The organism is Parundibacterium terreum, assembly GCF_014636315.1.
Classification (GTDB): domain Bacteria; phylum Pseudomonadota; class Gammaproteobacteria; order Burkholderiales; family Burkholderiaceae_D; genus Undibacterium; species Undibacterium terreum.
Map to the genome: position 1 here is coordinate 288,358 of NZ_BMED01000006.1, position 57,384 is coordinate 345,741.

52 protein-coding genes (2 of these 52 cut by a window edge) are annotated in these 57,384 nt (G+C 56.8%); 24 read left to right on the forward strand and 28 right to left on the reverse strand.

The features are described 5' to 3' along the window. Window positions 1-687 carry the 5' portion of an L-asparaginase gene (locus tag IEW12_RS24245; RefSeq protein ID WP_229751323.1) on the reverse strand. It extends 99 nt beyond the left edge of the window, so only the first 687 of its 786 coding nucleotides appear in the window; the start codon lies at window positions 685-687; its stop codon lies off the left edge, out of view. A gap of 279 nt (window positions 688-966) precedes the next feature. Next, window positions 967-3,258, reverse strand: a complete 2,292-nt coding sequence (locus IEW12_RS24250; RefSeq protein ID WP_188568706.1) for an NHL repeat-containing protein — start codon at window positions 3,256-3,258, stop codon at window positions 967-969. Window positions 3,259-3,411: 153 nt separating this feature from the next. Between IEW12_RS24250 and IEW12_RS24255 the strand changes: the two genes are divergently transcribed. The 4 genes from IEW12_RS24255 to IEW12_RS24270 all read left to right on the forward strand — a co-directional run bounded on the left by IEW12_RS24255 (window position 3,412) and on the right by IEW12_RS24270 (window position 5,936). After that, window positions 3,412-3,897, forward strand: a complete 486-nt coding sequence (locus IEW12_RS24255; protein WP_188568707.1) for an asparaginase domain-containing protein — start codon at window positions 3,412-3,414, stop codon at window positions 3,895-3,897. An 80-nt stretch (window positions 3,898-3,977) separates the two neighbouring features. Continuing rightward, window positions 3,978-4,472 carry a hypothetical protein gene (locus IEW12_RS24260; RefSeq protein WP_188568708.1) on the forward strand — a complete coding sequence of 165 codons (495 nt, stop codon included), beginning with the start codon at window positions 3,978-3,980 and terminating at the stop codon, window positions 4,470-4,472. Further along, window positions 4,460-4,963 carry a GNAT family N-acetyltransferase gene (locus IEW12_RS24265; protein ID WP_188568709.1) on the forward strand — a complete coding sequence of 168 codons (504 nt, stop codon included), beginning with the start codon at window positions 4,460-4,462 and terminating at the stop codon, window positions 4,961-4,963. Before IEW12_RS24260 ends, IEW12_RS24265 begins: the two co-directional genes overlap by 13 nt. Window positions 4,964-5,024: 61 nt before the next feature. After that, window positions 5,025-5,936 (forward strand): Dyp-type peroxidase, encoded by a 912-nt coding sequence (locus IEW12_RS24270; protein ID WP_188568710.1) that lies wholly within the window; start codon window positions 5,025-5,027, stop codon window positions 5,934-5,936. Between the two features lie 85 nt (window positions 5,937-6,021). Here IEW12_RS24270 and IEW12_RS24275 read toward each other — a convergent pair whose 3' ends face one another. From IEW12_RS24275 to IEW12_RS24300, 6 genes are all read right to left on the reverse strand, one after another. Beyond that, entirely contained in the window at window positions 6,022-7,839 is a 1,818-nt protein-coding gene (locus IEW12_RS24275) for a DUF4214 domain-containing protein (RefSeq protein ID WP_188568711.1), read from the reverse strand. A 194-nt stretch (window positions 7,840-8,033) separates the two neighbouring features. Further along, window positions 8,034-11,021, reverse strand: coding sequence for a bifunctional diguanylate cyclase/phosphodiesterase (locus IEW12_RS24280; protein ID WP_188568712.1), 2,988 nt, complete (start codon window positions 11,019-11,021; stop codon window positions 8,034-8,036). Window positions 11,022-11,385: 364 nt separating this feature from the next. Next, entirely contained in the window at window positions 11,386-12,465 is a 1,080-nt protein-coding gene (locus IEW12_RS24285; RefSeq protein ID WP_188568713.1) for an ABC transporter ATP-binding protein, read from the reverse strand. A gap of 104 nt (window positions 12,466-12,569) precedes the next feature. After that, complete coding sequence (locus tag IEW12_RS24290) at window positions 12,570-14,348, reverse strand: ABC transporter permease (RefSeq protein WP_188568714.1); 1,779 nt, start codon at window positions 14,346-14,348, stop codon at window positions 12,570-12,572. A 118-nt stretch (window positions 14,349-14,466) separates the two neighbouring features. Further along, complete coding sequence (locus tag IEW12_RS24295; RefSeq protein ID WP_188568715.1) at window positions 14,467-15,579, reverse strand: ABC transporter substrate-binding protein; 1,113 nt, start codon at window positions 15,577-15,579, stop codon at window positions 14,467-14,469. 85 nt (window positions 15,580-15,664) lie between these two features. Further along, window positions 15,665-16,603 (reverse strand): Bug family tripartite tricarboxylate transporter substrate binding protein, encoded by a 939-nt coding sequence (locus IEW12_RS24300; RefSeq protein ID WP_188568885.1) that lies wholly within the window; start codon window positions 16,601-16,603, stop codon window positions 15,665-15,667. 297 nt (window positions 16,604-16,900) lie between these two features. Between IEW12_RS24300 and IEW12_RS24305 the strand changes: the two genes are divergently transcribed. The 6 genes from IEW12_RS24305 to IEW12_RS24330 all read left to right on the forward strand — a co-directional run bounded on the left by IEW12_RS24305 (window position 16,901) and on the right by IEW12_RS24330 (window position 21,417). Beyond that, window positions 16,901-17,581 (forward strand): response regulator, encoded by a 681-nt coding sequence (locus tag IEW12_RS24305; RefSeq protein WP_188568716.1) that lies wholly within the window; start codon window positions 16,901-16,903, stop codon window positions 17,579-17,581. Window positions 17,582-17,597: 16 nt separating this feature from the next. Continuing rightward, the gene (locus tag IEW12_RS24310) at window positions 17,598-19,016 is read left to right on the forward strand and encodes a sensor histidine kinase (protein WP_188568717.1); all 1,419 of its coding nucleotides are present in this window, start codon (window positions 17,598-17,600) and stop codon (window positions 19,014-19,016) included. Window positions 19,017-19,118: 102 nt separating this feature from the next. After that, window positions 19,119-19,913 (forward strand): substrate-binding periplasmic protein, encoded by a 795-nt coding sequence (locus IEW12_RS24315; protein WP_188568718.1) that lies wholly within the window; start codon window positions 19,119-19,121, stop codon window positions 19,911-19,913. Window positions 19,914-19,973: 60 nt separating this feature from the next. After that, window positions 19,974-20,288, forward strand: coding sequence for a metal-sensitive transcriptional regulator (locus tag IEW12_RS24320; protein ID WP_188568719.1), 315 nt, complete (start codon window positions 19,974-19,976; stop codon window positions 20,286-20,288). Between the two features lie 89 nt (window positions 20,289-20,377). Beyond that, on the forward strand, window positions 20,378-20,593 hold the full coding sequence (locus tag IEW12_RS24325; protein ID WP_188568720.1) for a DUF3717 domain-containing protein: 216 nt from the start codon (window positions 20,378-20,380) through the stop codon (window positions 20,591-20,593). A 20-nt stretch (window positions 20,594-20,613) separates the two neighbouring features. After that, entirely contained in the window at window positions 20,614-21,417 is an 804-nt protein-coding gene (locus IEW12_RS24330) for a substrate-binding periplasmic protein (RefSeq protein WP_188568721.1), read from the forward strand. On the opposite strand, the gene IEW12_RS24335 is transcribed toward IEW12_RS24330, so the two are convergent. Beyond that, on the reverse strand, window positions 21,418-22,953 hold the full coding sequence (locus IEW12_RS24335) for a B12-binding domain-containing radical SAM protein (protein ID WP_188568722.1): 1,536 nt from the start codon (window positions 22,951-22,953) through the stop codon (window positions 21,418-21,420). A 300-nt stretch (window positions 22,954-23,253) separates the two neighbouring features. Here IEW12_RS24335 and IEW12_RS24340 point away from each other — a divergent pair, with 300 nt between their 5' ends. Further along, the gene (locus tag IEW12_RS24340; RefSeq protein ID WP_188568723.1) at window positions 23,254-23,637 is read left to right on the forward strand and encodes a hypothetical protein; all 384 of its coding nucleotides are present in this window, start codon (window positions 23,254-23,256) and stop codon (window positions 23,635-23,637) included. 338 nt (window positions 23,638-23,975) lie between these two features. Here IEW12_RS24340 and IEW12_RS24345 read toward each other — a convergent pair whose 3' ends face one another. The 3 genes from IEW12_RS24345 to IEW12_RS24355 all read right to left on the reverse strand — a co-directional run bounded on the left by IEW12_RS24345 (window position 23,976) and on the right by IEW12_RS24355 (window position 26,895). Beyond that, a complete protein-coding gene (locus IEW12_RS24345; RefSeq protein WP_188568724.1) occupies window positions 23,976-25,115 on the reverse strand; it encodes an HDOD domain-containing protein in 1,140 nt (379 codons plus the stop codon). Window positions 25,116-25,288: 173 nt separating this feature from the next. Then, on the reverse strand, window positions 25,289-26,278 hold the full coding sequence (locus tag IEW12_RS24350) for a type II secretion system F family protein (protein ID WP_188568725.1): 990 nt from the start codon (window positions 26,276-26,278) through the stop codon (window positions 25,289-25,291). A gap of 29 nt (window positions 26,279-26,307) precedes the next feature. Further along, a complete protein-coding gene (locus IEW12_RS24355) occupies window positions 26,308-26,895 on the reverse strand; it encodes a gamma carbonic anhydrase family protein (RefSeq protein WP_188568726.1) in 588 nt (195 codons plus the stop codon). Between the two features lie 80 nt (window positions 26,896-26,975). On the opposite strand from IEW12_RS24355, the gene IEW12_RS24360 reads away from it, so the two are divergent. Together IEW12_RS24360 and IEW12_RS24365 are read left to right on the forward strand one after the other, a co-directional pair. Then, the gene (locus IEW12_RS24360; RefSeq protein ID WP_188568727.1) at window positions 26,976-28,142 is read left to right on the forward strand and encodes an NAD(P)/FAD-dependent oxidoreductase; all 1,167 of its coding nucleotides are present in this window, start codon (window positions 26,976-26,978) and stop codon (window positions 28,140-28,142) included. A gap of 141 nt (window positions 28,143-28,283) precedes the next feature. After that, entirely contained in the window at window positions 28,284-28,916 is a 633-nt protein-coding gene (locus IEW12_RS24365; protein ID WP_188568728.1) for a putative metalloprotease CJM1_0395 family protein, read from the forward strand. 16 nt (window positions 28,917-28,932) lie between these two features. Here the strand turns inward: IEW12_RS24365 and IEW12_RS24370 are convergent, their stop codons facing one another. Continuing rightward, the gene (locus IEW12_RS24370) at window positions 28,933-30,429 is read right to left on the reverse strand and encodes a glycoside hydrolase family 18 protein (RefSeq protein WP_188568729.1); all 1,497 of its coding nucleotides are present in this window, start codon (window positions 30,427-30,429) and stop codon (window positions 28,933-28,935) included. A gap of 388 nt (window positions 30,430-30,817) precedes the next feature. Here IEW12_RS24370 and IEW12_RS24375 point away from each other — a divergent pair, with 388 nt between their 5' ends. From IEW12_RS24375 to IEW12_RS24390, 4 genes are all read left to right on the forward strand, one after another. Beyond that, entirely contained in the window at window positions 30,818-31,156 is a 339-nt protein-coding gene (locus IEW12_RS24375) for a hypothetical protein (protein WP_188568730.1), read from the forward strand. Between the two features lie 315 nt (window positions 31,157-31,471). Then, the gene (locus IEW12_RS24380) at window positions 31,472-32,011 is read left to right on the forward strand and encodes a CcdC protein domain-containing protein (protein WP_188568731.1); all 540 of its coding nucleotides are present in this window, start codon (window positions 31,472-31,474) and stop codon (window positions 32,009-32,011) included. 13 nt (window positions 32,012-32,024) lie between these two features. Further along, the gene (locus tag IEW12_RS24385; protein WP_188568732.1) at window positions 32,025-32,240 is read left to right on the forward strand and encodes a SlyX family protein; all 216 of its coding nucleotides are present in this window, start codon (window positions 32,025-32,027) and stop codon (window positions 32,238-32,240) included. A 192-nt stretch (window positions 32,241-32,432) separates the two neighbouring features. Then, window positions 32,433-34,640 carry a sensor histidine kinase gene (locus IEW12_RS24390; RefSeq protein ID WP_188568733.1) on the forward strand — a complete coding sequence of 736 codons (2,208 nt, stop codon included), beginning with the start codon at window positions 32,433-32,435 and terminating at the stop codon, window positions 34,638-34,640. A gap of 65 nt (window positions 34,641-34,705) precedes the next feature. On the opposite strand, the gene IEW12_RS24395 is transcribed toward IEW12_RS24390, so the two are convergent. Both IEW12_RS24395 and IEW12_RS24400 read right to left on the reverse strand, forming a co-directional pair. Beyond that, window positions 34,706-35,542 carry an HDOD domain-containing protein gene (locus tag IEW12_RS24395; RefSeq protein WP_188568734.1) on the reverse strand — a complete coding sequence of 279 codons (837 nt, stop codon included), beginning with the start codon at window positions 35,540-35,542 and terminating at the stop codon, window positions 34,706-34,708. 137 nt (window positions 35,543-35,679) lie between these two features. After that, entirely contained in the window at window positions 35,680-36,144 is a 465-nt protein-coding gene (locus IEW12_RS24400) for a hypothetical protein (protein WP_188568735.1), read from the reverse strand. A 179-nt stretch (window positions 36,145-36,323) separates the two neighbouring features. Here IEW12_RS24400 and IEW12_RS24405 point away from each other — a divergent pair, with 179 nt between their 5' ends. Both IEW12_RS24405 and IEW12_RS24410 read left to right on the forward strand, forming a co-directional pair. Next, the gene (locus IEW12_RS24405; protein WP_188568736.1) at window positions 36,324-36,803 is read left to right on the forward strand and encodes an SgcJ/EcaC family oxidoreductase; all 480 of its coding nucleotides are present in this window, start codon (window positions 36,324-36,326) and stop codon (window positions 36,801-36,803) included. A gap of 33 nt (window positions 36,804-36,836) precedes the next feature. Beyond that, a complete protein-coding gene (locus IEW12_RS24410) occupies window positions 36,837-37,583 on the forward strand; it encodes a metallophosphoesterase family protein (protein WP_188568737.1) in 747 nt (248 codons plus the stop codon). A 26-nt stretch (window positions 37,584-37,609) separates the two neighbouring features. On the opposite strand, the gene IEW12_RS24415 is transcribed toward IEW12_RS24410, so the two are convergent. The 5 genes from IEW12_RS24415 to IEW12_RS24435 form a co-directional block, all read right to left on the reverse strand. Beyond that, window positions 37,610-38,755, reverse strand: a complete 1,146-nt coding sequence (locus tag IEW12_RS24415; protein WP_188568886.1) for a HupE/UreJ family protein — start codon at window positions 38,753-38,755, stop codon at window positions 37,610-37,612. Continuing rightward, window positions 38,755-39,939 carry a tetratricopeptide repeat protein gene (locus tag IEW12_RS24420; protein WP_188568738.1) on the reverse strand — a complete coding sequence of 395 codons (1,185 nt, stop codon included), beginning with the start codon at window positions 39,937-39,939 and terminating at the stop codon, window positions 38,755-38,757. The genes IEW12_RS24415 and IEW12_RS24420 overlap by 1 nt, the downstream gene beginning before the upstream one ends. Window positions 39,940-40,015: 76 nt before the next feature. Further along, window positions 40,016-40,270: a hypothetical protein gene (locus IEW12_RS24425; protein ID WP_229751325.1), complete on the reverse strand. Its 255-nt coding sequence runs from the start codon at window positions 40,268-40,270 to the stop codon at window positions 40,016-40,018. Between the two features lie 10 nt (window positions 40,271-40,280). Further along, on the reverse strand, window positions 40,281-41,780 hold the full coding sequence (locus tag IEW12_RS24430) for a DUF4331 domain-containing protein (protein ID WP_188568739.1): 1,500 nt from the start codon (window positions 41,778-41,780) through the stop codon (window positions 40,281-40,283). A 177-nt stretch (window positions 41,781-41,957) separates the two neighbouring features. Further along, window positions 41,958-43,070: a DUF2855 family protein gene (locus IEW12_RS24435; protein ID WP_188568740.1), complete on the reverse strand. Its 1,113-nt coding sequence runs from the start codon at window positions 43,068-43,070 to the stop codon at window positions 41,958-41,960. 114 nt (window positions 43,071-43,184) lie between these two features. Here IEW12_RS24435 and IEW12_RS24440 point away from each other — a divergent pair, with 114 nt between their 5' ends. Further along, complete coding sequence (locus IEW12_RS24440; protein WP_188568741.1) at window positions 43,185-43,859, forward strand: TetR/AcrR family transcriptional regulator; 675 nt, start codon at window positions 43,185-43,187, stop codon at window positions 43,857-43,859. A 26-nt stretch (window positions 43,860-43,885) separates the two neighbouring features. On the opposite strand, the gene IEW12_RS24445 is transcribed toward IEW12_RS24440, so the two are convergent. Further along, complete coding sequence (locus IEW12_RS24445) at window positions 43,886-45,562, reverse strand: methyl-accepting chemotaxis protein (protein WP_188568742.1); 1,677 nt, start codon at window positions 45,560-45,562, stop codon at window positions 43,886-43,888. A gap of 348 nt (window positions 45,563-45,910) precedes the next feature. On the opposite strand from IEW12_RS24445, the gene IEW12_RS24450 reads away from it, so the two are divergent. Further along, entirely contained in the window at window positions 45,911-46,633 is a 723-nt protein-coding gene (locus IEW12_RS24450) for a glycine-rich domain-containing protein (RefSeq protein WP_188568743.1), read from the forward strand. 18 nt (window positions 46,634-46,651) lie between these two features. Further along, a complete protein-coding gene (locus IEW12_RS24455) occupies window positions 46,652-47,119 on the forward strand; it encodes a hypothetical protein (RefSeq protein WP_188568744.1) in 468 nt (155 codons plus the stop codon). A gap of 167 nt (window positions 47,120-47,286) precedes the next feature. Here IEW12_RS24455 and IEW12_RS24460 read toward each other — a convergent pair whose 3' ends face one another. From IEW12_RS24460 to IEW12_RS24485, 6 genes are all read right to left on the reverse strand, one after another. Then, window positions 47,287-47,661: a nuclear transport factor 2 family protein gene (locus tag IEW12_RS24460; protein WP_188568745.1), complete on the reverse strand. Its 375-nt coding sequence runs from the start codon at window positions 47,659-47,661 to the stop codon at window positions 47,287-47,289. 150 nt (window positions 47,662-47,811) lie between these two features. Then, entirely contained in the window at window positions 47,812-48,921 is a 1,110-nt protein-coding gene (locus IEW12_RS24465; protein ID WP_188568746.1) for an ABC transporter ATP-binding protein, read from the reverse strand. Between the two features lie 9 nt (window positions 48,922-48,930). Then, window positions 48,931-49,794 carry a carbohydrate ABC transporter permease gene (locus tag IEW12_RS24470; protein WP_188568747.1) on the reverse strand — a complete coding sequence of 288 codons (864 nt, stop codon included), beginning with the start codon at window positions 49,792-49,794 and terminating at the stop codon, window positions 48,931-48,933. Further along, the gene (locus IEW12_RS24475) at window positions 49,794-50,678 is read right to left on the reverse strand and encodes a carbohydrate ABC transporter permease (protein ID WP_188568748.1); all 885 of its coding nucleotides are present in this window, start codon (window positions 50,676-50,678) and stop codon (window positions 49,794-49,796) included. Before IEW12_RS24475 ends, IEW12_RS24470 begins: the two co-directional genes overlap by 1 nt. A gap of 159 nt (window positions 50,679-50,837) precedes the next feature. Next, the gene (locus tag IEW12_RS24480; RefSeq protein ID WP_188568749.1) at window positions 50,838-52,079 is read right to left on the reverse strand and encodes an ABC transporter substrate-binding protein; all 1,242 of its coding nucleotides are present in this window, start codon (window positions 52,077-52,079) and stop codon (window positions 50,838-50,840) included. A gap of 259 nt (window positions 52,080-52,338) precedes the next feature. After that, window positions 52,339-53,598 carry a maltoporin gene (locus IEW12_RS24485; protein ID WP_188568750.1) on the reverse strand — a complete coding sequence of 420 codons (1,260 nt, stop codon included), beginning with the start codon at window positions 53,596-53,598 and terminating at the stop codon, window positions 52,339-52,341. A gap of 194 nt (window positions 53,599-53,792) precedes the next feature. On the opposite strand from IEW12_RS24485, the gene IEW12_RS24490 reads away from it, so the two are divergent. Further along, complete coding sequence (locus tag IEW12_RS24490) at window positions 53,793-54,857, forward strand: glucokinase (protein ID WP_188568751.1); 1,065 nt, start codon at window positions 53,793-53,795, stop codon at window positions 54,855-54,857. Between the two features lie 166 nt (window positions 54,858-55,023). Next, complete coding sequence (locus IEW12_RS24495; protein ID WP_188568752.1) at window positions 55,024-56,934, forward strand: glucokinase; 1,911 nt, start codon at window positions 55,024-55,026, stop codon at window positions 56,932-56,934. A 46-nt stretch (window positions 56,935-56,980) separates the two neighbouring features. Here IEW12_RS24495 and IEW12_RS24500 read toward each other — a convergent pair whose 3' ends face one another. Further along, window positions 56,981-57,384, reverse strand: partial view of a carbohydrate kinase family protein gene (locus tag IEW12_RS24500; RefSeq protein WP_188568753.1) — the final stretch only. It continues 517 nt past the right edge of the window; 404 of the gene's 921 nt are visible here — the last part of the coding sequence; its start codon lies beyond the right edge, outside the window; it ends in the stop codon at window positions 56,981-56,983.

Sequence of the window (57,384 nt, forward strand, 5' to 3'; positions counted from 1 at the left end):
TTCCCAGCCCGGAGGCCAGTCCAGCGCGGGGCCAGTATAGTCGCCCTGCCTCTGCCTGACCGCAATCACCGGCAAGTGTTGCGGCATGGTCTGCTGCTGGGAATGCTGCTGGTGATCGCTGCCCAGGCTGTACGCATAATGCGGCAGCAAGGCGTCGCAGACTGTCGCAAACCAAGCGGTATGGTCTTCGTCGCGGCCCAATGCCTGCGCCAGGCCTTGCGGATCGAACTTCGCCAGTGCGTGCACCAGTTCTTCAGTGGTGGCGCCGGGCGCATCGCCCCAGCCCATCACCGGATTGAAATTGTAATCGGCACCGGAACCATACCAGCCTTCGCGCCAGGGGCGCTGCATCCAGTCGCGCGGACCTGTGAATAACTGCCAGCGCCAGTGCAGGCCGGACTGCTTGGGCCAGCTATACAGGTAAAGTTTCTGGTAGCCGGCCTGATGCAATTCCCTGACCATCGCCATCAGCCGCGCATGCGGCATGCGTTCCGGCGGTTCGCGCCTGAACAGGATAGCCTCGCCGTCTGCATGCTGCACTTCATCTGTGGATAAGTTCAGGTCCAGCGTACGCGATTCATTGCCGAAGCGCGCGGATACCCAGCCCGTTAGTAAATTGACAGCCGTCAGCACGCCATAACCGCGATGGCGGTGGAAGATGACGGTACCGGGGGCGATGGGTTTCATATAAGCATGTTGCAAGGCAATAACTGCACCAGTGTAAACCATGAATGGTTCATCTTCCAGTTCGTTTTTGCTTAAATATTGTGCATTTCTGCTAACTACACCGGCAGCATTCAGGCTGGGGCGAGGCTGCGTTTTTTCAGCTTGGCATAAAGCTTAATAACGCCGCATGCGCAGCTAATATTTATTAGCGCCAATCGAGCAATCCGGCAAAACTGTTTCGCCAATTGATTGCTCAAGCGTTTGCAAGGCTGGGCGGAAAAAATAGGCGAAACATTGGACTTATTTGGGTATCACGACCTTTAAGATCGCTTGGCCTGCTATGAGCGCAAGTGTGCTGTCATTCAACATAACCAGACTATTTGGTGACGACAGGCTGGAGTTCTGACCAAGCCGATTGCCCAAAAAGGGATTGCTGTTCCCAGTTCGGATATTGCTCGTAGGCACTTGACCTGCCATCAATGTAGTTTGGCCATCTGCGCCGATTCTGAAGACGGGCCCCATCCAGTCCGCTGCATAAAGAACGCCTTTGCTGTCGAGTACCAGGCTGTTTATTCCCACAGACCAGATGCTGCCATCTGCTGCAGTGACATGAGAGCTGAACGGAAGCTGACTGATATTTCCCTTGGCATCTATTTTTGCCAATCCGCCGCCAAAGTTTGAGAATACATATAAGTCTCCTGCGCCTGTCACCGTCAATGGGCAATACCATAGGTGGTTGGACAAGAGCGTCTGTAGCGTGCCGTCTGCCCGCAATTTCTGAATGCCGTCGTAGGTAGTGAAATAAAGATTGCCGGTGCCATCGGCCCGCACCTTGCAGCCCCCTCCATTCGTGTAAGGTCCCAGGCTGGTGATTGTGCCATTGGGGCTGATTTTTTTGAGTGCGTTCTGTCCAAAGCTGATGCTTTTCCCGTCCTTGATGCCGGGGGCTTCTACATCTGAAACATAGATATTTCCAGCATTGTCGATGCTCAGATTTTGCGGATAGCCGAACTTGCGGAAAGTGTCCGCAGTATCTGCCTGCCCCCACCATATGCCCGGCCCGGCCAGCGTGGTGACGGTACCATCCGGTGTGATTTTGCGCAGCACTAATCCAGCCAGATAACCGTCTGCGCTGACATGCCAGCGATTGTCGATTACGTAAAGGTTGCCTGCAGCATCCCGCGTCATATCTTCCGGATAGCTGAACAAGGCATTCCCTTTGATGCCGTCTACACTACCCTGATAGTTGCGGCCTACACCGGCAATCAGGGTGGTGTTGCCATTGTCCGTCATTTTATAAACCATATTGTCGGCGGCAATGAATAGATTTCCTTGCCCGTCGGCCGCAAAATCATGGAAGCCGCGTGGGATGGCGGCCGGTGTGATATCGCCGGGCAAAGTCTTGGCCACAATATCTTCTACCAGCGGCGAAATGTTGGATACGGTAGTGACAAGCTGAGTTGCTGCCCAGATTTTGCGGATATAGCCGCTGTCATAGACATACTTGTTGCCGGCAGGGTCGGAGGTGATCCTGCTGGGCTTATTGTATCTGGCCTGATGTATTTCACCGTCGATAATGCTGTATCCGTTGGAGCAGGGACTGCCCGACCAGGTCACGACGATACCTTTTGTATCGAGGCGCCTGATCACGCAGTTACCGGTGTCGGCTATATAGAGATTGTCCGCCGCATCTATAGTCAGTGATCCTGTGAGGGAGAACCTGGCGCCAGTGGCGGGGCCGTCAATAAAATCTGCTTGTGCCGGGTTACCGGCGACAACGCTGATCTGCCCGCCCGGTGTCACCCTATAAATGGCCGCATTGAGGAAATAAAAGAAATTGCCCTGGCTGTCGCGTACCAGCGATTGCGCCGGAGTCTGCTCGTGAGGGTTTCTATAGATCGACCTGATGGCACCGTCTGAACTGGCAAGGCGCAAGCCGTAAATATCCAGGAAATAGAGATTTCCACTGCCATTCGAGTACATGCCGCCGGGGTTGGAAAGCGCTGCTACATCCTTGTCACCGTCGGTGGAGCCGCCTAAGTCGTCACCGGTGAGTTTTGTTACCAGGCCATCCGGCCCCATTTTGCGGATCTTGGAGACGCCGTCGCCGATATAAAGATTGCCCTTCGGGTCAAGGGCCAGGCTGCTAAGAGCAAAAAAACGCGCCGCGCTACCTGCTCCGTCCAGGTTGCCAGGTCCGCCAAGGCTGCCGGCAATCATATAGACGCCGGGTGAAGGGTGCAGCGTAAAGCGGAATTCTCGACTGAGGCCAGCCGCAGTGGCGGTAATTGTTATTGTCTTATCTTCATCCACGCTGCCGGCGGCCGGCGGAAGATAGCGCACGCTGTTGCCGCTATTTTTATCGAGACTGCCGGGGTCCTTGTCTTTCAATTGCCAACTGATAGCGCCGTTGCTGCCGGCAAGGTTTGCATTTAGTACCAGCGCATCTCCAGCGGCTGAGGTTTCACTTTGGTTGGCGCTGACGTCAAGTGTTACCGGTGCCGAAGAACCTCCGCAGGCCGTTAGCGTAATACCCAATGCCATTGCAATGATGACGAGCGTGCCGGAGCGGGACAGGGGAAAGGTAGTCATGGCTTACGCAAAATTATGTGAATGACAATATTATCATGCTTCTAATTTCTTTTGGATAAAGGACGCTGTGAGGAGACTGTGGTTCTCAGGGCTGCATGCTCGGGCTACAATGAAGCCAATAAATCAATTGGCAATTAAACTCATTGGAACAATATGACACTACGCATCATCGCCACCGGCGGCACCTTTGACAAACACTATGACGAACTGGCAGGCAAGCTAACTTTCGGTGCCAGCCACCTGCCCGCAGTGCTGAACCGTGCGCGCCTTACGCTGCCGGTGGAGCTGGAAGTGCGGCCGCTGATGGATTCGCTGGACATGACCGATGTGGACAGGCAGCAGATCCTGCAATCCTGCCAGCAGGCGCCGGAAAAGGCCATCGTCATCATCCACGGTACCGACACCATGCGCGAAACTGCCGAGGTGCTGGGGGCCGCCAAGCTGGACAAGGTGGTCGTCTTCACCGGCGCGATGATCCCTTATGAAATCGCCAATTCCGATGCCTTGTTCAACCTCGGTTTTGCTGCCGGCGTTGCGCAATTACTGGCGCCCGGCGTGTATGTGGCGATGAATGGCCAGGTATTTGCATGGGATAATGTGCAAAAGAACCGCTCCGCCGGCGTATTCGTCACCAACTAAATCAGTCGGGCCGGCCAGGTAAGCTTGCACCTGTGCCGGCCACGCATTGATAACCCGCATCCATAACTATTGAGCTGCCGATGAAACTGCTGATTTCCTGCCTGTTTTTCTTGTTTGCGTCGCTCGGCCATGCGGCGGAAACCCGCTTTGACAGTGTCTATTTCTTCCAGGAGGAAGAAGTGCTGAAGGAGAAGCAGGTGAATTTCCAGGATTTCGCCCGCTTTAACCGCAGCGTGCAATCCGCAGTATGGAAGGCGCTGAAAAAGGTCAGCATGCCGGCCAGCGCCGGTTATCTGGTGGTGGCAGTGCGCGCAGACGGCAAGATCGCCGCCTGGCTGGACATGCAGCCGGCACTGCATGAATACTACGATGCGGCGGTTACCGAAGCCGTCAGTAAATTGCGGCCCTTTGCACTGTCCGACGGCATCGTCGTTTTCGGCATGAAAATGGCGGTCAATACTGCTGTATTCACATCCAAGGCCAAGCCCCAGCCCAAGGATTGGGCAGATGCGCAAAAAGCGGCGGCCGATCCCGATGATATTGAAGCGATCGTGCAGGCTGCATGGCCGGAGTAAGCTTGAGTTTCGGCAGCAGTTTTCTTTTACGCATCGCCACCGAATCGGATTTTGAAAGCCTGTTGGCGCTGCGCATCGCTGCGATGCGGCCCAGCCTGGAAAGCCTGGGCCGTTTCGATCCGCAACGCGCCCGCGAGCGTCTGCGCGCGAGCTTTGATCCGGCCGCGACGCGCGTCATCGTGGCCGAGGGGCAGGACATAGGCTTTGTAGCCGTGAAGCCTGTGGCCGATTCGCCGCAAAGCTGCCTGCTGCTGGATCACCTCTATCTGCATCCAGACTGGCAAGGCCGGCAGATAGGTGCTCAGGTATTGAAACAGATCATCGCGGAAGCAGACCAGGCCGGACTGCCCTTGCAAGTCGGCGCGCTGCGCGGCAGCGACTCTAACCGTTTTTATCAAAGGCACGGCTTTGTGCAAAGTGCGGAAAGCGAATGGGATATCTATTATGTCCGGCAGCCTGTACCGGCTGTAACCGACTTATCCACAATCTAGCTTCTGCATCTCCGTCACATAGCTTTGCCAAGCCAAGTTCAATCATCTCTAAAGTTTATCCATGTCAAACTTATCCACAAGCCCTACCCATTTACCCATACAGCCCGGCATCTTGCAAACTATCACTGCACATGGCCGTTACCTTAGCTTTGATCTGAAATCGGCCGATGAACTGCATGCCTCTTTGGCCAGGCTGTTGCCGCTGGTCGATGGCGAGCGCGTGGTGCTGGGTTTCGGCCACACGCTGGTCAGCGCGCTGGACGTGCAGATACCGGGCCTGCATGATTTCACCGGCATAGAAGGCAGCCGGGTGCGCCTGCCGGCGACACCGGCGGCCTTGTGGTGCTGGCTGCGCGAAAACGAAAGGACCGACCTGGTGCACCAGACCCGCCGCATCTTGCGCGCGTTGCTGCCGGCATTTGAGCTGCAGCATACGGTGGAAGCCTTCCGCTCCGGCAATGGCCATGATCTGACCGGTTACGAGGACGGTACTGAAAATCCTAAGGACCAGGCAGCAGTGGACGCTGCATTTGTGCAGGGACAGGGCGAGGGCTACGATGGCGCCAGTTTCGCTGCAGTCCAGCAGTGGCAGCATCAGTTCGACAAGTTCGAGGCAATGGCTGAGCTGGATCAGGACAATATGATGGGCCGCCGCCGCAGCGATAATGAAGAGCTGGACGACGCACCGGTCTCGGCGCATGTGAAGCGCACCGCGCAGGAAAGCTTCAATCCGGAAGCCTTTGTGCTGCGCCGTTCCATGCCCTGGGCCGACATGCTGAACGCCGGCCTGCACTTTGTCGCCTTCGGCAAATCCTTTTACGCGTTTGAAGCCCAACTGCGCCGCATGAGCGGGGCTGAAGACAAACACACCGACGCCCTATTCACGATTTCCAAGCCGGTCAGCGGCAGCTACTACTGGTGCCCGCCCATGCTGGATGGCAAGCCGGATCTGCGCGCGCTGAAGCTGGCATAAACGTAGCCTGCACCGGCATTCCGGCAACAGCCGGTAATGCCGGTATTACCAGTTGCAGGCTAGGAAGCCTCTCCGCCAGCCCGAGCTAGATCAGCGCTCCCTGTTCTGCACTGCCTATCAGCTTGATCAGGGTCATCGGGTCCGCACTGATGCCATCCGTCAGTGAAAGTGCGTGAGCGACAGTAAATTCGCTGTGGTTCTTGGCTTGATAGGAAACCGCATATTCTGCCCAGTCGACGCGGTTCTGAAAGTAGTCCTTGCCGTCCACGCCGTCAGCCACCCCCAGCGCAGCATTGGTCATGTTGATGACCACGCTGCCGCGCGAAGTGCTGTCCAGTTGCTTGCTCCAATATGCCAGGCCTTCGGCATCCGGCGCCTTGTTGAACACATTGTTGTAGATCGCCGTGACGAACTGGCTGGAGCTCATGCTGGATGGATACAGCTGTTTCACTATATCCAGAGAAAAGATGGTGTCGGCAATCGCCGCTATGCCCTTGGATGCGACCTCTCCCTGCCAGTAGTTGTAGCCGCTGGTCTCCGGCGCCCGCCTGAAGGCTGCCACATAGATGTCTATCAATGCCTGATTGATGCTGTTGGACGCGATACCGGCCAGCGAGATCGTGCGGTCGGCGGTCATCACCTGCTGCATATCGCGCAGTATGCTCAAGTTTCCGGCATCGTCTTCGACCAGGAAAGAGTTGGCGCGCAACTGGCTGATATGCACGTGGCTGGAGGTCTGGCTCACTTGCAGCATGTTGCTGCCGCTGCCGCCATTGACGACGTCCTTGCCGTTCAGGCCGATAAAAGTATCGTTGCCGCCGCCGCCCGTCAAGATGTCGTCTCCGCCTCCGCCGGTGATATTGTCGTTGCCTGAACCGCCGGTGATTTCATCATTGCTGATACCGCCGGTCAGCACGTTGCCGTAGTTGTTGCCGTAGATATAGTTGACGCCTGCACCGCCGATAGCGGCCTGCATCTTGGTACCGAAGGCGATCCAGACATTGCGTACCGTGTCTATCTTGTTGCCGTTTTGATCCAGCGTATACACCAGGTTGCCGAGTATGCTGCCGTGGCCTTCATTCAGGTCGAGCAAGACTGCATCGTTGCCGGTATATGACAGCGTGTTGATGCCACCGCCGTCCCAGATGGTTTCCATGTAGTCATGGCCTTGCTGGTAGTTATAGACGGTGTTGCCGGCATTGTAGGATGTATTGGCCCCGTAGATTTGCTGGATCGCCTCGATGTCGATCACCATCGGCGTAGTCGGGTTATAGGAGAAAAAGCTGGTGTGGTCGCCCGGCTGGGCGGAGTAACTCATCAGCGTGTACATCTGCGAATCAAAGTTCGGATCTATGACGGTTGAATTGAGACTGGAAGAAGCGAACGGATGCTTCAGGCCCAGTGTATGTCCCAGTTCATGCAGCATGCTCAGGTAGCCATAACTGCCGTCGGCGAAGCTGGAGTGGTAGGAGTCTGCCTTGGTGCTGAACCAGATGTCACCGCTGCTGGCGTCGGCTTGCGGATAATACGAATACGCCTCCGAGTTGACCATGGCCTGATTGTAGGTATAGGCAATCCGGATATCCCCGACATTGGTCTGAGTGTCGGCCACTTCGACAAAATTGAGGTTGGCGACATTCGACCATTTTTGCAGCGCTGTGCGGAAGCGCGCCGCTTCTGCCGCCGAAAGAAAGTCCAGATTGTGCCAGGGTTCGCCGTCGCTGGTGCTGGGGCCGTAGCCACCATTTTCGAAGGTATCGGTAGACCACCAGGATGGAGAGTGCGGGAAGCTGTAGGTGATCGTGGAGCTTTGCCATTTATAGGTGCTGAGCAAGGAATCCACCAGCGGATCGCCGCTTAGCTGGACGGTGCCGGAGGGGCTGCCTGTGGTTGGTGAGGGCATGAAATAGGTATCCTGTTTGTGGACGAAGACGGTGAAAAGCTTCTCTGTTGCAATAATTATCAAAAATACACTGATAAAAATATTAACACAGATTGCTTACAGGCCAATTACCTCGTGGGAAATTTTTATGCGTTGGGGGGAGCAACAGCGCGACTGCCTTGCCTGGGGCAAGGCAGTCGTATGGCGGGATGGGTTCAGCCTTGCGTAGCGGTCTGGCGGGATGCCTGCAGCAGTTCCTGGAAGCCTTCCAGCGGCAGCGGCTTGCTGAACAGATAGCCCTGGAAGGCATAGCAGTCGTGCTCGATCAGGAAGCTGCGCTGTGCCTGGGTTTCCACGCCTTCGGCAATCACGTTCAGGCCGAGGTTCACGCCCAGTGAAATAATGGCGCGCACGATGGTGGCGTCGTTTTCGTCGTCGCTGATATCGCGCACGAAGGAGCGGTCGATTTTCAACTGGTTCAGCGGCAGCCTTTGCAGATAGGCCAGCGATGAATAGCCGGTGCCGAAATCATCCATCGAAAAAGCGATGCCCAGCTCACGCAGCTCATGCATCTTGGCGGTCGTGCTGTCCACATTGTCGAGTATCGTGCTTTCGGTCAGTTCTATTTTCAGCCGGGTAGGATTGATTGCGCTGCGCTCCAGCATGCCGCGCAGTTTTTGCACGAAATCGATTTGCTGGAATTGTTTGGCGCTGACATTCACGGCCAGCGTCAGATCGCGGGTATCCTGCTTTTCTTCCCACTTCTTCAATTGCGCGCAGGCGGTTTCCAATACCCAATAGCCTATGGGCACAATCAAGCCGGTTTCTTCCGCCAGCGGAATGAACTCTGCCGGCGAGATGAAACCGCGATCCGGATGTATCCAGCGCAGCAGCGCTTCCGCGCCTATCAAGCCGCCCTTGGAATCGACCTGCACCTGGTAGTACAGCTTGAACTGGTTTTGTGCCAACGCCACCCGCAAATTGGATTCCAGCATCATGCGCACCACCAGCACCGCCTGCATCGCCGGGTCGAAGAAGCGCACCGCATCGCGGCCCGAGGTCTTGGCTTCGTACATCGCGGTATCGGCACGCTTGAACAAGTCCTTGACGGTGATATCGCCGCCCTGGAACAGGCAAACGCCTATGCTGCTGGAACCGTGGTGCTCGAAATCCATGATGTGGTAAGGCTCGGCGAGCAGCATGCGTATCTTGTTGGCGATACGGTCCGCCTGCTGCACTGCTTCATCGCGCAGCAGGCTAAGCTCTTCCAGCACCACGACGAATTCATCGCCGCCCAGCCTTGCCACTGTGTCGCTGTCGCGCACACAGGTCTGCAGCCTGCTGGCGGTTTCCACCAGCAGCAAGTCTCCGGCATCATGGCCGCGCGTATCGTTGAGCGTCTTGAAATTATCCAGGTCGATGAACAGGATTGCACAGTGGTTGTCGCTGCGCTTGCTGAGCGAAATCAGGTGCTGCAGCCTGTCCATCAGCAGCCGCCGGTTCGGTAACTGCGTCAGCGAATCGTAGAAGGCCAGGTTGCGGATTTCCTCTTCATAGCTCTTGTGCTGGCTGATGTCGGTAAAGGATGCGATGTAATTGCTGACTTCGCCTTCTGCATTGGTGATCGCGGTCAGTGTGATCATTTGAGGATACACTTCGCCGTTCTTGCGCTGGCTCCACATCTCGCCCTGCCAGAACTTGTCCTTGTTCAGGATGACGGTGATCCTGTCAAAGAAGTCCTGATCCTGCTGCCGGGATTTGTAGATGGGCGGCTGTTTACCGAGCAGGTCCTTGTTTTCGTAGCCGGTGATGCGGGTCAATGCCTGGTTCAGCCGCAGTATCGTCCAACTGGCATCGGTAACGAAAATACCTTCCTGCGATTCGAAGGTGTAGGCGGCGATTTGCAAGTCATGCTCTGCCTGCTTGCGTTCGGTGATATCGGTGATGAAGCAATGCCATAGCATGCCGCCGTCGGCTTCCGGTTCCGGCAGTGCGTCGATAAACAGCCAGCGCACTTCACCATTGAGCCGGCGCAGACGGAACTCGGCCTGCCAGCTGGTCAGCGTGCGGGTGGCGTCGCGTATCAGTGGCCGGGCTTTGTCCACGTCAGCCGGATCTATCCTGTCGAACAGCGGAAAAGCATTGTGCCTTACTTCTTCCGGCCGGGTTTCAAACATCTGCCGTATCGCTTCGCTGGCATAGGGTACGCTGGCAGTGCCGTCCACATGGGCGCGGTATTGCATGATCAGGCCGGGCAAGCGCGATGCGACCTTGCTGACCCGCTCGAATGCCTCGCGCAGCTCATCGGCCGCTTTCTTGCTCTCGGTTTGCAGCGCCGTGATGATCAGCGTCACGATCACCAGCGTCGTCATATAGCCCCACAAGATCAGCAGATTGCTTTGCGCATCGCCGCCATTGAACGGGCCCCTGCCCGTGGCCGTGGCCCAGGCCGCAATCGCGGAAGAACCCAGCACCGCAATCGACGAGGCACTGATGCCGAAACGCATCGCCGGCCATATCATTACGGTAACGGCGATAAAGGTCAGGCGGAAATGCGCTTGCGGCGACAGGAAGATGAACCAGTTGCTGCCGAGGAAAATCAGCGCGAAGATCAATACTTCTTCATGCCTCTGCGTGAATTCGGCAATGGTCTTGTAAGACAGCGACAGCAAGACCGGTGCCGCCAGCAAGACGCCAACCGTGTCGCCGGCCCACCATGTGAGCCAGACCTGGACGATATTGTCGCTCAGACCGAAACGCCACAAGGTCAGCGCCCCGCCGCTGGCCGAGAGTGTCATTCCTATCATTGCGGCGGCGCTGAACCAGATCACGTCCTTGCGGCGCGAGAAAAAGCGGTCGAAGTTCTGTTGCCGCAATAGCCAGCAAGTCAGGTTGGGGGCCAGCGTATTGCCCAAAGCCAGCCAGGCCGCTACAGTCAGGCTATAACCGGCGGAAAATTCCAGCAGGAATGCAGCAATATAAATTGGCAGCGTGCTGCGCCTGCCCCAGCGCATCAGTGCGGCAACGGCGACGCCGGTGGGCAGCCAGATCAGGCTGACATTGGGACTCAGGTAGGGAATGGCCAGGCCCAGTCTTCCTGCGGCGACATAGGCCAGGATGACTATCAGGAAGCGCAGCGATTCCAGCTCCAGGCGGACTTTCTTGCTGCCCGCAGCTTGTGGCAGGTACGGCACATTGAACATGGCAAGTCTATTCCCGAGCAGCGAGGTTCGTGCCGGTCTTGGCTATCCGCAGTTGTCAGGTATGTGCGGACACTCCATGCCTTGACCAATCCCTCCGGCTCATTTGGTTTTATAAAATTTTATGGGGCATGCTGAATCAGAGCTTACGGCCCATTATGCGGCAAGGATGGCGATTTTGCTGTGGTTTTCGTAGCAATATGCTGCTGGAAAAGAAGGCGGACGAATATCCGGTGCGCGCAGGGATACCGTTAATTGGCGTGAGGAAATTATTTCGGGAAATGCGAAGGGCGGGCCTGGAAGACCGGGCCCGCCCTGATTGGGCTGGTGATGCTATTGGCTGGCAGTCAATGCCGCTGTACCAAGCCTAGTACACCCATAGCTTGTCGGCATCCAGTTGCAGCCAGTACTCGCCCTGCTCCAGTTTGTATGGAGAATAGGCGCGCAGCGCGCTGTCGCTGCCGGCCAGGCCGAACAGGCACTCCCAGCGGTCGCCCAGATACATGCAGGTGCTGAGCGGCAGCTTGATCGCATTGTCGGACTGGCTGCCGGAAATCTTGACTTGCTCCAGCCGTATGATGGCCGTTACATCGGACCCGGCGGCACCGGCACCGCTGCCGCGCACCGTCGCTTCCAATGCTGATCCCTGTACCTGCAGCCTGACGCGGGAGCCGTCCTTTTGCAGCACGGTGCCGCGCAGCTTGTTATTGCTGCCCATGAATTCCGCGGTGAACAGCGTATTCGGCGTTTCATACATGCTTTGCGGCGTGCCCTGCTGTTCGATCACGCCATTATTCAGCAACAGGATGCGGTCCGAGATGGCCATCGCTTCGCCCTGGTCATGCGTGACCATCAAGGCCGACAAGTTCAGGCGCACGATCAGTTCGCGCAGGAAGGCGCGTGCTTCCTCGCGCAGCTTGGCGTCCAGGTTGGACAGCGGTTCATCCAGCAGGATGACAGGAGGGTTGTACACCAGTGCGCGGGCGATCGCCACGCGCTGCTGCTGGCCGCCGGACAATTGATGCGGAAAGCGCTCACCCAGGTGGCCCAGACCCAGCTGCGCCAGCACCGCTTTGACCTTTTCTGCGATGTCGCTGGAATTCATCTTGCGCAGCTTCAGGCCGTAACCGACGTTGTCGGCCACAGTCTTGTGCGGCCACAGCGCATAGGACTGGAAGACCAGGCCCAGGTTGCGTTGTTCGGCGGGCACTTCCAGTTTTTTTGCTCCGTCAAAAAAGGCTTTGTCGCCGATGTGGATAGTGCCGGTTTTAGGGGTTTCCAGGCCGGCCACCGCGCGCAGCAGGGTTGTCTTGCCGCTGCCGGAAGGGCCCAGCAGCGCAACCACTTCGCCGCGCTGCAAGTCCATCGATACGCCTTTCAGGATAGGGTTGGCGGTGGCGCCGGAGCCGTATTCCAGGGTCAGATCTTTTACGCTTAATTCAGACATAGTGTTCTCTCGTATTTTGAATATTCTGTTTCGAGTAGCAAAGCTTGTTGAAAATTTAGCCTGGCCAGGAGCCGCGGCAAGGCCAGGATAATTTTCTCGTAGCTCTAATGGCTCAGCTTGACGCCGAAGCGCAAGGCCAGGCCCAGGCCGACGGCGACCAGCGCGATATTGATAAAGGACAGTGCAGCGACCAGGTCGACCGAGCCGCCGGCCCACAGCGATACGATCAGTGCGCCTATCACCTCGGTACCCGGCGACAGCAGGTAAACACCGGTGGAATATTCGCGTTCAAAAATCAGGAATACCATCAGCCACGCACCCAGCAAACCGTATTTGACCAGCGGCAGCGTGACGTCGCGGGTGACCTGGCCGCGGCTGGCGCCGACGGCGCGCGCCGCTTCTTCCAGTTCCGGCCCCACCTGAAGCAGCGCGGTGGAAATCAGGCGCAAGCCGTAGGCCATCCAGACCACGGAATAGGCAATCCATACCGAGAAGATGGTGGAGCGCAATGCGCGCATTTGCGGTATCAGGTTTTCCACCAGCCACACTGCGGCGGCATTGTCGAAGCCTTTCAGCGCACCTTCCAGCCAGGCCGGAACGAACAGGAATACCCACAGAAAGGACAGGCCGGCCAGCAAGCCGGGAATGGCGCGCGGCACCAGTACGCTGTAGTCCAGCAGGCGGGTGATGCCATCCGGTTTGCGGTGCATCGCCAGCGCGATACCGGCATAGCAGATGACCGCCAGCGCACCGCCGATTACACCGATCAAGACCGTATTCAAAATGCCGCGCATCAGCGAAGGTTGTTCCAGGATGTCGCGGAAATGCTGCAGCGTCAGCACGTCGGCCAGTTGCACGCCCTCACCCCAGTAAGACACGAAGGCGCGCAGCACGATGCCGGACAAGGGAATCACGATAGTGAAGATCAGCCAGGCGGCCAGCACGGCAAAGGCTACCCATTTCCATTTGCCCAGCGGCAGCGGTTTCTGGCGCGAACCCTTGCCCTTGATGGACACGTACTTGTTGGCGGATTTCAGCAGCCAGCGCTGTATCATCACCAGCGGCATCGTGACCGCAACCAGGCATACTGCAGCGGCCGCCATCAGATGGTAGGACGGCGTGCCCAGCTTGTTGGTCAGTTTGTACAGATAGGTCGCCAAAACCAGATGACCCTCGGGATCGCCGAGCACCAGCACCAGTCCAAATACCTCGAAACCCAGGAAGAACACCAGCACGCCGGCAAAGGCCAGCGCCGGCATGATCATGGGCAGCGATACATTCAGCGCAACCTGGAAAGGCGAAGCGCCGGCAACGCGGGCAGCCTCTTCCACATCGGAGCCCAGGCTCTTCAACGCGGCGGAAGAATACAGGTAGACATGCGGCACATGGGTCAGGCCGGCGATCACGACTATGCTGAAGAAGGAATAGATATTCCACGGCTGCACACCGATCAGCTGTTTTATCCACAGCGTGTAAAAACCGACCGGCCCCATAGACACGACATAGCCGAAGGCGACCACCATGGGGGACACAAAGATGGGCACCAGCAGCATCGGTTCTATCCAGCTACGCCCCGGCAGATCGGTACGCACCATCAGGAAGGCCAGCAAGCCGCCCAGAGGCACGGCGATCACCGCCAGGCCTGAGGCCAGGATCAGGCCGTTCCAGAATGCATCGCGGAAGTCCGGATCATCAAAGATGAAACGGTAGGAATCCAGGCCCAGGGTTTTGACCGGCGCAAAGAAAGGCGCCGACAGGAAGCTCTGGAAAAAAATCAGGGACAGGGGTGTGAAGATCGCCAGCAGTGCCAGCGTCACAACGACGCCGCGCGGCCAGTTGATCCGCGACCATTTGCTGACTGGGGGTAGGCTTAGGGTTTGCATGAGGGATGCCTTGTTAAATCAGGAACGACTGGGAGCAGGCTATTGAAAGCTGCACTCAGCATGCCCGCCGCATGGTCTGCAGAACTGCATCCATGCGGCGTAGCTTGTTAGGACGAAATTACTTCTTTCCGGCGGTCTCTTTCCATTGCTTCAGGAAAGCCAGGCGCTTGCCCTGGTCCAGGTATTGCAGCAGCATGGGATTGACCGGCAAAGGTTTCAGGCCGGTGCCTATCTGCTTTGCCAGGTCGGAGGAAGTGGTTTCTCCCTTGACGTCGGCGCGGATCGCATACAGCTTGGCTTCATTGGCGATCATCGTCTGGCCGCGCTTGGACAAGGTATAGTCTAGCCACAGCTTGGCGGAGTTGGGATGCTTGGCGCCCTTGCTGATGAACATCACGCGTGACAGCACCAGTGTGTAGTCCTTGGGCAGCACCACGCCGATGGAAGGATCTTTCGCCGCACGCACCAGCGCATACGAACCGAGGATGTTGTAGCCGAGCAGGTTCTCGCCGGAAGAGATGCGTTCCAGCATGGTGCCGGTGGAGGACTGCACGCGCAGGCTGACTGCGCCGAAGGCTTTGGCCAGATCCCAGAATTCCTTGTTTTCGCGGCTGTCCTGGGTAATGAACATGAAGCCTACGCCGGATTTTTCGATATCGTAGGAAGTGACCTTATTCTTGAACTTGTCGAGCTTGGTCGTGATCAGCTTGGCAAATTCGGCGTGGGTCTTCGGCACTTCGTTTTCGGCCACCAGGCGCTTGTTATACACAAACACCGCAGGTTCAAAGGTGGTGCCGTAGGCAGACTGGTTCCACACCGCCCATTGCGGGATGCCGCTGGTTTCCGGCGACTGGTATTGCAGGCCGTAGCCATCGGATACCAGCTTGGTCTGCAAGTCCATTGCGGAAGACCACATCAGGTCGGCACTATTGCCACCGGCGGCCGTTTCGGAGATATAGCGGTTATAGACTTCGGTGGAATTCATGTCGTTGTATTCGACCTGGACATCCGGATACATGGTCTTGAAGTCCTTGATCATCGGCTCCACGGCCTTGGTATCGGTCGCGCTGTAGATGACCAGCTTGCCTTCCTTTTTCGCCGCATCGACGATCTTGCTGTAATCGGCCGGATAGCCGGCAGGTGCCTGTGCATAACTCAGGCTGAAGGAAGCGCTCAAGGCAGTACCGGCAATAGCGGCGATGGCGGTGGTGATGATTTTTCTGCGCAACATAGTCTTGTCTCCTGTTTTTGGTATGGTTGAATCTGATGTCTTTGTAGCGAATGTCCTGCTTTTGCCTGTTGCCGGTCTTGACGATCTAGCGCAACAGGCCGAATTCCTTGGCCTGGGTACGGTATTGCTCCACGGTTTTATTGATATAGGCAGTCAGGTCGCTGCCCGTCATCGCAAACGGGTACAGGCCATGCGCCGCGCGTAACTGGTCGAACTCCTTGGTCGCCATTGCCTGATTGAACCTGGCTACCCATTTTTTATAGTCGGCATCGCTGACTTGCGGACCCATATATACGCCGCGGATGATGGGCCAGGTCACGTCGAAACCCTGCTCGCGCGCAGTCGGTACATCCGCCAGCAGGCCGGGCAGGCGCTGTTCAGACAGTACGGCAAGCACCCTGATCTTGCCTTCGCGTATGTGTAGGCTGGCTTCCGAGGTATCGCCGGAGATCGCCTGGACAAAGCCTGCCAGCAAGGCGGTAAAGGATTCGCCGCCGCCTTCCAGCGCGACGATGCGCATGATTTTGGGATCGAGGTCGGCGCGCTTGGCCAGCAGCGACATCTTCAGCCAGTCCTGGCTACCTACGGTGCCGCCGGCGCCGATTGCGACATTTGACGGCTTGCTCTTGATGGCTTGCAGCAATTCGCGCAGATTCTTGTACGGTGAATCGCTGCGCACCGCGATCATGCCGTAGTCCGTTCCTATGCCGGCGACCCAGCGCACGTCGGCTACGCTGGATTTACCGAATTTGCCTTCGGCCAGGTTCAGCAGCGAACCGCCGGAATAGGCAACCAGCGTATTTTGTTCCGCCTTGCGCTGTGTGATGACAGAATTCCAGGCCACCGCGCCTATGCCACCCGGCAGATAGCTGATCTGCATATCGCTGCCCAGCGCTTTTTGTATCAGCTTGCAGGTCTGGTCCATGCCGCCGCCGGGTTTGGCCGGCGCCAGGCAGGTCGCATTCGCATTTGCCGGCGGGACGGCAGCGGCAAGCGTATTTCCGCACAGCGCTGCCACCGCCATTGCGGGCAGGATGCGTTGCAACTGCTTCAGCAAGTAGGCTGGCTTCAGGCGCATGGTCGGCAGCTTGGTCGTTGTGGGTGGAATATGACGGGATTCTTTCAATGTGACAGGCATGCTAGTCTCCGGATACTTTCAGTTAGCTTTCAGGCTAGGTCTTTGCGCAAATACTTCGTTTGTGCATTGCAATATGCGACTGCGGTCGATGGCAAGCGGCCTGGCCTGCTTTTGCAAAAGGCGGGAATATGGGTATGATAAAAAACAGAGACGATCAAAAAGATGTAAAGAGACTATAACAAGATGCGCATATTACTGGTGGAAGACCACATAGAACTGTCCCGCTGGCTGACCAAGGCCCTGCAGGACGCCCACCTGACGGTGGAATGCGCGATGAACGGCGCCGATGCCGACGCATTGCTGCACACGCAGGAATATGCGCTGGTGATCCTGGACCTGACCCTGCCCAAGATGGACGGGCTGGACGTATTGAAGCGCATGCGTGCGCGCGGCAGCAAGATGCCGGTGCTGGTACTGACTGCGCGCGGCGGCCTGAATGAAAGGGTGCAGGGCCTGAACCTGGGCGCGGACGACTACCTGGCCAAGCCGTTTGAACTGGCGGAGCTGGAAGCCCGGGTCAAGGCGCTGCTGCGCCGCTCGCAGGGTAACGAGGCGGTGACGCTGACTTGTGGCGGTCTGTCCTTCGATACCGTTTCGCGGCTGTTTTCTTTCAATGAAGTGCCTTTGTCGCTGACCCCGCGCGAGTATGCGGTGCTGGAAGCGCTGATCATACGGCGCGGGCAGGCGGTGCCCAAGGAAAAGCTGTTCGATGAAGTCTTTGCACTGGTTGATGACGCCAACCTGGATGCGATAGAAATCTATATTCACCGCCTGCGCAAGAAACTGGAGAGCGCCAGCGGCGGCAGCGTTGCGATCACGACGCTGCGCGGCATAGGCTACCTGCTGGAAGCGCGCGGCGCATGATGCGGCAGCCTGTGCAATGAAGCTGTGGAAATCCACCGATACCGTCGGCAGCCTGCGCGGCCAGTTCCTGCGCTGGCTGCTGATACCCTTGCTGCTGCTGGTGGCGCTGAACGCCTATTCGGTCTACCGCAATGCGCTGGATGCGGCCGACCTGGCCTATGACCGCTCGCTGCTGGCTTCCGCGCGCGCCTTGTCGGAACGGGTCAGCATCGTGGATGGCAAGCTGGTTGCCAATGTGCCTTACGTGGCGCTGGACAGTTTCGAGACCGATACGCTGGGGCGCCTGTACTATAAGGTGACCGGCATCAACGGCGAATTCATTTCCGGCTATGAAGACTTGCCCACCTTGCCTAAAAATGTGCCGCGCTCGCAAATCTATCCTGCGCTGGTACACTTTTTCGGCGCCGACTACCAGGGCCAGGAAGTCAGGATAGCGGCGCTGCACCAGCCGGTGTACGACGACAGGATGCGCGGCATTGCGCTGATCGAGGTCGGCGAAACGATGGATGCGCGGCGCGGCCTGTCGCGCACCATCCTGATCGATACGCTGGTACGCCAGGCGGCGCTGGTGCTGGCGGTGGCGCTGATGGTATGGGTAGCGGTGCGCTTCGTGCTGCATCCATTGATGCAGTTGAAGTCCAATGTGGAAAACCGCGAACCCACTGACCTGTCGGATTTTGATCCTGAGCTGGTGCACAAGGAAATCCGTCCTCTGATTATCGCAATGAACGGCTACATGGCGCGCCTGCAAACCCTGATCAGCGGGCAGAAACGCTTCATTGCCGATGCCTCGCACCAGTTGCGCACGCCGCTGACGGTGCTGAAGACGCAGGCCGAGCTGGCCCTGCGCGAAAACGATACCGAGGCGATGCGGCACATCGTGCAAAGTATCGCCGCCACCACTGACTCCACCGTACACCTGGCTAACCGGTTGCTGACCCTGGCACGCACCGGCCATGGCGCTGCCGAAGGGGCGATGGCCAGGGTCTCGCTGCGCGATATCGCACGCCAGGTATGCACCGAACTGGCCCTGCCTGCAGTGAAGAAGCAAATCGACCTGTCGCTGGAAGCAGAGCAGGAGGTGACGGTGATAGGGCATGAATTGCTATTGCATGAGATGCTGTCCAATCTGCTGGACAATGCCATTCGGTATACGCCGCAGCAGGGACATATTACGGTACGGGCCTATGCGGCGGCGGGACAGGCCGTGCTGGAGATAGAAGATGACGGCCCCGGCATACCGCCGGCCGAGCAGGAGCGTGTATTTGCGCCTTTCTACCGTGCCGGCACGGCTGTGGAAAGCAATCCGGGAGGGGCAGGCCTGGGTTTGAGCATAGTGAAGGATATTGCGCTGTTACATAATGGAAACATAAGCCTTAGTAATGTTGTTGCCGGGCAATGTTTAAGAGTGGTAATCTGTTTTCCTGTTGACTAATCCCAGGAGCGGCGTAGGCCCGATTCCACGATGTATCCGGTATGCGCAAATAGTGAGCGGGCAGGTCTTTCTGCACGCCGGAAGACGCCATGGCGACATGGCTTGTCCCGCCGCGTGCCTTGCATAGCGAAGCTATTGCGCCTGCTGCTGCCCCTGCTGTTGCTGCAACCGCTGGCCTTGTACGCGGAAAAACCGGACATCGTACTGATGGTGGCGTCAATGACCGACGCCGTGCCCGGCACTTTGCCGCAGCCGGCCTTCCGCAATACGATAGAGTTTGTCGAGCGTGGGCTGGATGTCGGTTTCGAGGTAAGGCGCTACCCATGGAACCGGCTGCTGCAAAACCTGAATAGCGGCGAGGGCCTGGCTTTCGGCCTGTCTAAAAATACCGCCCGCCTGCAGACCCTGCATTTTTCCGATCCTGTGTATGTCAATTATGTGTGGCTGGTGACGCGTAGCGATGCGGTGTTTCCTTTTTCCGGCATGCAGGATTTGAAGGGAAAATCGCTGGGCATCAACCGCGGCGCCAGTTTTGGCGATGAGTTCGACCGCAAGAAGAATATCCTGTTCACGGCCGAAGAAGACGCCTACGGTTTGCAGAGCCGCCTGAGAAAATTGCTGAATAACCGCATGGATGCGATCATTTACCAGAACCGCAATGCCGATCCTGAGCAGGTGGAGCTGATGCTGAACCGGCGCGTGATGGAAGACATGCCGGAAATCAGGATGCCGCCCGGCGTCGTGTTCCGGGTGTTGCGCAAGCCGCTGATGATGGACAATATCCACTTTGCAATACGTGCAAGGGACGACGATGGCATCATCAAGAAAATCAATGCAGTGATCGCACGCGGCAAGAAGAGCGGCGACCTGGCGAAAGCGCTCAGCCAGGAGCAGTAAGCCTCCAAACGGTGCTAGGATACTCGCCAGAGTATATAAAAGCACAGGCAAATTCCCGACATGGCAAGCACCCCTCCTCTCAAGATTCTCACAGGCACTGCGCTGACTGAACAGCAGAAGAAAGATTTGCTGCACAGGCTGGCCCGTGTGGAAGGCCAGTTGCGCGGGGTACAGAAGCTGGTCGCCAAGGCTGCCGAGCCTGAGGATTGCGAAGCGATTGCGCAGCAGATGTCGGCGGCCCGCAAGGCGCTGGACCGCTCTTTTGTCACGCTGATGACCAGCGCCATAGTCACGCAGGCCGAAGGTGAAGGCGGCGAGGAAAACAGGCAGCAGAGCTTGCAGCGGCTGGTCAGGCTGCTGGACAAATTTGCCTGAAGCAGCTCGCGCACAGACTTAACGCATCAATATTTTTCCGTGATTTTGTTCTGATAAAGTCAATTGCAGAATGGATGTAGAATGGTGAAATGAACATCACTCTCCCGGAACTGGAAGCCGCCATTAACTACTGGCGCCAGCAACGTCCCGCAACCGGCGACGAATGCGCGCTGTCACCCGAGGTAAACATCCTTGCGAGCGAGTATGCGCTGATGATCTTCCACCGCAAGAAAGAAATAGCGGCGCAGGAATTGAAGCCGAACGCGCAAAGCCTGCTGCGTATCTGGCAAGCATCAAAGTCCTAGCCGGGCCAGAGGTTTGCGCCATGCCTGACTCTCCCATGGCCCTGCGGCGGCGCGCCCTCTCCTTTTTACTACTGTTCTCGCTGCTTCCTGCCGCTACTGTCAAGTCTGCAGCGGCGACCAGCGTTCCCTTGCTGATCAGGGAATTACGCGGCGAAAACGGCGAGCTTCTACCGGTGCAGCAAGAGGTGCGCAATGTGCTGGCGTATATAGAACGCGAACTGGGTGTCAGTTTTGATATCCGCCGCTACCCGTGGAACCGTGTGATCTCCAATGCACGCGCCGGCGAAGGCATCGTGTTCGGGTTGAGCAAGACTAGTGAAAGATTGAAAATGTTTCGTTTTTCCGAACCCGTATTTGCCAGCTATGTATGGCTGGTGACGCGCAGCGAAAGCAGCTTTGCCTTTGCCGACATGCGCGACCTGAAGGGAAAAACCGTCGGCGTCGTACGCGGTGCCAGTTACGGCGATGCATTTGACGCACAGAGGAACAAACTGTTCCGGGTCGAAGAAGACGTCAGCTCGGATGTGGTGCGTCTGAAGAAACTGCTTAACAGGCGCATGGATGTCATGCTGGTCGGTGACCGCCGTCCGCAGGCGGAAGACGTGGAGAATCGCCTGAACCGTATCCTGCATGAACAGATCAATGATGTGGCAATTCCGGAGGCGACCCATGTCAGCGTCATGCGCAAGCCGCTGCTGACCGACGAACTGCATTTTGCCGCGCTGCCGGGCAAGTATGACGGGCTGATGCAGCAACTGGACCAGGTGATCCTGAATGCCAGAAAGTCTGGAGAATTTACCCGGCTGCTCTTTCCCGGCAAATAATCAAGCCGCCATATGCCTGGCTTGGCGGGATGGGGTGGAAGCCGCCGTCGCCGTTTTAGCAACTGCGGCCTTGCCGGCGGATTTGTCCGGCCCGTGCTGGTGGATGGACTGGCCGGCATAGTCGCTCTTGATCATCGCAGCGACCTGTTCCTTGTCCATGCCGCGCTCGGTGGACAGCCATTCCGCGACCAGTGCGGCCAGCTTTTCCAGCGCTATCCTGTGGGTGGCATCGGTCCTGGCGTATATCCAGTCGGATAAGGCCATGAAATGCTCAAACGGGCTCTCGCCCAGTATCACCGGCAAGGTATGCGCGAAACGGCCGGAATTGGCAACCAGATCCCAGTAGCGGGCAAAACGCACCAGCCTCTGCATGCTGGCGAAGCTGATCGTATCATTGGCCAGTATCGTATACGGCGGATGCGGGTCGAATATCAGGCCATGCTCTTGCGTATGACGGATGATGGGGGTGCCGCGCAGACGTTTCAGTATGCCGAACTGGATTTCGTGCGGTTTCAGCGCATACAGCCGGTTGAAGCCCAGTGCAAAGCTTTCTACAGTCTCTCCCGGCAGGCCGGCGATCAGGTCCACATGCAGGTGCGCCTCGGAGTGTTCGCATAGCCAGCGTATGTTTTCGGCGGCCTTGTCATTGTTCTGCTTGCGGCTGATCAGCGCCTGTACTTCGGGATTGAAAGTCTGTATGCCCAGCTCAAATTGCAAAGTGCCCGGCGGAAACTTCTTGATTCCATCCTTCAAGGCATCCGGCAAATGATCCGGCACTACCTCGAAGTGGGCGAATACCGGGTCTTCCGGATTGGCTTCCAGCTTGTCCAGGAAGAATTGCATGATCTTCAGGCTGGTTTTGATATTCAGGTTGAAGGTGCGGTCGACAAACTTGAACAGCCGCGCGCCGCGTGCGTGCAAGCTCTCCATCTCGGCCAGGAACAGGTCGATATCAAAAGGCCACGCAGTCTTGTCCAGTGCCGACAGGCAAAATTCGCATTTGAACGGGCAGCCGCGCGATGCCTCCACATACAGCGTGCGGTTCTTGATGTCATCGTCGCTATATAGATCATACGGCAGCTTGATCTGCGCCATCGGTGGCTGCACGCCGGCGTGGACCTTCATCAGCGGCTTGGGCCCTTGCAGGACCTGCTTGCAGATATCCGGGAAGGTAACGTCGCCCCAGCCGGTAATGACATAGTCGGCCAGTTTGACGATGTGCTGTTCATTGGTTTCATACGACACTTCCGGTCCGCCCAGCACGATGACGACTTCCGGTGCGACCTGTTTCAGTACGGCAACTAGCTTGGTGGTTTCTTCTATATTCCAGATATACACGCCAAAGCCTATGATCAGCTTTTCTCCAGCTTGCTGGTGTGACAACAGTTTTTCAACCATATCGGTCGTCTTGGCACCGATGACGAACTCCTGCAGCCTGGTTTGCTCCTGTAAATCACCCATGTTGGCAAGCAGATAACGTAAACCCAGCGAGGCGTGGGCATAGCGGGCATTCAGAGTGGACAGCAGGATGGTCATGGGATACAGGGGTAGCGGGCGCCAGATAGCGTAAAGCCGTATTGTACGCGTTCGGCCCTCGCTACCCCCGAAAACCGGCTTTTCGATGCCTGAACCATCACCTTGCCAAATTACTCCAGTCCGCTTTTTCTGTCGTTTGATCCCGCGTTTCTGCATTTCGTCGCAAGTCGCTCGCGGCTTGCGAAGGCTTTGACTACAGTACAACCATCGACGAAAGACAAACAGCCGATAAACGAAAAAAAGCAGTAAAAAGAAAAACACACAGACAACCCCAAACAATAAATCGAAAGAGGAAATAAAATGAAAACAGCAAACACTTTCAAATCCAGCGTGATCGTCGCAACTGCCCTGGTAGCTGCAGTATTCGTCAGCGGTTGCGCCTTCCACGCAGGCACACAACAAGTTGCCGGCAGCGATGTGCAAACAGTGACCATGACTGCCAAACGCATGACGACAGATGAGAAAATCGCTTTCGACACAGCAGCAGCAACTGCACAAACAGTCGTGGTCGCCGCCAAGCGTATGACAGAAGATGAAAAAATCGCCTTCGATACAGCAACCGCCGGTACACAGACTGTAGTGATCGCCGCCAAACGCCTGACAGCAGAACAAAAACTGGCCATGCTGCAGCAAGACCTGCGCATCCAGGCCAGCGCTGTACAACGCAATCAGCCTGCAGCTTGATCGCAGGTTGATTGTAGAGGTAGGGAAAAAGAGAAAACAGCCTGGCACCCGCTAAACGAAATCAGGCAGGGCTTCGGCAAGGAAGTAAAAAGAAGTAAGACTTAACAAGCAGTAGCAAGCTTCAGCAAGACCAAGTAAACAGCCGCGTTGCAGCCATTCTTAAAGTCATTCCGGGGTACCGGAGACGCCGACTAAGCATACGGCGATCAGGCAAGACCGCCATCCAGCGCCTCCCGGCGCATCAATCCCAGATTCGAGATTCTAAACTCAGCTGCCACAAGCTCGGGCCGCTTCAGCATATTCCTCAAGACCGGATTAAGACCAGGTTGTGGACAATCTCATGACGTCAATTGTGTTTTTCCAGTCCCGGCCTGCTCATACAGGTTGATATCGTTCAGGCTGTCAAAGCAGGCAACCGCCTGTTGATCCAGGCCTATCCTGAGATTTTCATCATTGGATTTCAACTGGTTATTATTGACCAGCACCCGCATCTTGGCCAGCAGGTCAGCGGTATGCAATAGATGTCCCAGCGGGGTCCAGTTCGGCGCCTTGCTGCCGCCAGCCTGCTGCTGCAAAGCTTGCACGACTTCAGGCGGGAAACCCCAGCGCTGCGCGATGCGGTAAGACAGCGTTGCAGCTACCGAGGTGAAGGCCAGCGCAAAACTGCGCGAATACTTGAAGCGCGGTTCTTCGCACACCTGGTCCAGCAGGCGGAAGGCAATGATCAGGCCCACGTTTTTCATCAAGCCCGTCAGGAAGGCCTGGAAAGGATCCTGATTGCCGGCCAGATGGTGGCAGACGATCGCGCATTTTTCCGACTGGTTCCAGATATGCGGCGCAGCCCGGCGCGTGTACTGGCCCGAATTCATGTTGATGATGGGACGGAACGCAACCTTGGCGATCAGCAGGCGCAGGCCGTCTTCGCCCAGGATCATGATGGCCTTGTCCAGGCTGTTGATACGGTCGGCCGGATTGTACAGCGAGCTGTTGACGGCATTGATCAGTTCGCCGACCAACACCACATCCTTGACGATATGCTGGGCCAGCTCGCCGGCCGATACACTCTTGTTGCGCAGGCTGTTCAGCAATTGCGGTATCACGGTAGGCACGCGCGGCACGACCACTGCATCGTTCAGGTCCGACGCCAGCAGCGCATACAGCGCCTGCAATATCTTTTGCTCGGTTTCCATGCTGCTGCCTTCGCCGGGATGGCCCATCAGCCAGTCGAAGAACATCGCATCTATTGCCACGCGGGGTTTCCAGGCAACAAAGATTTCTTGTTCTGCGGCAAGCAGTTTGGTTTCCGGCACGCTGACCGCGGTTGCGGCGACGGCAGTTTGTGCTGCTTCTGCTGCGGGCAGGGGTTTGGGAATGGCTTCGGCTTCCGCTTTCAGGTCTGCATTGTTGTCGCCGTGTGTAGGCGCGGCTTCCGGCTGTGTAAACCAGCGTTTCAGCAAATTATTCAGTGCTTTGCGCACAAGATCTCCCGGCTTCTGATGTTGGAGCTAATGAAATGAGCTAAAGAAATCTGCCAAAAAATTGCCGTAAGACGGCCGCAGTTTTTCACTCTTGTTTTTGTCCATATCAGTCTGACAGAATTCCTGCCAAATAGCCATGCAGCAAGCCCCGGCGAGAGCGTGATTAAGCGTGATTACAACGCGGGCGGCTTGAACACTGAGGTACTTAAAATGCCGTAAGCCATCCATACCGCCACAGCGCTATAAGCCAGGCGCGGCAGCCAGTCGGCGACTTGCTGCTGGAAATGATCGATTGCTTCACTCTCGCCCTTGCTATGGCGGGCCAGCATTTCAGGCAGGCTGCCGCTGGCTTCGCCGGTCTGGATAAATCCGACGATGTGGCGCTCGCCCGCATACCGTATGCCGGCAACCGCCTGCGCCAGCGTATCGCCTCGCTGCATCGCCGGCAGCAGTTTTTCATAGTCGGCGCGGATGACATAATTGCTCACTGCATCGCTGGCCTTGGGCAAGGCTTCAAACATGGGCAGGCCGGCTTCCAGCAGCATGCCGAGATTTTCAAAGAAGTCGCGCGCATTGCGTCGCAGGTGCATCGTGCCGAATACAGGCAGGCCCAGCAACAGGCTATCCATGCTCAGGCGCAAAGCCGTAGCGCCGCTGTGCTGCCGCCAGCCGCGTACCTGCAGATACAGAAAATACAGCAAACCAATGACGATCAAGGGTTGCAGGCAAAGCCGCAGATAAGCGAAGCTGCTCAGCATGCCGCTAATCAGCCTCGGTAGCGGTTGCACAAATAGTGCCAGGATCAGCATCAGGGCCGGCAGGTTCATGCGTGACTTCACGGCTTTTTCCAGCTTCAGCTTGTAGGCATAGGTATCCGCCAGCCGCTTGTAGACCGGTGCCGGGCTGCCCGCCGCAAAAGCCGCGTGCAGCAGGTTGACTTCCATAGGCGTAAACAAACCGGAACTGTCGCCGGCGCTGGCAGGGTTCATGCCGCGCGCCATCAGCTTGCGTGCCAGGGCCAGCCTTGGCTGCGCCGCCGGTGCTAGTTTGAGCAGGCTATAGGCCTTGTCGGCCGGCAGTCCGGCCTTTTCCATGGCGGCCAGGTGGGTGAAGATATCAGCGCGGATGGCCAGGCTCAGCGGCCTTTGTGATGGGGTTTGCATGCGGCTTGTTTATGCTTGTTTATGCCTGTTCAGTTGATGCCGCTCTGTTCCAGCTCGGCCTGCAATCTGGCCATCTCGCGCATGACGATTTGCGGAAACTCGGGAGTTTCCCAAGCCCGGTAATTTTGCTGCGCAAAGGCCAGCGCATTCTGGTAATACAGATAGGCATTCAGGCGGTTGCGCACATAATTATTCTGCGTGCGTATCACCTTGCCCGGCGTGCCCATCACGATGGAATTATCCGGTATCACCGTGCCCTCTTTCAGGAAGCTATGACCGGCGATGATGCAGTTATCGCCGATCACGCAGCCGTCCATGATAGTGGAGTTGATGCCTATCAGGCAGTTGTCGCCTATGGTGCAACCGTGTATCGTGCAGTGATGGGTAATCGAGCAATGGCTGCCTATGATGGTGGGTGTCTGGTCGCCTATATGCAGCATCACGAAATCCTGGATATTGGTATAGGCACCGATCACGATTTCCTTGTGCTCCGCGCGCGCCACCACATTGATCCATATCGATGCATGCTCATGCACGCTCACCTTTCCGTAGAGATGGGCGGTCTCATGTATGTAGGCAGCATTGTGTACGCTGACGTCGGGTCCTAGCACAGCCATATTTGTCTCCTTGCCGGTGTTGATCTGGTTTTTATACTTGCCCTGAAGATTGTACAAGCTTTGCATAAAGGAAATCCGGCATGCAGGAAAAACAGGTAATCATCGTCGGCGGCGGTGTCATAGGCAGCGCGATTGCCTATTTCCTGGCCGTGCATCCGCGCTTCAAGGGAAGTATCACGGTGATCGAGCGGGATGCCTCGTATGCGCAGGCATCGTCGGCCTTGTCCGCCAGTTCGATACGCCAGCAATTTTCAACGCCGGTCAATATTGCGATGTCGCAGTTCGGCATCTCTTTTTTACGTGAGTTGCCGCAGCATCTCGGCGTAGATGGACAGGTGCCGGACCTGGGGCTGAGCGAGCAAGGCTATCTGTATCTGGCCACTGTATCCGGCCAGCAGGTCTTGCGCGACAACCATGCAATACAGAGGCAGCACGGTGTTGACGCGGCCTTGCTGGAGCCGCACGCATTGCAGGCCAGGTTTCCATGGCTGGATACGGCCGATCTGGCGCTCGCTTCGCTGGGCCTGTCCGGCGAGGGCTGGTTTGACGGTTATGGCTTGCTGATGGCTTTTCGCCACAAGGCACGCAGCCTGGGCGTGCGCTATATCAGCGCGCACGCCGCGACATTTATCCACAGCGGCAATCGGGTGCAGGGAATCAGGCTGGAAGACGGTTCCGAGCTGCGCTGCGACTGGGCGGTGAACGCCGCCGGCGCCTGGGCCCGGCCCTTGCTGGCGGATACCGGCTTTGACATGCCCGTGCATGGGCGCAGGCGTTGCGTATTTGTGTTTTCCAGCCCGGCGCAAACGCCAGCTTGCCCGCTGGTCATTGATCCGTCCGGGTTATGGTTCCGCCCCGAAGGCGCTTACTGGATTTGCGGTATGCCGCCGGCGCAAGACGATGATGATGTAGCACTGGACGTTGATTACCGTGAGTTCGACCAGGCCTGGCCACTGCTGGCGCAGCGTGTACCCGGCTTTGACGCCTTGCGGCTGCAGCGGGCCTGGGCCGGCTACTATGAATACAATAGTTTTGACCAGAATGCGATTCTGGGGCCGCATCCGTTGCTACCCAACCTGCTGCTGGCCAACGGTTTCAGCGGCCACGGCCTGCAGCATTCCCCAGCAGTGGGGCGGGGTTTGGCGGAGTGGATAGCCGACGGCAGCTATGCCAGCCTGGATTTGTCGCCGCTGTCGGTCCAGCGCCTGCTGGATGGCCGCCCCTTGTTGGAGAGAAACATCATTTAGCCCCTATCTTGGCCTAACAGTGTCTTAAAAACCGTCTAAAGATGCCAATTGGAAACAAGTTGTAACAATAAGCAAACATCTGCTTTGCATGGCTGGGGCAGAGAACTAATATGAGAACTTCTGACCTGGGTTTTGTATGTGATGAGCCTGACGCTTGTTCCTGCTGCCACGAATACCTCTGCTGCACCTGCCGCATCTTCCGTTGTCGCCGGGCAACTGGCGACCGGTACGGCTGCGGCTGCCCAGCAGGCCAATAAAACCGCTGACAGCGCCAAGGCCGGTTCGGGATCAGACAGCAGTGCCAAGGTGAAATCCGCCGGAGGGACTGTCAAGCTCAGCGATGAAGCACAGGCCCAGCTCCGCAAGCTGCAGGCACGCGATACCCAGGTCAGGAACCATGAACAGGCGCATCTTGCCGCCGCAGGCGGCCTCGCCACCAGCGGCGCTTCGTACACCTATGAAAAAGGGCCGGACGGCGTCAGCTATGCGATAGGCGGCGAGGTGCATATCGATGTCTCGCCAGGACGCACGCCGCAGGATACGATAGCCCGCGCGCAAATCATACAGGCAGCGGCGCTGGCCCCGGCCGATCCTTCCGGGCCGGATCTCGCGGTGGCGGCGCAGGCCAGGCAGATGGAGCAGCAAGCGCAGGTAGAATTGCAGCAGCAACAGGCGCAAAAGCAGCAGACCAAGCTGGCCGGCGTCTATGCGTCGATCAGCAATACCGGCCAGGCGTCCACTTCCAGCCCAGCCAAGGTGGACAGCTACGCCTGAGTGGCTCTATTTTGCGCTATTTGGTTTTGCAGGCCGCGCCTGGCTTCGCTATCCCTTTCCTGGGCATATTGCTCGCATAGTGCAGCCCTCCGCTTAAATCCAGATCCGCATCGCAGTAGCCGGCATCGTTCAAGCTGCGATGCAGCGTACGCAGCAAAGTACCTTCGGCATCATCCTGGCCCAGATGCCAGAACATGGCCCCTGCCAGCCCCTGCTGCTTCAGGTATTTGCTTTTGTAGCGGAAAGATTCTTCATCGTCATAGCTGACGAAAATCTTCTTGTCGGCGTTATACAGCCAGGGCACCTTGCCCTCGCTGCTGAAATAACGCTGGTAGCCCAGCCCGGACGCAAGCAATTTCCGTATATCGTCATAGCCCGCCGAGCGCGGATCGCCGCGCTGCACGCAGGCGTCACAGCCTGTCAGCAATGTAGTATCGCCGTGATAGTCGTCACCGGCCGGTGTCGCGTGCGGCTGGTACAGGCCATGATTTTCACTGCCGACTGCGAAGTAGGCGCGGCCATAAAAAGGCAGGCCCAGCACAATTTTCCTGGCGGGCACACCGGCTTGCAGGTATTGCTGCACCGCTGCGTCTACCGTCAATGCAAACGGTGACGGGAAGCGGCTTTGCAATTCTGCCGGCGGTAATGCCGGGTCGAACTGCAACTGGCGCAGGGGATTATCGTATTTGGCTTCGCGGCTATCGCCGAACAAATGTGCATTATGGTCGGTCTGCTTTTGCCATGCGCCGTTCAGGTCGTAGCTCATCAGGTTCAGGTAATCGACTTGCGCGGCGATTTGTTTCAACTGCAGGTAATAGCGCGACAGGTTGAAGGCGCCGCCGGCACCGGCTATCGTCAATTGGTATTTTTGCCTGCGCTGGCGGTTTTCTGTATTCAATTGCCGGCGTATCTCAGTGAGCAGCGCGACGAAGTTATCTGCATCTTCCTTGCGCGGATATTCCCAGTCTATATCGATGCCGTCGAAGCCATAGCGTTTCATGAACGCAATGCAGGAGCTTGCCATCTGCCTGCGTCTGGCTGCTGTTGACGCCGCATCGCGGTACCTGACGGCGGTAGCGCTGTCGTCATTGGTATAAGCCCAGCCACCCAGCGAAAACAGGATGCGCAGATCTGGATTATATTTTTTCAGCGTAGCCAGCTTGCTGAAGACTTCAGCCGCCTTGGCCGGGTCTGTGCCATTCTCCAGCGCGCATTCGCCCGCTTCATTCAGGTTCTGGAAAGAATAATTAATATGCGTCAACATCCGTGCCTTTTCCGGTGTGATGCGAGAAATCGCAAAGGGAACGGCAGGAACGGCGGGACCGGCATTCTCGGTATAGTGGTTGATCTGTTCTTTTTCCAGCAGGTAGTAGCCTATCACTACATGCCGCGGCCTGACTGCATCTGCAGCCTGGGCCGCCAGCGCCGCGCCCACAAGTGCGATGCAGGCCAAACCCTTGCCCACTTGCTGCCCTGCTGTATTTTTGCCTGCCGTCATATAGTCTGCGGTCATTTTGTCTGTCAATGCCTATTGGAGTCCAGCGCAAAAGCATGCTGGCAACAGAGTGCGCGGTCAACAGGTTTTTTCCTGGGCGATGCAAAGGTTGGCAGCGCTGATACCAGTGGGAATTATCCCGGCCGAATGCGCCGGGCTCGCCTGCAAAACGCCAGTGTGAGCCCGGCAGGAGGGCATACCACAACAGAGTTTTCACTCTGCTGGTATTGCTCGCCGCTGCCGCCTGGCGCGTCAATTTTTGCCTTCATCCCCGCATTTTTGCGTTTCATCGCATCCCGCTGGCGGCTTGCGCAGCGATTGCCTAAAGTACCAACATCGCAGCACAGGTAGCAGATAGCAAGCATGCGGTACCCATACAGGTAACATCCACCGAAAGGATACAGAAATGAAAACCGAAAGCAAATTTCAAGTATTTACCGTACTGACAGGCGCGCTGGTTGGTGCCGTTTTTGTCGCAGGCAGCGCTTTTCACAATGCGGCAGGTGTACAAGCTCAGGCAGAACAAATTCCTACCGTGACCATCACTGCCAAACGCATGACAAACGAAGAAAAACACGCCTATGACATGGAACAGCTTCAGCAGCAGGCGAGTGTGGAACAGACTGTCTTTATCACAGCCAAGCGCCTGACTGCAGAACAGAAACAGGCGATGCTGGAAGAAGAACTGCGCCTGCAAAGCACTATCGCGAAAGAGGCTATGCGTACTGCGCAAAAAGCAGGCTGAACGCAAGCACCGATATTGCAACTTCGCAGGCAAGTCCTTATACCGTACACGATCATTAATGCCGTATCCTGAAGTTTAAAAAATCCGTCAGACTTCTTCATCAAGCCAGGCGCTACGCGCTGCAAAAGCCGATTCACGAGATCGACTGAAGATGGAGAAGCAGATCAGGCAGGCAGCATCCGATTGCCATGAACACAGCTGAGTCCAACTCGGCAAACTCCCCCCTCTGAATTCCCTGGTTCTGCCGGGCCATCAGCGACATCTGTTACTATTCTGCTGGCCTTCTTCGCTGCTCTTTTATCTGGAGTTTTATCCATGGTCGTGTCCTCTCTGTTACCGGTGGTGCTGGTGCCCTTGCTTGGGTGGCGGCTGTATTCGCGTTACCGCAAACTGGTCGGCAAGCAGACGCCGCGCGTAGGGAAACTATGGGCGTCTATGCTGCTGTTTCCGCTGCTCTTCATCCTGATCGGTGTCGGCGCACTGAGGGATACGCTGTCATTTGAGTGTCTGCTGGGCGGTGGCGTCATAGGGGTAGCGCTGGCCTATTGGGGCTTAAAGCTGACCAGATATGAAAATGGCCCGGAGGGCCTTGCCTATACGCCCAATTTCTACATGGGTATCGCCTTGATGAGCTTGTTTGTCGGCCGCCTGGCTTACCGTTTCATGCAGATTTACAGTGCGGGCGGCATACCGGATGCGCATACGAACGGTTACGGTATCAATCCGGGCACTACCTTGGTATTGGGTATCGTTTTTTGCTACTACCCCATCTATTCAGCGGGCATACTGCGCTGGCGCAATAACAACCTTAGCAAGCTCAGCAAGCTTGCCACGCTGGAGGCGCAGAGTGAATAAAGAAGAGAACAAGATGGAAGAAGATCGACTGGTCAATATAGAGAGCAAAGTTGCCTTGCAGGAAGACCTGATGGAAAGCCTGAACCAGACCGTTTACCGGCAGCAAAAGAAAATCGACGAGCTGGAGGCCTTGTGCACGGCACTGGCCGGGCGCCTGAAGGATATGGCGGCGCTGGCGGCCAGCTCTGCCGGACAGCGCATTGTCGATGAAAGGCCGCCGCACTATTGAGCGCTGCAGAATGTGTAGCGCAATATTCCTTTTCTACAATCTTGTCTTTCCCCTATCCCCGATCTGTAGCATAGTGTGAACTCCTGCACGGCGTGTTTGCATCTTCAGCATGCCATCGCCCGCGCACCCGCTCATTGAAGAAAAATCAGCACAGGTATTTTCGGCCAATATTTTTTGGAAGGGAATGAATTGATGTTGTCACAAGAACAGAGGCCTTTGCCCAGCCTGAGCTGGCAACTGACCCTGCAGATCGTCGGACTGGTGCTGCTGCTGGCGGCTATTGTCGTACCGTTGTTCTACTTCCTGCATGAACGGCCGATGATCAATGCACTCGCCGAAGCCACGCAGATAGCAGCGATACAGAGGGTGGAGAGCAAGCTGGATTCGCAGTTTCGGCCGGTAGAGCGCATCTTGCTGCAAAGCCTGGCCTGGGGACGTGCCGGCATGTTCAACGAAAAAGACGCAGAGCCGTTCAACCGGCTGATGATGCCCATGCTGCGCAATGTTCCCTTCATGTCTTCGGTGGTCACGGCCAACCAGTCGGGCGAGGAAATCCTGCTGATTAAGACACCGGAAGGCTGGAAAAACCGCCTGAGCCGCGTTGACGAATGGGGAAAGCGGCAGCAATGGCTGGAGTGGAAAAAAGACCTGCCTCCCACTAGCGAATGGACGGAGCGCGATTATGATCCGCGCAGGCGGCCCTGGTATCAGGGTGCAGCGGCGGAAAAATCCGACGAAGCCATACACTGGTCTGCCCCGTATATGCTGGTGTCCACCGGCGAAGCGGCGATATCGGTGTCGGCGCGCTGGCGCGCACCTAATTCTGAGCTTACCCATGTGCTTGATTTTGACGTAACGCTGGCCGATATCTCGCGGCTGACCCGTACTATACAAATCGGGCAATCCGGCTACGTCAGCCTGCTGACTGAAGACGGCAGGGTGATAGGCTTGCCGCGCCTGCCGGAATTTGGCAGCGAAGCGGCATTGCGTTCGACTATCCTGAAGAAGCCGCAGGAAATCGGTCTGGGGAAAATCCAGGCGGCGCTGGATATCTGGAAAAACCAGGGCGGCGGATCGCAAAGCCTGCATTTCGACGACGATAACGGGGTTAGCTGGATAGGTTCGGTGCGGCCCTTGCAGGTTGGCGAACAGACGCTGGCCATCGTTGCGATTGCGCCGGCCGCCGATTTTTCTTCCATTTCCACGCGCCTGGTGCTCTCTGCCTTGCTGGGTTTGCTGGCCGTGGTCGTGATCAGTTACCTTGCCGCGCGGCATATTGTGAAGCGCGTCAGGCAACCCTTGCAGCAACTGGCGCAAGAGAGCACGCGCCTGGGCGGCATGCAGCTGGACGAGCCGGTCAGCGTGGATGCGCGCTTCAGCGAGATCGTGGAGCTGACCGATGCGCAAGAGCGCATGCGCCTGCTATTGCTGGAAGCCAGGAATACCCTGGAAGAAGCCAATCATGACCTAGAAGATAAAATCATTTTGCGCACCCAGGAGCTGGAAACAGCCAATGAAGAAATGACGCAATTGCTGCTGCGCCTGCGCCAGACCCAGGCGCAACTGGTGCAAAGCGAGAAACTGTCCGCTCTCGGTGCGCTGGTGGCCGGTGTATCGCATGAGCTGAATACACCCATAGGCAATTGCGTGCTGATCGCCAGCACGGTGGAGACGCAGCAGATAGAGTTTGAAGAGCAGTTGAAAACCGGCCTGCGCCGCAGCGTACTCAGCAATTTCCTGAACGCGCTCCGCGACGGCAACCAGATTTTGCAGCGCAATCTGAAGCGCGCCGCAGAGCTGGTGCACAGCTTCAAGCAGATTGCAGTGGATCAGAGCAGCGACCAGCGCCGTGAGTTTGATCTGAAGGAAATCGTGCACGAGACCCAGCTGAGCTTGATGCCCACGCTGAAAAAAGCCGGCTGCCACTTTATTAATGCCTTGCCGGACGGCGTGATGATGGACAGCTACCCCGGCCCGCTGATACAGATCATCACCAACCTGAGCACCAACGCGGTGACGCATGGTTTCGAGCATGCAGCAGGAGGAGAGATCCAGGTCAGCCTGGTGGGCGCTGATGAAGCAGGAGAGACACAGGGATGCACTGGCACTGATACAGACAGCTATGCCGATGAAAATGTGCACCTGCTGTTCCGCGACAATGGTCAGGGCATACCCGAGGCCAATCTGCCGCGCATCTTTGACCCTTTCTTTACCACCAGGCTGGGGCATGGCGGTAGCGGGCTGGGCTTGAATATCGTCTACAACTTGGTGACGCGCGTGCTGGGCGGCAGCATACGGGTGCATAGCGAAGAAGGACGCGGCACCTGTTTTGAAATCATATTGCCGCGCAAGGCGCCGCAAAAACGGCCGGTGGATGAGGAGTTTGAAATCAGTAATTAATCACCAGCAAATCAGCAGCCAGCCGGTAGCAAGCTACAGTGCTATCCCGCCATGCAGGGAATGAATCAGCCCAGCAAGGCGGCGGTCAGCGAGCGCACTTCTTCGGCTGATTCGGCGAGTATGCTGGCCAGCGTGCCGTCGCCGATTGCAAAGTCGATCTCGGATGCGTCCTGCTGGCTACTGGCTTCAGAACGCAGATCCAGCGGCGATGCCACCTTGGCCAGGTCATTGGCCAGGATCAGCGTATCGCCCAGGGTCTCCGGCGGCATCACGCGCAGGCCGTACCACAGCGATTCTACGGCGGCCGTCACCGGCTTGGGTATCATCAGCTTGGCCAGTACCGCGCGGCCTATGCTGGCCTCGAATGTGGCGGCAGCCTCTTCCAGTTCCCCATCCAGCAAGCCGGGAAAATGGTCGGCGCGCGACAGCAGGTAAAAGCCGCTGACTTCATGCACGACGCCGGCAAACATCGCGGTATCCGGATCCACATGGCTGACCCGGCGCGCAATCACATGCGCCAGCGCTGCCACATGGGCGGTGTGTTCCCATAATTTCTGCGCCTTTGCACTGAGCGTGGGGTCAATGATCATGCCGCTGATCTGGCGTACTACCACCGACGCCACGATGGAATGCAGGGTGCGAAAACCCAGTAGCGGAATCGCGGTACGCACATTGGTGACAGTGCCGCCAAAGCGGTTGTAAGCGACGGAATTGGCAACCGATACCACGCGGGCTGCGAGCAGCGGTTCGGTCAGGATCAGCTTGCTGGCTGTCTCCAGACTGCAATCGGGATCGTCTATGACTTTCTGGATCTTGAGGGAGGCGGCAACATTCGTCGGAAAAATCAATTCTCCGCGCTGGGCTTGTTCCGCTATGCTTCTGAAGGCTTCGACTCTGTTCATGCAAAAAATTATACTCTTGCAAGGCGGAAGTGGCTAAAGGAACAACAGGGGCCGGCTGAAAATAATGCCGGCCCCCAGGAAAAACAACAAGATTTATTGATGTGCGGTAATTATGCAGTAATTGAACTGTAATTGAATTAGCTGGCTTTCAACTGCGAGGCTTTTTCTGCCCTGGCTTTAGCCCATTCGTTCTCAGGATCGCAGCCGCCCAGTGTCTCCTGGTCCGCTACCACCAGGTCCCAGTTGGCGCTCATTGCAGACGGGCGCTTTGCCGCCAGATAATAGCGGGTGCAGGGTTCCACATTAAAGGTAAAGGCTTGCTGGCCGACATCGCGTGCGCCGGGTCCGCGTGCCGCCGTGACCACCAGCGTATGCAGGCCGGGGCCAATCCAGCGCGGATTTTGCAGCGAAAAATCGCCATCGACGGAAATCACCCTGACACCATAGGTATTGAACTGTATGCGCGAGCTGGCTTGCAGCCTGCCGTCCAGCTGGGACAAAGGCGCGGTACCGCAGGCGGACAGCAGCAGACTCGCTGCGATGGCCAAAACAGGTGTTGCGCGATGGATGATATTATTTTTGTTGAATAAAGCTCGCATCATTTCCTCCGTTAAAGAAATTGTTCGCTGAATCTTTACTTGATTATAGGAAGTGTATTGAGAAAAGTCGGTGACATAATGTATGAAATGTAACATAAAAATTACAATTTTGATCACTTTTTGAGTAACCCATTTATTGTAAAAATAATATTGCCAGAATTGAGTTGAAGGCGGGAAAAGAGATGGATGAAACCGAAGGCCAGATCTATAGCTTATACCTGCGCATGCTGGACGGCTGGAACCGGCGCGATGCAGCGCTGATGGCCGCGCAGTTTGCCGACGACGGCAACACGATAGGCTTTGACGGCAGCCAGATGCAGGGCCGAGCCGACATACAGGCGACGCTGCAGCAGATTTTTACCCAGCATGCGACGCCGCCCTTTGTCCACAAGTTGAAGGAAATCCGCTTCCTGACGGCCGACGTAGCGCTGCTGCGCGCCATTGTCGGCATGGTACCGCCAGGTAAATCAGCGCTGGAACCGGCATTGAATGCAGTGCAGACTATCATCGCAAAGTCGCACAACAATAGCTGGCAGATCAGTCAGCTGCAAAACACGCCCGCCGCATTGCATGGCCGCCCGGAACTGGTACAGCAAATGACAGAGGAACTGGCTGCAGAGCTAAATGCTGGAACAAGCGCAGAACAGCCGCGTAGCAGCTAAAATAGCTTATCGAAGACCCTTAAGTTCCAGATCATGCGCATCGCCCTCCTGTCCGATATCCATGGCAACCTGCCCGCTCTGCAGGCGGTATTGCATGACATTGCGCGGCGCGATGTGGATCGTATCGTCAATCTCGGCGACAGCCTGTCCGGACCTTTGTTTCCCAGGGAAACGGCAGAGTTCCTGATGCAGCAGGACTGGCCGCAACTGGCCGGCAACCATGAAAGACAGATCCTGGAATTCGATCCGCAGCGTGGCGGCGAGTCGGACCGCTATGCGCTGTCTACGCTGACGCCGGATATCCTGGCCTGGCTGAAAACCCTGCCGGGAACGTTGTGGCTGGATGAAGAGGTTTTTCTGTGCCACGGCACACCGGCCACCGACCTCGTATATTTCCTGGAAACGGTAGAGGCCGCCGCAGTCAGGTTGGCGTCGCCGGAAGAAGTGGATGCCAGGCTGGGAGGCATCGCAGCGAAAGTAGTCGCCTGTGGCCATACCCATATCCCGCGTGCCGTGCGCTCCAGCAATGGCACGCTGATCGTCAATCCCGGCAGCGTCGGTTTGCAAGCCTACGACGACGACCATCCGCACTATCACCTGATGCAGAACGCCTCCACCGATGCGCGCTATGCGATCATAGAAGATCGTCAGGGCACGTGGAGTGCCGCCTTGCATAGCGTGCCCTACGACTATCAGATAGCCGCGGAAGCGGCCTTGCGCAATGGCAGGCCGGACTGGCAGCATGCCTTATTGACTGGTTACGTATTGCCTGCGGTGTGATTGCACCCGGATAGTCTGTAAATCGCTCACGCAGAAATCAAGCGCAGGTTGAACGCCCTCTCCACCAGCCACACGGCGGCAACCAGCGCGATTGCGGCCGATCCCGCGCTGAAAACCAGTCTGCGGTAGGCCCAGGTCTTGCGCAGCGCAAAGGACAGCGGCAGGAAGACGGCAACGATGGTCAGCTGCCCTATTTCCACACCCAGGTTGAAACCGAGCAGCGCCAGCAACAGCGCCGAATGCGGCAGGCCCAGGTCGCTCAATACGCTGGCAAAGCCGAAACCGTGTATCAGGCCGAAAGCAAAGGCGACCACCCAGCGCTTGCCTTGGAATAACGGAAAAAGATTATTCAGCGCGGCCAGGATCACCGACACCGCAATCGCGGATTCCACCCAGCGCGATGGCAGCGCAATGTATTGCAGTGCGGCCAGCGTCAGCGTTATCGAGTGCGCCAGCGTAAAAGCAGTGACTATCTTCAGCACCTCCAGTGCGGAAGCCTTGAAACTGGTTCCGGCTTCCCATTGTTGATTGCGCGGTACCAGCACGGCAGGCAGCAATAGCGACAGAAGGAACAGGATGTGGTCAAAACCTATCCAGATGTGCCAGACACCGTGTTTGACATAGTCGGTGAATTGCTGCAGCTTGTCGGTATCGGCCAGCCTGAATTCCTGCCTGGAGCTATCCGGACTGAAGATCGCGGTAGAGACCATACCCTGCTGGTTCACCAGCTTCAACAGGCCCTTGTGCTGCGGGTCTACATCAAATAGCAGGCTGTATTCCACTGTCAGCGTGCTGATGTCTACGCATGCCGCATCAAACATTAGCACGGTATACGCGCCGTCGGTATGGTCGTCCAGCATTTGCTTGCCGGGTGTGATGTCGCAAGCATGGCCTCCGCTTTGCAGTTTCAGCCGTGACAGCGCGTACGCTGCGATATCGGCGTGCTTGCTGCGTACCTCTTCCCAGCTCAGCTCGCCGTTGCCATCGCTGTCCAGGCCGATGGCAAAATCCAGGTCGCGCAAGGCGATATCCCATTGCCCGTGCACTGTATTGTTGTCTACGGTCAGGCTCAAATAGCTGTCGCTGGGCTTGTGCGCGCAGGCATTCCCCGCATACAGGCTTGCTGCGAGGCAGAGAAAAGCGAGTAGGGATCGTACGAAAGCTTTCAACATCATGCAGCTCCACCTTGGACAAGTCCGCTCAGCCGGGAAACCAGCGGCGTCAGCGCTGCATCTTGCAGACCGGTTTGCCTGATCCAGGCCAGCACCGGCGCCGCAGCCCTAATATCCCCAGCTGCAACGGCCGCTTCCAGGTAGATGCGCACATCAGCCGCTTCTTTTTGTACTTCCCAGTTCAGTTGCGCCAGCTTCAGGGCCGCCGCTGCATTGCCCTTCAGTTGCAGTTCATAGCGCGCCTGCTCGCGCTGATGCACGGTATCGCCGCGCATCATTGCGGCGGCAAAGCGCTGGCCCAGCGCTTCCCGTTGTGTACTGGCCTCTGCCGCATTGACAGCCTGCAGCGCCAGCGCATAGCGCAGCAGCAGTGCATCCACGCGGGTTTTATCCTTTAGCAGCGGTATCACCTCTGCTGCCCGTTTACGATCCAGCAGAAAATCGGCATACGAGCCCAGTAGATAACTGTCTGGAGGCAGCAGTTGCATTGCTTGCCGGTACCACTGTTCTGCCGCGGCCGTATCGCTGCGGCGTACCGCCATCTCGGCCAGCAAGGTCATGACCCAGACGCTGACGCCGGGATCGGTATTGCCATTTTTCTTGTACGCATCCACCAGCATTGCATAACTTTTGTCGGCGTCGCCATTCAGGCTGCCTATATTGCTGAGGCAGGTAGCGGTGATCAGTTCCGGTGCCAGTGCATACAGGTGCATACAGCTATTTTTCGCCTGAGCATACTGCCCCTGTACCTGCTGCACGGTGGCGCGCGTCAGCCAGGCTTGCGCATTGTCCCTGTCCTGTTTCAGCACCGCATTCAGATCCGCCAGTGCGGCCGGAAACTGGTGTGTGCTTTGCAGCAGCGTAGCGCGCAAGACCAGCACCGGCACCGGCGGCTGGGGCAGGTTCCACCAAGGTTTCAGCACCGCCTGTGCATAACCGAGGTAGCGCGGATCGCCGTCATTGCGGGCTTCATTGATGTATTTTTGCGCCAGTTCGCTGGCGGCTGCCAGATCGTCCGGCTTTTGCGCCAATTGCTTGCGCAGGCGCTGAAAATCCTTTTGTGCAGGATCATTGCGGCTGGGCAGGCGTTCCACGATTTGTTTGTCGTCTGCGGGGATGTAGGGACGGGCGTGCGCAGTGGCAGCCATTGCCAGCAGCACTACCGATATGATTTTCAACAGCATGGTTTCCCCTCTTTCATCTGGCCGTCCAGGCAGGTACTCCCAAAGCAAGGGAATACCTGCCGTTCTTGCCTGCCTATCAGATAGGTGCGACAGGCTCGGTATTGTCCGGCGTGGTGACCGTCACCGTATCTACCGATTGCGGCTCCGTCGTATCCGGGCTGCTGCCTACCAGGCTGGCGACCGCGCTATAGAAGGCATCCAGCATGCTGACCGGTGTCGTATCCGGCGGTGTTGTCGCTGAACCGCTGGAACTGCTGCCGCCGCAACCTGCCAGCGCCAGTAACAGCATGGATGTGGAAAGCGCCATTTGGGTTTTTCTGAGTTTCATCATGGTCTCCCGCTTAGTGTTTCAGTGAGCCTGGCAACGGTGTTTTCAGGTAAGGAAAACTATTGTCAAAGAAAGTGGAGTCGAGGTAGGCGCCGTCAGTGAAGTCTATGCTGCCGGACGGTGCATCGGCCGGGACGCAGCCTATGCTGAGTATGCACAGGCGTCCCATCACCACACGCAAGGCAATATCCACCACGTCGTCACCGGGGCGGCGGCCGTTAGGGAAACCGGCACTGTCACCACCTATCACGCCCAGGCGGTTTTGTGTGGCCGATACTGCGGTGCTGGTATTCAGGCGCAGCATTTCCGATGGCACCACGTTGGCCGGTTGGTTCACGCCTTTCACACCGGTCAGAAAGGCGGCGACCAGGTCATTGCGCGGGAAGTTGGTCGGGGCCTTGACGCCGGCGCCGCCGAACAGGATCTGCACCAGTGCGGGCAAGGTAGGATTGGTGACATAGTTCAGGAACTGCGCATCGCCGCTGGGTTTGCTATGATTGAACTGGTCTTTATCCTTCAGGCCTATCACCACTTCATTCACCAGCGGCATGCCCAGGCGCGATACCTGGGTCCAGGCGCCGCCTTCTTTCGATGCGGTGCCGGTATTCGGGGTCGGGTTCATCAGGCGGCCCTGCCTGACGCTGGCGGTAGTCCAGCCGCCGATCACGGTTTCCGTGCCATTGGTCAGGCAGGCGGTGGGGACTTCCAGCTCTATGGACGTGACATTTTTATTCGCCAGATCATCGTGCCCTGCCTTCTCTGCATTCGGGTCGAAAGCGGTGGCTGGCGCCTGGATATTGATCAGGTCAAAGGTTTCACCGAGGTTGACCACAAACGGATCCTTGCGCTGGCCGACGAACACCTTGCCCGGCGTAGAGCAGCCCGGGATAGTAATTGCATATACATGCTTGGCTGCATAGCCCGCATAGTCGGGTATCGACTTATTACCTATGTTGTCCACGGGCTTGTCGAAGCTGGTGCCGCCGCCGCTGGCATTGGTCACCGGTGTACGCACGCCGGTGCGCCTATCACCCTTTACCATCGTGATGGTATAGGTCTCGCGCACATTCAGCCCGGCAGGGTTTACGCCGTCTATCGCACCGCCATTGATGACCAAGGGAATCGAGACCTGCTTGCCGCCGATTGCCAGCTGGGTATCCTTGTTCTGGTTGTTGAAGCGGAACTGGAAGGTCAGGTCTTCCTTGCCGTCGCCGTTGTTGTCGATATGGATTTCATACAGCGCATCCGGGTCCATCTCATAGTAATTGGGACCGTCGCCCGGGCCTTGCAGAGGAATATAGTCGGCAATGATGGTGGTGTATGCGCTGCGGCCGGTTTCATAGCTGCGGAACATATAGAAGTCGGCACCATCGACTTTCGGCTGGCGCGTGATGAAGGGGGCTTCCCTATGGCTGGATGCCTGTGCCGGCAAGCTCGCCAGTGTGCTTGCCGTGCTCGCCACAATGGCGCTGAGCAATAGTCTCGTGGATAATGCAGTGCTGAAAGGTTTCATGGTCGACTCCTCGAAGGATGGGAAAGCGGATACAGTCTCTTATAATTTGATCTGCATACGGTTTACGTGAGGAGTACGACGACGGATTCAATTTTGTAAAACTTTGTTGGCTTTGTTAAGTTTGTGGTTCCCAAATGAAACACGGGGCTACCGCCCCGTGCCCTGCATTTCGCTAGCTCAAGCGAGGCTATCGAGGCGTATCACGCGCCCTTGTTGCGCATCCACTTTACCGTCATGCAAATTGCGGATCAGGGTTTGCGCTGCAGAAAAACCGTCTTCTTCCACCACCTTCATCCACAGATGACCAGGGTCGCTGATGTGCGAAATGAAGCTGGACTGTGCCGCATTGAAGCGCTGGTTCACCAGATCCGGCCCCCAGTCCGCATTGCGCTTGCGGATTTGTATAGGCGCAAAATAGAAGGCCGGCTTGGGGCCGGGCAAATCGGCGTCGCTGGGTACATCGGTATTTTGCGCGGACCCGGCGAAGCAGTCATATACCAGTGCATCGCCATAGTGATGATGGATGCGGGCACGCAAATCTACGTCGCCTGAGAAGTCCACATACATCGTCGGTTTGTCGGTGGGCTGTTGCGCCAGCTCTTCGTAACAGACGGTCTGGTGATAGCAGCCCAGGCCTTCGACAAAGCTGCGGTTGCGCACGGATGTCAGCGCCACCAGTTCCACCTGTGGATAATCTTTCAGGCAAAAGGCCGTTCCATATGCCGTCTTGCTGGATGCACTGGAAATCACCAGCCTTTGCGCGCCGAAGAAGGCGTTGTCCTGCAGGAAGTCCGCCAGCATGAAGGAGGTAATAAACAAGGGACGCACCAGCATCTGGTAGTTTTCCAGCTTTTCTGCATACACCGGGTCTGCACTGCAGCGGGTGTACTGGTTATATGCGGATACCAGCGGCTTGCGGTGTTCGGATGCATCGTAGAAGCCGCGCTTGCTGACCCGCTCAGCCTGCATGCGGATATGGCTGGCGATAGGGAAGTAGCCGTAGAAGCGCTCCCCGATATCCACGCCCTCGGCGGCGGATGCCACCACATCGGCGAATCCCCATACCGGCATATGGCCCCAGCCCTGTATGCCGGTAGGGAAAAATTGCCAGTACTGCATAGAGTCGCCAAAGGCGGCGTAGGTGATATTGTTGGTGGTAATCGCGCAACGCTGTATCTTCAGCAGTACTTCGCCTTCGGCAACATGCGTATCCTGCTCGCTGTGCACGATACGGCTTTTGTCCAGCGAACTCTTGTCTGTCAATAACTGTGTCAGGGTATAGCTGCTCATGGTGTCTCCTCCGGATTTATTCTTGATGGATAATGAGTTCTACTGTAAGCGCATACGCCGCCGCCGTGGTTCGGAAACAACGTGCGGCTGCAGTGAGATTTTTTTGGAGGCCAATTGGCAAAAAGTAGCGCAGCAGCCACGGACAAACCGAAGGCAGAAGGAGCCAGCAAGCCGCTGAAGCGGCCTTCGCAGGCCAGGGCAAAATTCACGATACAGGCGATTTATGATGCCTTTGTTCGGATTTGGCAGCAGCAGGGCTGGGCCGGCGTGACTACCCGTGCGCTGGCGCTGGAGACCGGTATTGCGGTCGGCACCTTGTATGACTATTTTCCCAACAAGCAGGCGGTCTTGTCGGGCTACGTCAGGCATTGCGTAGAGCAATTGCTGGATTGTCTGCAGCGCCAGGTGGTGGAAGCCGAGGGCTTGGACTGGAAGCAGCGGGTACAGCGGCTGGTAGCGTTGACCTGTGGCGCAGAGCAAGCCGGGCTCGCCTATTTTGATCACGACATGCTGATGCTGGAGGGGCAGATAGCCGAAGCCAAGCATCATAGCCGCGTGTATCAGGAGCTGATGCAAAAATGGCAGGCAGCCTTTGCCGCATGTCCGGATATGCCGCAGCAACCGGCGGAGGAGACGGTGCAGGCACTGCTGCTGGCGGCGTGGGGAGGCAGGCGCTATCTATTGTTGGTACAGCCGGCAGGCATGGATTTGCAGGGCTGGTCTGCCGAGATGGCGCGCTTGTTCTACGAGGTATTGGACAAGGCCAAAGGGAAACCCGGCAATGCCTGAACAGGCATTGCCGCAGGTGTAGAGGCTCAGGCTTTTTCGAACTTCAGCGTGCGCATCAGTTTGCCGGCATTGGCGATGATGGATGCCGCAGGCTTTGCCGTGATGCCGCCGGATGGCCTGCTGTCGTAAGTCTGTGCAGCGGGAGCCGGTACATAGCTGTGATCCAGCTTGAATGCGGAGACGGTTTGCGCCAGATTGGCCGCCTGTTCTTCCATGCTTTCAGCAGCAGCGGCCGCTTGCTCAACCAGCGCCGCATTTTGCTGCGTCATCTCATCCATCTGCGTGATCGCGTTATTCACTTCCTCTATGCCCGAGCTTTGCTCCTGGCCGGCCGCAGTGATTTCGGCCATGATTTCCGCCACCCGCTTCACTGAGCTGACGATATCGTCCATGGTCTTGCCGGCCGCATCCACCAGCTTGCCACCGGAATTGACGGTCTCTACCGAGTCGCCGATCAGGGTCTTGATTTCTTTTGCTGCACTGGCTGAACGTTGCGCCAGGTTGCGCACTTCGGAGGCTACCACGGCAAAGCCGCGTCCCTGCTCGCCGGCGCGCGCCGCTTCCACTGCGGCGTTCAGCGCCAGGATATTGGTCTGGAAGGCGATGCCGTCAATCACGCCGATGATATCGACAATCTTGCGCGAGCTTTCACGGATGGAGCTCATGGTTTCCACGACCTGTCCTACTTCCTTGCCGCCTTTCAGCGCATGGTTGCTGGCGGCCACTACCAGTTGATTGGCCTGCCTTGCATTGTCGGCATTATGCTTGACGGTCGCGGTGATTTCTTCCATCGAACTGGCGGTCTCTTCCAGTGCGCCGGCTTGAGTCTCAGTGCGTGAAGACAGATCCGCATTGCCGACCGAAATCTCTCCCGAAGCAGTAGCAATCGCATCGGTACCTATGCGCACCTCGCTGACGATGCGGTGCAGGCTGTCGTTCATGTCTTTCAGTGCATTCAGCAATTCGCTGATCTCATCCTGGCCGGTGATTTCTTCGCGGAAGGTCAGTTCTCCGGAAGCCACGCGTTTGGCAATCGTCAGCGCATCGCGCAAAGGGGTCGTGATGCTGCGCGTCAGGAACAGAGAAAATGCCGCACCGATGACCAGCGCCACCGCACCGATGCCGAACAGGGAAAAACTCAGCTTCTTGCCTGCCGCCTCGGTGCGCGCAGACAATTCTTGCGATGCATCATTCTGCAGTGCGACCAGCTTGTTCAGTTCGACCAGGGTTTTTTGATACAACGGCTCGATCTGGGTAGAGATGACCTTGACTGCCTCGTCATTATTGAAAGCAGTAATCAGGCGCAGGGTTTCCTTGAATGGCGCATCGATCTGCGCTTCCAGGTTGCTGATATCGGTGACGACTTTTTTCTCGGCGTCGGTGAGGCCGCTGGCCAGCAGTTTGTCGCGTGCAGTCTGGAACACCTGGCGCTGTGCCTTGGCGATCGCCTGCTGCTTGTTCATCTCGCTGATTTCGTTTTGCAGGCCGATATTGCGTATCGCAATGCCGCCTTCCAGCAGGCTGCTTTTCATTGCTGCGGCCTGGGCATTCTTGGTGTTGGCAGCTTCCAGTCCCGCGATCATCTGTTTGCGGTTATTGGCGCTGAACACGCTGTCGGCCGCCAATACGATGATCAGCATTGCCAATATCACGCCAAAGCCGATAGCCAGCCTGACCCCTATACGCAGGTTGCGTAGATCCATAGCATTTCTCCCCGTGGTGCGATATAAATTAAGCTAATGTTTGCCTTGTAGTAATTTTTGAATATTTTTGGCTAACATACACGATGCATACAAGCAACTACCGTACCAGAGTTTTTGCAATACAAAATATCGAATGCCCGGCAAATTTCGAAGAAACGACGGCGTATCTCTTATTTCATCAGCATCATTCCATCCAGTAGCTGAACGCAAATTCACGTTCCTGGTGCATTCATAGTAGAGCAAAATTGCTTGTGTGCATAACCCTCAATGTTGCTATTATTCTTTCCATAACAAAATATTTGCAGTCTGTTGTATGCGGAAAACATCCTATTTATAAGGCTGGGAAACATGCCACTCTTCTTGCTGATCGTGATCGCCGTGCTGGGTATCTTCCTGTTTGTTTTTTGGTCACGCTGGCGCAGCGCGGCCCGCGCCGACTACATCCGTACTTATATGTTTCCACCGGGTTTGCTGGACACGCTGATCAAGCTCAGGCCGGAGCTATCGCTGAAGGACAGGCAACTGGTCGCGCGTGCGCTGCGCCAGTATTTTCTGGTGTACCTGAAGAGCGGCTACCAGCACATCTCCATGCCCTCGCAGGTGGTGGATGATCTGTGGCACGAGTTTATTTTGTATACCAAGAATTACGAGCTGTTTTGCCGCAAGGCCTTCGGCCGCTTCATGCATCACACCCCGGCCGCCGTGCTGGGCCAGAGCCGGCGCAATAATGACGGACTCAGGCGCACCTGGTGGTTTGCCTGCCTGGAAGAAAACATCAATCCGCGCAAGGCCACGCGCCTGCCCTTGTTATTCGCATTGGATGGTAAATGGAATCTGGCAGACGGCTTCCGCTACGAGCCGGATTGCAGCGCGCTGAGAAAAAACGGCGACGGTACGGTGTACTGCGGCGGCGATTTTTCAGGCAGCTCCAGCGACAGCTCGTCCGATAGCGGAAGTTATGATTTCAGCGGCGATAGCGGCAGCGGTTTCGACAGCTCCGGCAGCAGTTCGGATGGGGGCTCGGATAGCGGGTCAGGCTGCAGCGGTGGGTGTAGCGGCGGCGGGGATTGAGTGAAAATAAAATCAGTCATGAAATCTAAATTTCTTCTCATTTTACCCTGCATACTCGTGCCAATGATAGTGCGCGCTGCTCAGATCCCCGTATCGGAAGAGGTGCAAATTGAGCCGGTGGCTTCATTCACTACGTTCGAGTTGTGGAATTCAAAAATTCCGACCAATAGCAGCTTTGGCTTGGTGGCGGTTAACTACAGGATGATTGATTCAGAAACCCCAATTGTCCGAGGAAAATGGCGTGAGTGTGGTCTTGTTATGATTGGGACCGGGGACCTTGCAACTCGGCCTGTTGCTTTCCGAATATGGACAAAGCAAGCATGCGACTTATCGATGCAAGACCCAAAAGAATCAGAATCGGCGGGTGAAATTCGGATTAACTTCTTCGTCAACGCCGGGGTTTTGTTACCAGTTAAGGTATCAAGTGAGCTTGTTGTTACTGTATCAGAAAGAAAAATTGGGCGAATACGGGCTGAAGGGGAATAGCGATAGCGGAAGAATAGATGTACTCGTAAATACAGCCTGTCTTGCGCAGGCTTGATACGAGTACCGTCAATCAGCCTGAAAGCACGTCGCTCTGGCGTTGAAATACCATTTCAATTATCGCGAGCCATTTCCTGCCCGGCAAAGGGCAAGCATCCATCAAGGCCTTGTTATTCGGCACCCACCCACTGCGGCGCGGGATCATAGTAAAACTTTTCCTTCACTATCTTCTCCCCTTCCCAAGTCTGGTAAGCCAGCTCATCCAGCCGGAAGCGGCGATTATCATGGGTCGTGAAATCGAATATCCAGTGGATCACCGCATGGTCGCCGGCGATGAAGAAAGGCTCCACCGTTTGCGCTTTTATCGACTTGAATTTGCGTAGTACCTGATGCTCGTGTTCCAGCAGTTGGGGCAGGCCCGTTCTGGGCGGCTGGTTGTTTTCTTGCATGCTGGCATTGTCGGCATAGAATTCCTGCATTGCCTGTACGGTCTGGTCGCTAACGACGAGTTCTATTAACCGTTCTACATTTTGCTTGCTTGGCATCGTGTGCTCCGTTGTTATAGCAGGGCCGGGATGGCTGCTGGTATAAAGAGCTTAGGCAGGATGAGCTTGGATGTCGCGCAGGAAAGGACGATGTGCAGCATAAACGGATGATTATTTCATCGTCCGTTCATGCTGTTTAAGGAGGGATGCTTAGATGATGCGCTCGCCGGTAGCCGGGTCGAACAAGGCTGCCTTGGACAGATTGAACGACAGGGCCATGGTCTGGCCGGGCTGCACCGCTTCACGCGGGTGGGCGCGGCAGGTAACTGCGCCGCCGTTCAGCTTGGTCGTCAGCAGCGTATCCGGACCGGTTGGCTCTACCAGGTCGATCAGGCAGGACAGTTCCTGGCCGTTGTCGCCATGCGCGCTGCCGACGTCGGTGATCTGTTCCGGACGTACGCCCAGGGTCAGCTCACGGCCGGCGAAGGCGCGCAGTTTATCGGCAGCGAACGGCAGTTTCAGGCGCATTGCCTTGCCGGCGTTTTCTATAGGCATATAAACGTCGTCGCCTTCGATGGCAAGCTTGCAGTTGATGAAGTTCATCGACGGCGAGCCTATAAATCCTGCTACGAACAGGTTGGCCGGATTGTCGTAGATATCTTGCGGGGTACCCAGTTGCTGTACTACGCCGTCTTTCATCACCGCGATCAGGTCACCCATCGTCATCGCTTCGATCTGGTCGTGCGTAACATAGACGATGGTGGATTTCAGGCGCTGGTGCAGCAGCTTGATCTCGGCGCGCATTTCCACGCGTAATTTGGCATCCAGGTTGGACAGCGGTTCATCGAACAGGAACAGCGAAGGCTTGCGCGAGATCGCGCGGCCCATCGCTACCCGCTGGCGCTGGCCGCCGGACAATTGTGCCGGACGGCGATCCAGCAGATGCGTGATCTGCAGGGTTTCGGCAACGCGGGCAACGATCTCTTCCTGTTCCTGTTTCGGCACCTTTTTCACACCCAGTCCGAAGGCGATGTTTTCGCGCACTGTCATTGATGGATACAGCGCATAGGACTGGAACACCATCGCGATGTCGCGATCTTTCGGCGGCAAGTCATTGACGACCTTGTCGCCGATCAGGATTTCGCCGGAAGTGACATCTTCCAGGCCGGCGATCATGTTCAGTAGCGTGGATTTGCCGGAGCCGGAGCCGCCGACCAGGATCAGGAACTGGCCATCCTTGATTTCGATGTCGATGCCCTTCAGCACTTCGACGCCATTCGGATAGACCTTGCGGATATTGCGTATCGTTAAATTAGACATTCTTATTCCTTAACCTTTAACTGCGCCTGCGGTCAAGCCACGCACGAAATAGCGGCCGGCGACCAGGTAGACGATGAGAGTCGGGATTGCCGCAATAATGGCGGCAGCCATGTCGACGTTATATTCCTTTACACCGGTCGTGGTATTGACCAGGTTGTTCAAGCCTACCGTGATCGGCTGCGAATCGCCGCTGGCGAATACGATACCGAACAGGAAGTCATTCCAGATCTGCGTGAACTGCCAGATGATGCACACGACGAAGATAGGGCCGGAGATAGGCAGCACGATCTTGCGGAAGATCAGGAAGAAACCGGCGCCGTCAATGCGGGCCGCCTTGATCAGTTCTTCCGGCACGCCTATATAGTAGTTACGGAAAAACAGCGTGGTAAATGCCGTACCGTATACCACGTGCACAAACACCAGACCGAAGGTGGTATTGGCCAGGCCGAAGTCACCCAGCAAGCGCGCCATAGGCAGGATCACCACTTGGAAAGGGATGAAGCAGCCCACCAGCAAGGCGGTAAACAGCATTTCCGAACCGCGGAAGCGCCAGTGCGCAAACACATAGCCGTTGAACGCGCCGAGGAAGGTGGAAATCAGCACCGCCGGGATCACCATCTTCAGCGAATTGACGAAGAAAGGCTGCAAGCCGTTACAGGTGACGCCGGTACAGGCGCTGGACCAGGCCTTGGCCCAGGAATCGGTATTCAAGCCATTCGGCAAGGACAGCAAGTTGCCGGAACGGATTTCATCCAGGGTCTTGAACGAGGTGGACACCATCACGTACAGCGGTGCGATGTAATACAGTGCAAACAGGATCAGCAGCACATACAGGACGATGCGTCCCGGGGTCAGTTTTTTAGTGGTTTGCATTATCTCATCGCCTTTGCGCTGCGCGCTTCGAGATACATCAGCGGTACCAGCACCGCGACGATGGTGGCCAGCATCATCATTGCCGATGCAGAACCGAGGCCGAGCTGGCCGCGCGTGAAGGAGAACTGGTACATGAAGATCGCCGGTACTGAAGAAGAATTGCCGGGGCCGCCTGCAGTCAGCGCAATGATCAGATCGAAGCTCTTGATTGCGATATGCGACAGGATCAGCAGCACGCTGAAAAATACCGGACGCATGGCGGGGATGATGATGCGGCGATAGATGGTCGGCAGCGATGCGCCATCCACTTGTGCCGCCTTGATGATTTCGTCATCGATGCCGCGCAGGCCGGCCAGGAACAGCGCCATCACAAAGCCGGAAGACTGCCAAACCGCGGCGATCACGACGGTGTAGATCGCCATGTCGGAATCGACCAGCCAGTCAAACGTGAACGAGGACCAGCCCCAGTCGTGCATCAGCTTTTCCAGGCCCAGGCTGGGATTGAGCATCCACTTCCAGGCGGTGCCGGTAACGATGAAGGACAGCGCCATGGGATACAGGTAGACAGCGCGCAGCGCGCCTTCAGCGCGGATTTTCTGGTCCAGCAGGATGGCCATGAACAGGCCTACCACAACACTGACCAGGATGAACAGGGAGCCGAAAATGCCGAGGTTGGTCAGTGAAGTCCACCAGCGTTCATTGTCGAATAATTCTTGGTATTGGGCCAGGCCCGCGAAATCGAAATTCGGCATCAGCCGCGATTCGGTCAGGGAAATATAGCCGGTCAAAAAGATGAAACCGTAGACGAATAACAGACTGGCGATGAGCGTGGGGCCCAGCACCAATTGTGGTATCCATCGATCAAAGTGCTTGCGTAGTGACATAGGACGGCTTAGGAGAGTGAAAAGCGGGAGGTACCGAGGATGTTTCTTTTTTGCATTACTAGTTTAAGCCGCTAAACAAATGCATCGGACTGCCGGGCGGCGGTCCGATGCATTATTTACTGCATATTGCTTACGGATGCAGAGTGTACCTCAGAATGTTTACTTCGTTTTTGCCGCTTTTGCCAGTGCTGCAACTGCGTCTTTGGAGCTCATGTTGGAGTTCATGAACTTGGCGATGACGTCTGTTACAGCGCCTTGCGTTGCTGTTGCCAATGCCATGCCGTGTGCGAAGGAAGGTACCAGGCCGCCGTTTTTGTTGGTCGAATCCATGTCATCCATGGATTTGATTGCGCATTCGTCGAACTTGGCACGGGAAACGCCGGAACGTACAGGGATGGAACCCTTGTTCAGGTTGAAGATGGACTGGAACTTAGGATCCATGATCGCGTTTGCCAAAGCGATCTGGCCTTTTTTCGCATCAGCATCTTTTTGCGTGAACATTGCGAAGGAATCGACGTTGAACGTGTATGCCTTGTCAGTGCCAGGAGCAGCTACGCACAGGTAGTCTTTGCCTGGAACTTTGCCGGCATTGGAGAACTCGCCCTTGGCCCAGTCACCCATGAACTGGAAGCCGGCTTTGCCGTTGATGACCATGGCTGTTGCCAGGTTCCAGTCGCGGCCTGCTGCGTCTTTGTCGATGTAAGTCTTGACCTTGCCCAGTGTATCAAACACTTTCAGCATGGTTGGGCTGGTCAGTTCTTTTTGATCCAGTTTCAGGATGGCTTTTTTGTAGAACTCTGTACCGCCTACGCCCAGTGCCACTGTTTCAAACACGGTTGCGTCCTGCCATGGCTGGCCGCCGTGAGCGATTGCGATGCCGCCGGACTTCTTGATTTTTTCCGCTGCGTCAAAGAAAGCGTCCCAAGTGGTTGGTGTGCCAACGACGCCGGCTTTTTTCAGTACTTCAGGATTGACCCACATCCAGTTCACGCGATGGACGTTAACCGGTGCCGCCACATAGTGGCCTTTGTATTTCATGATGTCTGCAACAACTTTAGGCAGGACGCTGTCCCATTTGCCTGCATTGGCTGCATCGTCGATATTGGCCAACACGCCTTCATGACCCCATTCCTGGATGGAAGGGCCCTTGATTTGCGCAGCGGTAGGAGGATTGCCGGAAATGACGCGTGCTTTCAGTGCAGTTGCCGCGTTTTCACCGGCGCCGCCTGCAACAGCGAAATCTTTCCAGCCGAAGCCGGCTTCTTTGACCATCAATTGCAATTGGCCTACGGACTTGGCTTCACCGCCGGAAGTCCAGTAGTGCAACACTTCAACGTCGGTTGCAAAAGCGCTGCCGGCGCATGCCAGGGCAGTCATCATGACGAGTTGTTTCAGTTTCATCTCCAAATTCCTTATTATGGATCCAACGTGTTGTGAGGTTCCGGCTGCGGCACATTTTGGCCGAAACACATGGGGTGCGCCTGTGCCGACGCTATTCCTACTTCCGGCCACATGCAGTCTGGCCGCCTTCATCACTAAACAAAACAGGTAAAACCGCTGGCGCCGGGATTTTCATGCATGGTAGAGCAGAAAATGAGCAGCAAATGCATGGCCCGGACGTCAAATGCGCCACCCGGTGAGGGGCAGCGCAGTGGATTTATTAGAACCAGGTTTCCAGCTGGATACCGTAAGAAGCACCGCTGGTATTGTTGTTGTAGACCGGTCCGGAATTGTTGGATGCATTGACTGCGGCAGTTGCTGCATCGTTCCATTTGCCGTAAGTCACATAAGCACGCAATTCAGGACGTGACCACAAGCCAGGACCGGCCGAGATGGTCGGTGCAAAAGTGATCTTGGTCAGGCGCTGTGCAGGGCCGCCGGTAGCGGAAGTAACACGGTCTGTACCCAATTCCATTTGCAGCTTGAAGTTCTTGGTCAGTGCGTACACAGGACGGGCACCGATGGAAGTCCAGGTGCTGGAACCGCCTGCATCGGATTTGTCGCGCTGTACCAGGGCAACGAATTCCATACCGAAGTTTTCTGTAGGCTGTACCCATACGTCGTCAAATATACGCAGACGTGTCACGTCGGAACCCAGCAGAGTGCTGCCGGATGCGCCGATACGGTCATTGCCTACGCCGATACCTGTACCAGGGCCTACGCCGTACTGGATACCGAAGGTGTTGGCACCGCCGAATACTTTATCTTGCTTGTGGAATACAGACAACTGCCAGCCGTTGTGCTTTTTACCGGCAATTGTGTCGTTGCCTTGTGCAGTGATGACGGAAGCGGCGAAGTCCATGGAACCGCCTGCATTGACCGGAACATCCTGGTAAATGAAGTTTTGACGGGTTGCTGCTGTCGTGCTGACAACTTTGGTGACTGGGTCAGTCGATGTCGCGTCGTTGTCTTTGAAGAATGCGTAGCCTAACTTGCCCGGCCCCAGTTTGTATTGGTCGATACCGCCGCCGGTACCGTTGAAGTTAATGTATTGCAAATCCAGCATATGGATATCTGGACGGAAGTAGTAACGCTTACCGATCCAGGCAGTACCGCCATTCAGGAAATCCAGGCCGCGCGCTTCTACATAGGCTTTTGCCAGTTCCAGCTTGGAACCGCCGAAATCAGAATTTGGGCTGTATGCATCTGCCCAGACTGTTGCCAGGTAGCTTACGCCGTCAACCTTGGCGATTTCTTTTGTGTAGCCGCCTTCAAAGTAAGAGTCGCACTCATTACCCAGACGATATTTCATGGTGTTGCCGCCCAGGCCGAAGCAGCTTTGCGGGCCGTGGGTGGAGCTGCTGCCTGCGCCTGCACGGAGGTAGCCGTGGAAGCCTTCTTCGTCACCGGCGTAAGCCGATCCACATGCGAGTGCCAGGGTGATTGCTGCAGGTAAAGCTTTCAGGATGATGCGATTCATGGGTGTGTCTCCTCGGTCGTTTTGTCTTTTGCGAGTAAAAGGCCGATGTTGAGCTTTTACCGTCCAGAAATCATTCTGGCAACTGAATGGTAACTATACTACGTAAAAATTTCAACACATTATGTTGTATTCCTACGAATTTTCGCATTATCATGAGCCCATTGGCCGAATTCGGCGTTTCTCCATGATCCTCAATGCCTACAGATAACAATAAAGTTTCGAATTCTCTTCGTCACACATCGTCGTCGATCAATGCATCATCAACTGGCTTTCCACGTCTTTTGGCAGACATCGGAGGCACTAATGCACGCTTCGCGCTGGAGACCGCTGCGGACAGGATAGAGGCGGTAGCGGTACTACCATGCGAGGATTACCCGAATGTAGAAGACGCCATGCAAGCCTATCTGGCGACTCCGGCGATTCGTGCTCTGAGCCCCGACGGCGTGCGTTATTGCGCACTGGCGATCGCCAATCCAGTCACCGGCGACCAGGTGCAGATGACCAATCACCACTGGCAGTTTTCGATAGAAGCGGTACGCCAGAAGCTGGGTTTTGAGTTGTTTCTTGTAGTTAATGACTTCACCGCGCTGGCGATGTCGCTGCCGCATCTGGCGGTGGATCAAAAACAACAGGTCGGCGGCGGCAGTGCAAAAAACGAGCATGTAATCGGTCTGGTGGGCGCCGGTACCGGCCTTGGCGTTTCAGGACTGATTCCGTCCAACGGCCACTGGACTCCGTTGCAGAGCGAGGGTGGGCATGTGACCTTTTCGCCGGCGGACGAGACAGAAATCGGCATCTTGCGCTTTGCCTGGGGCGAGTTCGGCCATGTGTCGGCAGAGCGCCTGCTGTCCGGAGACGGGCTGGAACTGATCTACCGCGCACTGGCCGACATGCAGGGGCTCAGCGTTCCCGGCCTGCCGGCACCGGAAATTTCCCGCCTGGCGCTGGCCGGGGAAAATGCCTTGTGCGAAGAAGCGATAGACCGCTTTTGTGCGATCCTCGGTACCGTCGCCGGCAATCTGGCCGTCACGCTGGGCTCGCTGGGCGGCATTTATATCGGCGGCGGCATCGTACCGCGGCTGGGGCAGCGTTTCCTGGCTTCGCCTTTCCGCGAGCGTTTTGAACAGAAAGGCCGCTTCGTCAGCTACCTGGCGCAAATTCCAACTTACGTGATCACGGCAGAATATCCGGCGTTCCTGGGTGTATCGGCGATTTTGTCGGAAAATATCGCGGCAGCGGCGAGCAGCGAAAAGCTTTGAAAGATGGCATGACGTAATATCATCACAAACGAAGTAAATCCGAATTAGAATCCAAGGTTGCCGATCATTTAACCAACATCAGTAAGCCGGGCTTCGTTCAAGCATCATCACCGCCAAGCGGCAAGCCGGGCGGATGTTGCGGGTCCGGTACAGAGAGGGCTTGCTCATGAAGACAGACCAGAAAACAGACGCCGATCGCTTCAGCGACGGCGCACGCCTGCTGGCCGATATCGGTAGTGTCAACGCACGCTTCGTGCTGGAGACCCGGCCCGGCGTTTTCGAAGCGGCAGCCGTACTGCCCTGCGAAAATTACGAATCCCTGCAAGATGCAATCCAGGCTTACATGAGTAGTCCGGCGGCCAGGGCCGCGGGTTCTTCACGCGTGTATCACGCAGCCATAGCGATCGGTAATCCCATCGATGACGATGTCATCAAGATGATGAACCACCACTGGTCTTTTTCCATCGAAGCAATGCGCATAGCGCTGGGCCTGGACACCCTGCTGGTGGTAAATGACTTTACCGCACTGGCGATGGCGCTGCCGCATCTGCGTCCGGACCAGCGCCAGCAGGTCGGCGCAGGCACGGCGCGCGACAGCGGTGTGATCGGCTTGCTCGGCCCGGGTTCCGGCCTGGGGGTGTCCGGTATGATACCGGCCGGCGACCGTTGGATTGCCCTGGGTAGTGAGGGCGGTCACGTCAGCTTCAGCCCTTGCGATCAGCGTGAAATGGATGTGCTGGCTTTTGCCTGGCGCGAGATGTCGCGCGTCTCGCACGTGTCGGCAGAACGCATGGCTTCTGGGCGCGGGCTGGAATTGATCTACCGCGCGCTGGCCGAACGCGCCGGCAACACCGAAGAACCCTCCCTGCCGGCCGCTGAAGTAACCAGCCGTGCGCTGAACGGTAGTTGTGCGGTTGCAGTGGAAGCGGTGGAATGCTTTTGCGCGATACTGGGCTCCATTGCAGGTAACCTGGCAATGACCCTGGGCGCGCTGGGCGGCATCTACATCGGCGGCGGCATCGTGCCGCGCCTGGGCCCCTTGCTGGCAAAGTCGCAGTTCCGTGCTCGCTTTGAAGAAAAAGGCCGGCTGGCCGGCTACCTGTCGCAAATACCTACTTATGTGATCACTGCAGAGCAGCCGACCTTTCTTGGCATCTCGGCCATCCTGGCGCAAAAACTGAAGCTGGCCAATGCCGGCGCGCCGGTGCTGGAAAAGATACGCCAGGCGCGCGAGCGCATGAGCCAGTCGGAAGGCAAGGTAGCCGACTGGGTACTGAAGGAGCCGAATGCAATGCTGACCCTGCCCATCGCCGAGATCGCACAGCGCATTGGTGTCAGCCAGCCGACGGTGATGCGTTTTTGCCGCTCGATCGGGGTGCAGGGCCTGGCCGATTTCAAGCTGAAGCTGGCTTCCGGCATGACAGGAGGGGCCATCACGGTCGCCCATGCGCATGTGGAAATGTCGGATTCCGATGCGGAACTGGCGCGCAAGGTGCTTGGCAATAATGCCTCGGCAGCGCTGGCCCTGCGCGACATGCTGGACGTCAAGGCACTGACTGCCAGCATAGACATGCTGCGCAGCGCGCACAGGGTGGAATTGCTGAGCGTAGGCAGCGCCCGCGTAGTGGCCGAAGACATGCAGCAGAAATTGCTGCACCTGGGCATAGTCAGCAGCTATTTCCCCGACCCGCAGGCGCAAGAGATGAGCGCCGCAATGCTGACCCCGAACGATGTCGTACTGGTGGTGTCGCGCTCCGGCGTGCGGCCCGAGCTACTGAAGTCGGTCAAGATCGCACGTGCCTGCGGCGCCCGCATCCTGGCCATCACCAACAGCAATTCACCATTGGCCAAATTGGCCGATGTATTGCTGACGCTGAACCATGCCGAGGGCAATCTGAATTTTGTCCCTATGATAGTGCGCTTGCTGCAACTGATGCTGCTGGATATTCTATCGGTTGGCCTGGCGCGGCGCGACTCGGCACAACAGGCGCAAAGTCCGCAGATGGGCGAGGAAGATGGACAGCATCACGGTCCGCGCACCAATGCAAAGTTCAAGTTCAGCGGCCACCTGGAATAAATTTTCCGGCGCCGCTGATGGTTCCCGGCTGTTTTGACGATGCGTTTTAGGAAGACAGCGCGCAGGTTTCAAACAAACGTCTTATCAGGGCCAGATCCGGCGGTGCCGCTCCTGCCGCGGTACAAGCTGCTGCGCCTGCGGCTACTGCAAAGCGCAGATGCTCGCCATCGTCATAGCCGGTATTGGACATCAGGCTGAACAGCAAGCCGCCTATGCTGGCGTCCCCTGCGCCTACCGTATCCACTACCTGGATGGCCGGCGGTAAAGCCTGCCATACCTGATCACCGCGGTATAACGCAGCACCCTGCGCTCCACGGGTAAACAGGAAGATCGCGCGTGGATTCCATTGCCGCATCGTGGAAAATGCCGCAGCAATATCGTCGCTGCGGAATAAGCCCTGCAGGTCTTCATCCGATACCTTGATCACGTCGGCCAGCTCTGTCATGCGGC

Bases quoted from the DNA above. Each gene is read 5' to 3' on its own strand.
- IEW12_RS24255 (WP_188568707.1), top strand. From the start codon at position 3,412: ATGACACTACGCATCATCGCCACCGGCGGCACCTTTGACAAACACTAT.
- IEW12_RS24350 (WP_188568725.1), bottom strand. From the start codon at position 26,278: ATGCAAACCCCATCACAAAGGCCGCTGAGCCTGGCCATCCGCGCTGAT.
- IEW12_RS24270 (WP_188568710.1), top strand. From the start codon at position 5,025: ATGTCAAACTTATCCACAAGCCCTACCCATTTACCCATACAGCCCGGC.
- IEW12_RS24400 (WP_188568735.1), bottom strand. From the start codon at position 36,144: ATGATGCGAGCTTTATTCAACAAAAATAATATCATCCATCGCGCAACA.
- IEW12_RS24475 (WP_188568748.1), bottom strand. From the start codon at position 50,678: ATGTCACTACGCAAGCACTTTGATCGATGGATACCACAATTGGTGCTG.
- IEW12_RS24435 (WP_188568740.1), bottom strand. From the start codon at position 43,070: ATGAGCAGCTATACCCTGACACAGTTATTGACAGACAAGAGTTCGCTG.
- IEW12_RS24275 (WP_188568711.1), bottom strand. From the start codon at position 7,839: ATGCCCTCACCAACCACAGGCAGCCCCTCCGGCACCGTCCAGCTAAGC.
- IEW12_RS24380 (WP_188568731.1), top strand. From the start codon at position 31,472: ATGGTCGTGTCCTCTCTGTTACCGGTGGTGCTGGTGCCCTTGCTTGGG.
- IEW12_RS24290 (WP_188568714.1), bottom strand. From the start codon at position 14,348: ATGCAAACCCTAAGCCTACCCCCAGTCAGCAAATGGTCGCGGATCAAC.
- IEW12_RS24445 (WP_188568742.1), bottom strand. From the start codon at position 45,562: ATGGATCTACGCAACCTGCGTATAGGGGTCAGGCTGGCTATCGGCTTT.
- IEW12_RS24355 (WP_188568726.1), bottom strand. From the start codon at position 26,895: ATGGCTGTGCTAGGACCCGACGTCAGCGTACACAATGCTGCCTACATA.
- IEW12_RS24465 (WP_188568746.1), bottom strand. From the start codon at position 48,921: ATGTCTAATTTAACGATACGCAATATCCGCAAGGTCTATCCGAATGGC.
- IEW12_RS24280 (WP_188568712.1), bottom strand. From the start codon at position 11,021: ATGTTCAATGTGCCGTACCTGCCACAAGCTGCGGGCAGCAAGAAAGTC.
- IEW12_RS24450 (WP_188568743.1), top strand. From the start codon at position 45,911: ATGCCACTCTTCTTGCTGATCGTGATCGCCGTGCTGGGTATCTTCCTG.
- IEW12_RS24485 (WP_188568750.1), bottom strand. From the start codon at position 53,598: ATGAATCGCATCATCCTGAAAGCTTTACCTGCAGCAATCACCCTGGCA.
- IEW12_RS24405 (WP_188568736.1), top strand. From the start codon at position 36,324: ATGGATGAAACCGAAGGCCAGATCTATAGCTTATACCTGCGCATGCTG.
- IEW12_RS24430 (WP_188568739.1), bottom strand. From the start codon at position 41,780: ATGAAACCTTTCAGCACTGCATTATCCACGAGACTATTGCTCAGCGCC.
- IEW12_RS24480 (WP_188568749.1), bottom strand. From the start codon at position 52,079: ATGAAACTGAAACAACTCGTCATGATGACTGCCCTGGCATGCGCCGGC.
- IEW12_RS24330 (WP_188568721.1), top strand. From the start codon at position 20,614: ATGCCTGACTCTCCCATGGCCCTGCGGCGGCGCGCCCTCTCCTTTTTA.
- IEW12_RS24335 (WP_188568722.1), bottom strand. From the start codon at position 22,953: ATGACCATCCTGCTGTCCACTCTGAATGCCCGCTATGCCCACGCCTCG.
- IEW12_RS24340 (WP_188568723.1), top strand. From the start codon at position 23,254: ATGAAAACAGCAAACACTTTCAAATCCAGCGTGATCGTCGCAACTGCC.
- IEW12_RS24360 (WP_188568727.1), top strand. From the start codon at position 26,976: ATGCAGGAAAAACAGGTAATCATCGTCGGCGGCGGTGTCATAGGCAGC.
- IEW12_RS24265 (WP_188568709.1), top strand. From the start codon at position 4,460: ATGGCCGGAGTAAGCTTGAGTTTCGGCAGCAGTTTTCTTTTACGCATC.
- IEW12_RS24365 (WP_188568728.1), top strand. From the start codon at position 28,284: ATGAGCCTGACGCTTGTTCCTGCTGCCACGAATACCTCTGCTGCACCT.
- IEW12_RS24490 (WP_188568751.1), top strand. From the start codon at position 53,793: ATGCCTACAGATAACAATAAAGTTTCGAATTCTCTTCGTCACACATCG.
- IEW12_RS24285 (WP_188568713.1), bottom strand. From the start codon at position 12,465: ATGTCTGAATTAAGCGTAAAAGATCTGACCCTGGAATACGGCTCCGGC.
- IEW12_RS24425 (WP_229751325.1), bottom strand. From the start codon at position 40,270: ATGATGAAACTCAGAAAAACCCAAATGGCGCTTTCCACATCCATGCTG.
- IEW12_RS24295 (WP_188568715.1), bottom strand. From the start codon at position 15,579: ATGTTGCGCAGAAAAATCATCACCACCGCCATCGCCGCTATTGCCGGT.
- IEW12_RS24410 (WP_188568737.1), top strand. From the start codon at position 36,837: ATGCGCATCGCCCTCCTGTCCGATATCCATGGCAACCTGCCCGCTCTG.
- IEW12_RS24310 (WP_188568717.1), top strand. From the start codon at position 17,598: ATGAAGCTGTGGAAATCCACCGATACCGTCGGCAGCCTGCGCGGCCAG.
- IEW12_RS24470 (WP_188568747.1), bottom strand. From the start codon at position 49,794: ATGCAAACCACTAAAAAACTGACCCCGGGACGCATCGTCCTGTATGTG.
- IEW12_RS24305 (WP_188568716.1), top strand. From the start codon at position 16,901: ATGCGCATATTACTGGTGGAAGACCACATAGAACTGTCCCGCTGGCTG.
- IEW12_RS24320 (WP_188568719.1), top strand. From the start codon at position 19,974: ATGGCAAGCACCCCTCCTCTCAAGATTCTCACAGGCACTGCGCTGACT.
- IEW12_RS24390 (WP_188568733.1), top strand. From the start codon at position 32,433: ATGTTGTCACAAGAACAGAGGCCTTTGCCCAGCCTGAGCTGGCAACTG.
- IEW12_RS24455 (WP_188568744.1), top strand. From the start codon at position 46,652: ATGAAATCTAAATTTCTTCTCATTTTACCCTGCATACTCGTGCCAATG.
- IEW12_RS24495 (WP_188568752.1), top strand. From the start codon at position 55,024: ATGAAGACAGACCAGAAAACAGACGCCGATCGCTTCAGCGACGGCGCA.
- IEW12_RS24415 (WP_188568886.1), bottom strand. From the start codon at position 38,755: ATGTTGAAAGCTTTCGTACGATCCCTACTCGCTTTTCTCTGCCTCGCA.
- IEW12_RS24250 (WP_188568706.1), bottom strand. From the start codon at position 3,258: ATGACTACCTTTCCCCTGTCCCGCTCCGGCACGCTCGTCATCATTGCA.
- IEW12_RS24375 (WP_188568730.1), top strand. From the start codon at position 30,818: ATGAAAACCGAAAGCAAATTTCAAGTATTTACCGTACTGACAGGCGCG.
- IEW12_RS24260 (WP_188568708.1), top strand. From the start codon at position 3,978: ATGAAACTGCTGATTTCCTGCCTGTTTTTCTTGTTTGCGTCGCTCGGC.
- IEW12_RS24300 (WP_188568885.1), bottom strand. From the start codon at position 16,603: ATGGCGGTGGCAGCGCTGTGCGGAAATACGCTTGCCGCTGCCGTCCCG.
- IEW12_RS24370 (WP_188568729.1), bottom strand. From the start codon at position 30,429: ATGACCGCAGACTATATGACGGCAGGCAAAAATACAGCAGGGCAGCAA.
- IEW12_RS24385 (WP_188568732.1), top strand. From the start codon at position 32,025: ATGGAAGAAGATCGACTGGTCAATATAGAGAGCAAAGTTGCCTTGCAG.
- IEW12_RS24395 (WP_188568734.1), bottom strand. From the start codon at position 35,542: ATGAACAGAGTCGAAGCCTTCAGAAGCATAGCGGAACAAGCCCAGCGC.
- IEW12_RS24460 (WP_188568745.1), bottom strand. From the start codon at position 47,661: ATGCCAAGCAAGCAAAATGTAGAACGGTTAATAGAACTCGTCGTTAGC.
- IEW12_RS24325 (WP_188568720.1), top strand. From the start codon at position 20,378: ATGAACATCACTCTCCCGGAACTGGAAGCCGCCATTAACTACTGGCGC.
- IEW12_RS24420 (WP_188568738.1), bottom strand. From the start codon at position 39,939: ATGCTGTTGAAAATCATATCGGTAGTGCTGCTGGCAATGGCTGCCACT.